At 70.6% G+C, this 55,684-nt stretch carries 54 protein-coding genes (2 of these 54 running past the window's edge); 38 read left to right on the plus strand and 16 right to left on the minus strand.

Annotated features, from left to right (window positions below; all coding sequences use genetic code 11):
• The 19 genes from BM314_RS10260 to dprA all read left to right on the plus strand — a co-directional run.
• Positions 1-1,138 carry the 3' portion of an SLC13 family permease gene (locus BM314_RS10260; protein WP_091978061.1) on the plus strand. Its footprint begins 164 nt before the window's first position, so only the last 1,138 of its 1,302 coding nucleotides appear in the window; the start codon falls outside the window, past its left edge; it ends in the stop codon at positions 1,136-1,138.
• A gap of 129 nt (positions 1,139-1,267) precedes the next feature.
• Positions 1,268-1,669: a succinate dehydrogenase, cytochrome b556 subunit gene (gene sdhC / locus BM314_RS10265; RefSeq protein WP_026604731.1), complete on the plus strand. Its 402-nt coding sequence runs from the start codon at positions 1,268-1,270 to the stop codon at positions 1,667-1,669.
• Between the two features lie 10 nt (positions 1,670-1,679).
• The gene (gene sdhD, locus BM314_RS10270) at positions 1,680-2,099 is read left to right on the plus strand and encodes a succinate dehydrogenase, hydrophobic membrane anchor protein (RefSeq protein ID WP_042674306.1); all 420 of its coding nucleotides are present in this window, start codon (positions 1,680-1,682) and stop codon (positions 2,097-2,099) included.
• A gap of 31 nt (positions 2,100-2,130) precedes the next feature.
• Complete coding sequence (sdhA, locus tag BM314_RS10275; RefSeq protein ID WP_056521268.1) at positions 2,131-3,948, plus strand: succinate dehydrogenase flavoprotein subunit; 1,818 nt, start codon at positions 2,131-2,133, stop codon at positions 3,946-3,948.
• An 85-nt stretch (positions 3,949-4,033) separates the two neighbouring features.
• Entirely contained in the window at positions 4,034-4,858 is an 825-nt protein-coding gene (locus tag BM314_RS10280; protein ID WP_091978062.1) for a succinate dehydrogenase iron-sulfur subunit, read from the plus strand.
• 171 nt (positions 4,859-5,029) lie between these two features.
• The gene (locus tag BM314_RS10285; RefSeq protein ID WP_056521266.1) at positions 5,030-5,617 is read left to right on the plus strand and encodes a protease inhibitor Inh/omp19 family protein; all 588 of its coding nucleotides are present in this window, start codon (positions 5,030-5,032) and stop codon (positions 5,615-5,617) included.
• Positions 5,618-5,705: 88 nt separating this feature from the next.
• Positions 5,706-7,571 carry an ABC transporter ATP-binding protein gene (locus BM314_RS10290; RefSeq protein WP_091978063.1) on the plus strand — a complete coding sequence of 622 codons (1,866 nt, stop codon included), beginning with the start codon at positions 5,706-5,708 and terminating at the stop codon, positions 7,569-7,571.
• 182 nt (positions 7,572-7,753) lie between these two features.
• Positions 7,754-8,338 carry a ubiquinol-cytochrome c reductase iron-sulfur subunit gene (gene petA, locus BM314_RS10295; RefSeq protein ID WP_165923088.1) on the plus strand — a complete coding sequence of 195 codons (585 nt, stop codon included), beginning with the start codon at positions 7,754-7,756 and terminating at the stop codon, positions 8,336-8,338.
• A gap of 13 nt (positions 8,339-8,351) precedes the next feature.
• Positions 8,352-9,638, plus strand: coding sequence for a cytochrome b (locus BM314_RS10300; RefSeq protein WP_020091775.1), 1,287 nt, complete (start codon positions 8,352-8,354; stop codon positions 9,636-9,638).
• Positions 9,639-9,656: 18 nt separating this feature from the next.
• Entirely contained in the window at positions 9,657-10,568 is a 912-nt protein-coding gene (locus BM314_RS10305; protein ID WP_091978064.1) for a cytochrome c1, read from the plus strand.
• 300 nt (positions 10,569-10,868) lie between these two features.
• Positions 10,869-11,744: an S-methyl-5'-thioadenosine phosphorylase gene (locus tag BM314_RS10310; protein WP_091978065.1), complete on the plus strand. Its 876-nt coding sequence runs from the start codon at positions 10,869-10,871 to the stop codon at positions 11,742-11,744.
• Between the two features lie 84 nt (positions 11,745-11,828).
• On the plus strand, positions 11,829-12,416 hold the full coding sequence (gene hisB / locus BM314_RS10315) for an imidazoleglycerol-phosphate dehydratase HisB (protein ID WP_020091778.1): 588 nt from the start codon (positions 11,829-11,831) through the stop codon (positions 12,414-12,416).
• A gap of 67 nt (positions 12,417-12,483) precedes the next feature.
• Positions 12,484-12,969 (plus strand): DUF2628 domain-containing protein, encoded by a 486-nt coding sequence (locus BM314_RS10320; protein ID WP_091678407.1) that lies wholly within the window; start codon positions 12,484-12,486, stop codon positions 12,967-12,969.
• 19 nt (positions 12,970-12,988) lie between these two features.
• Complete coding sequence (gene hisH / locus BM314_RS10325) at positions 12,989-13,648, plus strand: imidazole glycerol phosphate synthase subunit HisH (RefSeq protein ID WP_056521252.1); 660 nt, start codon at positions 12,989-12,991, stop codon at positions 13,646-13,648.
• 37 nt (positions 13,649-13,685) lie between these two features.
• Positions 13,686-14,429, plus strand: a complete 744-nt coding sequence (gene hisA, locus BM314_RS10330; RefSeq protein ID WP_020091781.1) for a 1-(5-phosphoribosyl)-5-[(5-phosphoribosylamino)methylideneamino]imidazole-4-carboxamide isomerase — start codon at positions 13,686-13,688, stop codon at positions 14,427-14,429.
• Between the two features lie 32 nt (positions 14,430-14,461).
• Positions 14,462-15,265: an imidazole glycerol phosphate synthase subunit HisF gene (gene hisF / locus BM314_RS10335; protein ID WP_091678406.1), complete on the plus strand. Its 804-nt coding sequence runs from the start codon at positions 14,462-14,464 to the stop codon at positions 15,263-15,265.
• A complete protein-coding gene (locus tag BM314_RS10340; protein ID WP_091978066.1) occupies positions 15,262-16,566 on the plus strand; it encodes a dihydroorotase in 1,305 nt (434 codons plus the stop codon). Before hisF ends, BM314_RS10340 begins: the two co-directional genes overlap by 4 nt.
• A complete protein-coding gene (gene plsY, locus BM314_RS10345) occupies positions 16,566-17,168 on the plus strand; it encodes a glycerol-3-phosphate 1-O-acyltransferase PlsY (protein ID WP_244534981.1) in 603 nt (200 codons plus the stop codon). The genes BM314_RS10340 and plsY overlap by 1 nt, the downstream gene beginning before the upstream one ends.
• A 46-nt stretch (positions 17,169-17,214) precedes the next feature.
• Positions 17,215-18,414 carry a DNA-processing protein DprA gene (dprA, locus tag BM314_RS10350; protein WP_091978068.1) on the plus strand — a complete coding sequence of 400 codons (1,200 nt, stop codon included), beginning with the start codon at positions 17,215-17,217 and terminating at the stop codon, positions 18,412-18,414.
• On the opposite strand, the gene ruvX is transcribed toward dprA, so the two are convergent.
• Both ruvX and BM314_RS10360 read right to left on the minus strand, forming a co-directional pair.
• Positions 18,404-18,916 (minus strand): Holliday junction resolvase RuvX, encoded by a 513-nt coding sequence (gene ruvX / locus BM314_RS10355; protein ID WP_020091786.1) that lies wholly within the window; start codon positions 18,914-18,916, stop codon positions 18,404-18,406. The genes dprA and ruvX overlap by 11 nt on opposite strands.
• Positions 18,913-19,482, minus strand: coding sequence for an SMI1/KNR4 family protein (locus BM314_RS10360; protein ID WP_091978069.1), 570 nt, complete (start codon positions 19,480-19,482; stop codon positions 18,913-18,915). The genes ruvX and BM314_RS10360 overlap by 4 nt, the downstream gene beginning before the upstream one ends.
• Positions 19,483-19,600: 118 nt before the next feature.
• Here BM314_RS10360 and BM314_RS29955 point away from each other — a divergent pair, with 118 nt between their 5' ends.
• The 5 genes from BM314_RS29955 (at position 19,601) to gatB (ending at position 23,762) form a co-directional block, all read left to right on the plus strand.
• Positions 19,601-19,795, plus strand: a complete 195-nt coding sequence (locus tag BM314_RS29955) for a hypothetical protein (RefSeq protein ID WP_107353634.1) — start codon at positions 19,601-19,603, stop codon at positions 19,793-19,795.
• A 169-nt stretch (positions 19,796-19,964) separates the two neighbouring features.
• Positions 19,965-20,252 (plus strand): Asp-tRNA(Asn)/Glu-tRNA(Gln) amidotransferase subunit GatC, encoded by a 288-nt coding sequence (gene gatC, locus BM314_RS10365; protein ID WP_020091789.1) that lies wholly within the window; start codon positions 19,965-19,967, stop codon positions 20,250-20,252.
• A gap of 78 nt (positions 20,253-20,330) precedes the next feature.
• Positions 20,331-21,809, plus strand: a complete 1,479-nt coding sequence (gene gatA, locus BM314_RS10370; RefSeq protein ID WP_020091790.1) for an Asp-tRNA(Asn)/Glu-tRNA(Gln) amidotransferase subunit GatA — start codon at positions 20,331-20,333, stop codon at positions 21,807-21,809.
• Positions 21,806-22,105: a hypothetical protein gene (locus BM314_RS10375; RefSeq protein ID WP_020091791.1), complete on the plus strand. Its 300-nt coding sequence runs from the start codon at positions 21,806-21,808 to the stop codon at positions 22,103-22,105. The genes gatA and BM314_RS10375 overlap by 4 nt, the downstream gene beginning before the upstream one ends.
• A gap of 184 nt (positions 22,106-22,289) precedes the next feature.
• Positions 22,290-23,762: an Asp-tRNA(Asn)/Glu-tRNA(Gln) amidotransferase subunit GatB gene (gatB, locus tag BM314_RS10380; RefSeq protein ID WP_091978070.1), complete on the plus strand. Its 1,473-nt coding sequence runs from the start codon at positions 22,290-22,292 to the stop codon at positions 23,760-23,762.
• Between the two features lie 592 nt (positions 23,763-24,354).
• Here the strand turns inward: gatB and BM314_RS10385 are convergent.
• From BM314_RS10385 to BM314_RS10405, 5 genes are all read right to left on the minus strand, one after another.
• Positions 24,355-24,837, minus strand: a complete 483-nt coding sequence (locus BM314_RS10385) for a DUF3280 domain-containing protein (protein WP_091978071.1) — start codon at positions 24,835-24,837, stop codon at positions 24,355-24,357.
• Positions 24,838-24,908: 71 nt separating this feature from the next.
• Positions 24,909-25,964 (minus strand): efflux RND transporter periplasmic adaptor subunit, encoded by a 1,056-nt coding sequence (locus tag BM314_RS10390; protein ID WP_091978072.1) that lies wholly within the window; start codon positions 25,962-25,964, stop codon positions 24,909-24,911.
• Positions 25,964-26,158, minus strand: coding sequence for a DUF1656 domain-containing protein (locus BM314_RS10395; RefSeq protein ID WP_020091795.1), 195 nt, complete (start codon positions 26,156-26,158; stop codon positions 25,964-25,966). The genes BM314_RS10390 and BM314_RS10395 overlap by 1 nt, the downstream gene beginning before the upstream one ends.
• 23 nt (positions 26,159-26,181) lie before the next feature.
• Entirely contained in the window at positions 26,182-28,221 is a 2,040-nt protein-coding gene (locus BM314_RS10400) for an FUSC family protein (protein WP_091978073.1), read from the minus strand.
• Between the two features lie 126 nt (positions 28,222-28,347).
• Positions 28,348-28,656, minus strand: coding sequence for a hypothetical protein (locus BM314_RS10405; RefSeq protein ID WP_091978074.1), 309 nt, complete (start codon positions 28,654-28,656; stop codon positions 28,348-28,350).
• 240 nt (positions 28,657-28,896) lie between these two features.
• Here BM314_RS10405 and BM314_RS10410 point away from each other — a divergent pair, with 240 nt between their 5' ends.
• Complete coding sequence (locus BM314_RS10410) at positions 28,897-29,532, plus strand: glutathione S-transferase N-terminal domain-containing protein (protein ID WP_056521224.1); 636 nt, start codon at positions 28,897-28,899, stop codon at positions 29,530-29,532.
• Between the two features lie 6 nt (positions 29,533-29,538).
• Here BM314_RS10410 and BM314_RS10415 read toward each other — a convergent pair whose 3' ends face one another.
• A complete protein-coding gene (locus BM314_RS10415) occupies positions 29,539-30,003 on the minus strand; it encodes a DUF2147 domain-containing protein (RefSeq protein WP_020091800.1) in 465 nt (154 codons plus the stop codon).
• 268 nt (positions 30,004-30,271) lie between these two features.
• Between BM314_RS10415 and ndk the strand changes: the two genes are divergently transcribed.
• Positions 30,272-30,694, plus strand: coding sequence for a nucleoside-diphosphate kinase (gene ndk, locus BM314_RS10420; protein WP_012317495.1), 423 nt, complete (start codon positions 30,272-30,274; stop codon positions 30,692-30,694).
• Between the two features lie 173 nt (positions 30,695-30,867).
• Positions 30,868-31,233: a hypothetical protein gene (locus BM314_RS10425; RefSeq protein WP_020091801.1), complete on the plus strand. Its 366-nt coding sequence runs from the start codon at positions 30,868-30,870 to the stop codon at positions 31,231-31,233.
• Between the two features lie 140 nt (positions 31,234-31,373).
• Here the strand turns inward: BM314_RS10425 and purN are convergent, their stop codons facing one another.
• Entirely contained in the window at positions 31,374-32,024 is a 651-nt protein-coding gene (purN, locus tag BM314_RS10430) for a phosphoribosylglycinamide formyltransferase (RefSeq protein ID WP_056521218.1), read from the minus strand.
• The gene (purM, locus tag BM314_RS10435) at positions 32,024-33,103 is read right to left on the minus strand and encodes a phosphoribosylformylglycinamidine cyclo-ligase (RefSeq protein WP_091678383.1); all 1,080 of its coding nucleotides are present in this window, start codon (positions 33,101-33,103) and stop codon (positions 32,024-32,026) included. The genes purN and purM overlap by 1 nt, the downstream gene beginning before the upstream one ends.
• Before the next feature lie 143 nt (positions 33,104-33,246).
• On the opposite strand from purM, the gene BM314_RS10440 reads away from it, so the two are divergent.
• The 5 genes from BM314_RS10440 to BM314_RS10460 all read left to right on the plus strand — a co-directional run bounded on the left by BM314_RS10440 (position 33,247) and on the right by BM314_RS10460 (position 42,134).
• The gene (locus tag BM314_RS10440; protein ID WP_026604737.1) at positions 33,247-34,371 is read left to right on the plus strand and encodes an AI-2E family transporter; all 1,125 of its coding nucleotides are present in this window, start codon (positions 33,247-33,249) and stop codon (positions 34,369-34,371) included.
• 13 nt (positions 34,372-34,384) lie between these two features.
• Complete coding sequence (locus BM314_RS10445) at positions 34,385-35,095, plus strand: P-loop NTPase family protein (protein ID WP_020091805.1); 711 nt, start codon at positions 34,385-34,387, stop codon at positions 35,093-35,095.
• A gap of 98 nt (positions 35,096-35,193) precedes the next feature.
• Positions 35,194-37,581, plus strand: coding sequence for an RNA degradosome polyphosphate kinase (locus BM314_RS10450; RefSeq protein WP_091978075.1), 2,388 nt, complete (start codon positions 35,194-35,196; stop codon positions 37,579-37,581).
• A gap of 81 nt (positions 37,582-37,662) precedes the next feature.
• Positions 37,663-39,216, plus strand: coding sequence for an exopolyphosphatase (ppx, locus tag BM314_RS10455; protein WP_091978076.1), 1,554 nt, complete (start codon positions 37,663-37,665; stop codon positions 39,214-39,216).
• Between the two features lie 401 nt (positions 39,217-39,617).
• On the plus strand, positions 39,618-42,134 hold the full coding sequence (locus BM314_RS10460; protein WP_091978077.1) for a methyl-accepting chemotaxis protein: 2,517 nt from the start codon (positions 39,618-39,620) through the stop codon (positions 42,132-42,134).
• A gap of 26 nt (positions 42,135-42,160) precedes the next feature.
• On the opposite strand, the gene BM314_RS10465 is transcribed toward BM314_RS10460, so the two are convergent.
• The gene (locus tag BM314_RS10465) at positions 42,161-43,606 is read right to left on the minus strand and encodes an acetamidase/formamidase family protein (RefSeq protein WP_020091809.1); all 1,446 of its coding nucleotides are present in this window, start codon (positions 43,604-43,606) and stop codon (positions 42,161-42,163) included.
• 82 nt (positions 43,607-43,688) lie between these two features.
• The gene (locus tag BM314_RS10470; RefSeq protein WP_020091810.1) at positions 43,689-46,016 is read right to left on the minus strand and encodes an NADP-dependent malic enzyme; all 2,328 of its coding nucleotides are present in this window, start codon (positions 46,014-46,016) and stop codon (positions 43,689-43,691) included.
• Positions 46,017-46,082: 66 nt separating this feature from the next.
• Between BM314_RS10470 and BM314_RS10475 the strand changes: the two genes are divergently transcribed.
• The gene (locus BM314_RS10475) at positions 46,083-46,745 is read left to right on the plus strand and encodes a CatB-related O-acetyltransferase (RefSeq protein ID WP_170868081.1); all 663 of its coding nucleotides are present in this window, start codon (positions 46,083-46,085) and stop codon (positions 46,743-46,745) included.
• Positions 46,742-46,993 carry a DUF3297 family protein gene (locus BM314_RS10480; protein WP_091978078.1) on the plus strand — a complete coding sequence of 84 codons (252 nt, stop codon included), beginning with the start codon at positions 46,742-46,744 and terminating at the stop codon, positions 46,991-46,993. The genes BM314_RS10475 and BM314_RS10480 overlap by 4 nt, the downstream gene beginning before the upstream one ends.
• On the opposite strand, the gene BM314_RS10485 is transcribed toward BM314_RS10480, so the two are convergent.
• The 4 genes from BM314_RS10485 to aspS are packed head-to-tail and all read right to left on the minus strand — an operon-like array spanning position 46,963 to position 51,102.
• Entirely contained in the window at positions 46,963-47,295 is a 333-nt protein-coding gene (locus BM314_RS10485; protein WP_020091813.1) for a hypothetical protein, read from the minus strand. The genes BM314_RS10480 and BM314_RS10485 overlap by 31 nt on opposite strands.
• The gene (locus BM314_RS10490) at positions 47,292-48,368 is read right to left on the minus strand and encodes an acyltransferase family protein (protein WP_091978079.1); all 1,077 of its coding nucleotides are present in this window, start codon (positions 48,366-48,368) and stop codon (positions 47,292-47,294) included. The genes BM314_RS10485 and BM314_RS10490 overlap by 4 nt, the downstream gene beginning before the upstream one ends.
• Positions 48,365-49,237, minus strand: a complete 873-nt coding sequence (locus tag BM314_RS10495) for a glycosyltransferase family 2 protein (protein WP_091978080.1) — start codon at positions 49,235-49,237, stop codon at positions 48,365-48,367. Before BM314_RS10495 ends, BM314_RS10490 begins: the two co-directional genes overlap by 4 nt.
• A gap of 20 nt (positions 49,238-49,257) precedes the next feature.
• A complete protein-coding gene (gene aspS, locus BM314_RS10500; protein ID WP_091978105.1) occupies positions 49,258-51,102 on the minus strand; it encodes an aspartate--tRNA ligase in 1,845 nt (614 codons plus the stop codon).
• Positions 51,103-51,246: 144 nt separating this feature from the next.
• Between aspS and BM314_RS10505 the strand changes: the two genes are divergently transcribed.
• From BM314_RS10505 to xoxF1, 4 genes are all read left to right on the plus strand, one after another.
• Positions 51,247-51,645, plus strand: coding sequence for a hypothetical protein (locus BM314_RS10505; protein WP_020091817.1), 399 nt, complete (start codon positions 51,247-51,249; stop codon positions 51,643-51,645).
• Between the two features lie 93 nt (positions 51,646-51,738).
• The gene (gene rnd, locus BM314_RS10510; protein ID WP_056522182.1) at positions 51,739-52,926 is read left to right on the plus strand and encodes a ribonuclease D; all 1,188 of its coding nucleotides are present in this window, start codon (positions 51,739-51,741) and stop codon (positions 52,924-52,926) included.
• A gap of 110 nt (positions 52,927-53,036) precedes the next feature.
• The gene (locus BM314_RS10515; protein ID WP_020091819.1) at positions 53,037-53,324 is read left to right on the plus strand and encodes a hypothetical protein; all 288 of its coding nucleotides are present in this window, start codon (positions 53,037-53,039) and stop codon (positions 53,322-53,324) included.
• Positions 53,325-54,027: 703 nt separating this feature from the next.
• Positions 54,028-55,684, plus strand: partial view of a lanthanide-dependent methanol dehydrogenase XoxF1 gene (xoxF1, locus tag BM314_RS10520; RefSeq protein WP_026604740.1) — the 5' portion only. 149 nt of this gene lie beyond the right edge of the window; only the first 1,657 of its 1,806 coding nucleotides appear in the window; the start codon lies at positions 54,028-54,030; its stop codon lies beyond the right edge, outside the window.

The raw sequence follows: 55,684 nt of genomic DNA on the forward strand, positions 1-55,684 counted from the left end.
GTCCTCCGCGTTCTGGCTGGTCCTGTCCGGCATGGTAGTGGGGCAGGGCATGACCCGGACCGGACTGGGCGCCCGGATGGCGCGCACCCTCGCCCTGCGGCTCTCCGGCTCCTACGGCCGCTTCATCGCTGGGCTGGTGACGCTGAGCTTCCTCATCGCCTTCGTCATGCCGTCGAATCTGGGCCGCATCGCCCTGATGATCCCCGTCACCCTCGCACTCTGCGACGCCTTCGGCCTCGCGGCCGGGCGCCCGGGGCGGACGGGTGCGGTCCTGGCCGTCGGCCTCGCCACCCCGATCCTCTCTGCGGCGATCCTGCCCGCCAACGTCCCGAACCTCGTGATGGCCGGCTCGGCCGAGCACCTGCTCGGCCTGCACCTGTCGTACCTCTCTTACTTCCTTCTGCATGCCCCGGTCCTGGCGCTGGTGAAGGGCGTGCTGCTCGTCGGCCTCATCGTCCGGCTGTTCCCGGACAACCTCGGCTCCGCCGCTCCGGCCCTGCCGGACCTTCCCCCGCTGTCCGCGCCCGAGCGGCGCCTCGCGGTGATCCTCGCCTGCACGCTGATCCTCTGGATGACCGACAGCCTCCACGGCCTTGCCCCCGCCTGGGTCGGCCTCGCCGCCGCGGTCGTCTGCCTGCTGCCGCGGATCGGGGTCCTGCCGCCGGAGGCGTTCCAACAGGTGAACCTGCGGACCTGCTTCTACATCGCGGCGCTGCTCGGCCTCGTCGCCCTCGTCAACGAGACCGGGCTCGGCGAGCGCCTCGGCCATCTGCTGCTGACCGTCGCCCCCCTGGCGCACGACGCGCCGACGCAGAACTTCGCGGTGCTCACCGGCATCGCCACGGTGCTGACCCTCCTCGTCACCGCCAACGGCGCCCCGGCCCTGTACACGGCGCTCGCGGGCGAGATGTCGGAGGCGAGCGGCCTGTCACCCTTCGCGGTCGTCTCGCTGCAGGTGATCGGCTACTCGACCCTGTTCTTCCCCTATCAGGCGCCCCCGATCGTGTTCGCCAGCGAGCTCGGGCGGGTCCGTCTCCGGGACGCGACCCGGCTCACCCTGAGCTTCGGTTTCCTGTCGCTCCTCGTGGCGGCGCCGCTCGACTACGCGTGGTGGCGCCTCCTGGGACAGCTGAAGTGACAGAATCGGCAAAGTGTCGCCCCAGAGGGCACATTGCGCCGCACCATGATGGATTGCGGGTTGCCCGCTCAGGCTCTAGCGCTACCAGATTAGAGACGGTCCAGTTCGCAGCTGCGAGGCTTCAACACGATGGCACCCACCGCCCGCCCGACAGTGGCTCAGCCCATGTCGCCGCATCTCCAGATCTATCGCTGGACCTGGACGATGGCGATGTCGGTGTTCCACCGCATCACCGGCACCGCGCTCTACGGCGGGACTGCTCTCGTCGCGATCTGGCTCGTGGCTCTGGCCTCGGGACCGGCCGGCTACTCTTACGTGGCCGGGTTCTTCGGCTCGATCTTCGGGCGCCTGATCCTGTTCGTCTACACGTGGATCCTGATGCACCACATGCTCGGCGGCATCCGGCACCTGATCTGGGACACCGGCGTCGGCTTCGACCGGGAGAAGCGCCTCTCGATGGCCCGGCTGACGCTGATCGGCTCGGTGGCCCTCACCCTCGTCATCTGGGCGGTCGCCCTTTTGGTCCGCTGAGGAGGACGACATGGCTAAGGAAGAGGTCCGGCAGGACACGCGCGTCTCGATCCGCACGCCGCGCGCCCGCGTACGCGGCCTCGGCGTCTCCCATCACGGCGCCGGGCACTGGTGGCTGCAGCGGCTGACCGCCGTCGCCAACGTCGTGCTGATGCTGAGCTTCGTGGTGATCATCGCCAAGATGGCGGGCCGCGGCTACCCGGAGGCGCGGCTCCTCGTCGCGACCCCTCTGGTGTCGATCCTCCTGATCCTGGCGCTACTGTCGGTCACGGTCCACATGCGCCTCGGCATGCAGGTGATCATCGAGGACTACGTGCACGCGCCGGCGACGAAGATCGCGGCGGTGTTCGCCAACAATGCCTACGCGGTCGTCGTGGCCGTCGCCTGCCTCTACGCGGTCCTGCGCATCGGCTTCGGACAGCCGGCCTGACCCCGCCAACATCGATCTCGAGGAGCCGAACATGGCCGCCAACGGCACAAACGGCAGCGGGCCTGCCTACACCATCCACGATCACGCCTTCGACGTCGTGATCGTCGGCGCGGGCGGCGCGGGACTGCGCGCCACGGTGGGCTGCTCGGAAGCGGGCCTGCGCACCGCCTGCATCACCAAGGTGTTCCCGACGCGCTCGCACACGGTGGCGGCGCAGGGCGGCATCTCGGCCTCGCTGGGCAACATGGGCCCGGACGACTGGCGCTGGCACATGTACGACACCGTGAAGGGATCGGACTGGCTCGGCGACCAGGACGCCATCGAGTACCTCGTGCGCAACGCGCCCGCCGCCGTCTACGAGCTGGAGCACTGGGGCGTACCGTTCTCCCGCACGGAGGAGGGCAAGATCTACCAGCGCCCGTTCGGCGGCATGACGACCGATTACGGCAAGGGCACCGCCCAGCGCACCTGCGCGGCGGCCGACCGGACCGGCCACGCGATGCTGCACACCCTCTACGGGCAGGCGGTGAAGAACCAGACCGATTTCTTCATCGAGTACTTCGCCCTCGACCTGATCATGGACGATGAGGGCCGCTGCCGCGGCGTCATCGCCCTCGATCAGGCCACCGGCGAGATCCACCGCTTCCGCGCCCAGATGACCATCCTGGCGACCGGCGGCTACGGCCGCGCCTACTTCTCGGCGACCTCCGCCCATACCTGCACGGGCGACGGCAACGCCATGGTGTTGCGCGCCGGCCTGCCGCTGCAGGACATGGAGTTCGTGCAGTTTCACCCGACCGGCATCTACGGCGCGGGCTGCCTGATCACCGAAGGCTCCCGCGGCGAGGGCGGCTACCTCACCAATTCCGAGGGCGAGCGCTTCATGGAGCGCTACGCGCCGTCGGCGAAGGACCTCGCCTCGCGCGACGTGGTCTCGCGCTCCATGACCATGGAGATCCGCGACGGCCGCGGCGTCGGCAAGAACAAGGACCACATCTACCTGCACCTCGACCACCTGGACCCGAAGATCCTGCACGAGCGCCTGCCGGGCATCTCGGAATCTGCGCGGATCTTCGCGGGCGTCGACGTGACCAAGGAGCCGATCCCGGTCATCCCGACCGTCCACTACAACATGGGCGGCATCCCCACGAACTATCACGGCGAGGTGCTGACGCTGCGCGACGGCAACCCCGACACGGTGGTCCCGGGGCTGATGGCGATCGGCGAGGCGGCCTGCGTCTCCGTCCACGGCGCCAATCGCCTCGGCTCGAACTCGCTGATCGACCTCGTGGTCTTCGGCCGCGCCGCCGGCAAGCGCTGCGCCGAGATCGTCGAGCCGAACGGCCGGGCCATGGAGCTGCCCAAGGGCGCGACCGACAAGGCCCTCGAGCGCCTCGACCGGTTCCGCTACGCCAACGGCTCGACGCCGACCGCCGAACTCCGTGCCGAGATGCAGAAGACGATGCAGAACAACTGCGCCGTGTTCCGCACCGGCGAGGTGCTGGAGGAGGGCAAGGGCCTGATCCACAAGGTCTGGAACGCCGCCGCCGACGTGAAGATCACCGACCGGTCGCTGGTCTGGAACACGGACCTGCTGGAGACCCTGGAGTTCGACAACCTGATCGGCCAGGCGGTGGTGACGATGGAATCGGCCGCCAACCGCACGGAGTCCCGCGGCGCCCACGCGCGCGAGGACTTCCCGGACCGCGACGACAAGGACTGGATGAAGCACACGCTGTCCTGGCTCGACGAGGGCCAACACCAAGTGGTCATCGATTACCGCCCGGTCCACACCTACACGATGTCCAACGAGATCCAGTACATCGAGCCCAAGGCGCGCGTGTACTGATCTGCAACTCTGCACAACGACTGCGGCGGCGGGGCCTCACCCCTCCGGCCGCCGCGTCCTGCTCCAGCGGAAGCCGTCGAGAACCATGGCTCAGTTCAACCTTCCGAAGAATTCCCAGATCACCCAGGGCAAGTCCTGGCCGGCCCCGCCCGGCGCCAGGAACCTGCAGACCTTCAAGATCTACCGCTGGAACCCGGATGACGGGGCCAATCCGCGGATCGACACCTATCAGGTCGACCGCGAGGATTGCGGCCCGATGGTCCTCGACGCGCTGCTGTGGATCAAGAACAAGATCGACTCGACGCTGGTCTTCCGCCGCTCCTGCCGCGAGGGCATCTGCGGCTCCTGCGCGATGAACATCGAGGGGCAGAACGCGCTCGCCTGCACGATGGGCATCGACGAGTGCAAGAGCCCCGACAACGCCCTGCCGGTGATGACCCGCAAGGACAAGGACGGTGCGATCCGGATCTACCCGCTGCCGCACATGCCGGTCCTCAAGGATCTCGTGCCGGACCTGACGAATTTCTACGCCCAGCACGCCGCCATCGAGCCCTGGCTCCAGACCGAGACGCCCGCGCCCGAGAAGGAGTGGCGCCAGACGCCGGAGGACCGCTCCCGCCTCGACGGCCTCTACGAGTGCATCCTGTGCGCGTGCTGCACCACGTCGTGCCCGAGCTACTGGTGGAACGGCGACAAGTTCCTCGGCCCGGCGGCCCTGCTGCAGGCCTATCGCTGGCTGATCGACTCGCGCGACGAGAACACGGGCCACCGCCTCGACGGGCTGCACGACCCGTTCCGGCTGTACCGCTGCCACACGATCATGAACTGCGCCAACACGTGCCCGAAGAGCCTGAACCCGGCGAAGGCCATCGCCGAGATCAAGAAGATGATGGTCGAGCGCACGCTCTGATCGCGCAGTCGAGTCGGGTGTTGAGGCCTGAGGGCCACACCCGGCCGAAAAGGCCGGCTCTCCGCAGCAGAGTTGGTCCGGGCTGAGAGGGCTGCCTTGCGGACAGCGCAATTGCCACGGAGTCAGGATCGAAGCGCCTCCGCGCCGTGAATCCTGACCCGAAGTGGACCGATGCTGCGCCCGAGCCTGTCGACGTTCGCCGTTCTCTGTCTGGCCGCCAGCCTCGGCGCCTGCGCCTCCAGCCGCCTCGACGGGCCGCGCACCCGGGGGCCGTCGCCCCAGGCGTCCCTGGACACGGTGCCGGCCATGCCGTCGGGCACGGTGACGGCGGCCCCGCTGGCGCCGCCGCCCGGCGTCGCGGCGAGCCCCGACGCGCCGCCCCCGCCCGGTGCCCAGGCGGCCGCGCCGCCCGCCGGCGGCCCCACCGTGATCGCCGAGCCGGTCGCCCCGCCGGCGCCGCCGCCGCCGGTCGCCACGGGCGGCCGCTCGTCGGTGGTCGGAAGCTGGGATGCGCGGGACGCGACCGGTGCGAACTGCAAGGTCACGCTCTCGAGCACCCCGGCCCTCGACCTCTACCGGGCGACGGCCTCGGGCTGCGCCAACAAGGATCTCGCGCGGGTCTCGGCCTGGGACTTCCGCGACGGCGAGGTCTACCTCTACCAGCCGGGCGGCTCGGTGGCGGCGCGGCTGCGCCAGGGCGGCGGCGGCCTGGAAGGCGCCCTCACCAAGTCCGGCGCGGCCCTCGCCCTGAACCGCTGAGGCCGGGCGGCGCGACCACGCCGCGCGGTTGGCGCGCGGCGGGAGGCGCTTACATGAGGGGCTCCCGCCGCGTCACGCCCCCGTCAACATGTTCCTCGATTGGCTTGAACGCCGCGTCGACCCCTTCGCGCCCTTCGACGAGGCGCGGATGCCGCCGCGGTCGGTGCTCGGCTTCGCCTGGTTCTACCTGCGCCCGATCCGCGCCGCCCTGGCGGCGCTGTTCGTCATCGCGGTGATCGCCGGCACGGTCGAGGCCTCCCTCTACCTCGTGATGCGCTGGTTCATCGACCTGCTCGGCTCGGCCGACCGGGCGACGGTGCTGTCGGACCACGCGGTCGAGCTCGGGCTGGTGGTCCTGCTGATCGCCGTGGTGCGACCGCTGTCGATCTGGGCCCACGAGGTGCTGTCCAACCAGCTCGTCGTGCCGCAATCGACCAGCCAGATCCGCTGGCGGGCGCATCTCTACACCCTCGGGCACGCGCTCTCGTATTTCCAGGGCGACTTCTCGGGACGGCTCGCCAACCGCGTCGTCCAGGTGGGCCCGGCGGTGCGGGAACTCGCCGTCGTCTTCATCGACACGCTCCTGTACGTGGCGATCTACGCGATCACCGCGGTCGGGCTGTTCAGCGCGATCTCGCCGTGGCTCGCCGTCCCGGTGCTGCTCTGGATCGCCGCCTACGCGGCCCTGACCGCGTGGTTCGTGCCCCGAGCCCGCGCGCGCTCGCACAAGACCGCCGACACCCGCTCGACGCTGATCGGCCGCATCGTCGACAGCTACACCAACATTCTGACGGTGAAGCTCTTCGCCCGCGACCGCGAGGAGCGGGCCGCGGTGCAGGACGCCGTGGAAGTCCACACCGCCGCCTATCTCCACCAGTTCCGGCTGGTCACCCTGACGACGAGCCTCCTCGGCCTGCTCAACAGCGGGCTCCTGATCGCTACCGGCGCGGCCTGCCTCGTGCTGTGGCGCGACGGCGGCATGACGACCGGCGAGGCATCGGCGGGGCTCGCCCTAGTCCTCAGGCTCATCGCCATGTCGGGCTGGGTCATGCAGACCGTGCGCGGCGTCTTCGAGAATGTCGGCGTGGTCCAGGAGAGCATGCAGACGATGGCCCGGCCGCACGCCCTCGTCGACGCGCCGGACGCGCGGACGCTCGCCGTCACCGGCGGCGAGATCCGGTTCGAGGAGGTCGGCTTCCACTACGGGCGCGGCGACGCCACCGTCATCGAGGATTTCTCCCTGACGATCCGTCCGGGCGAGAAGGTCGGGCTGGTCGGCGTCAGCGGCGCCGGCAAGTCGACCCTGGCGGGCCTGCTCCTGCGGCTCTACGACGTGGAGAGCGGGCGGATCCTGGTGGACGACCAGGACATCGCGACGGTGACCCAGCAATCCCTGCGTGAGGCCATCGCGATGGTCAGCCAGGACACCTCCCTGCTGCACCGCTCCATCCGCGACAACATCGCCTACGGCCGCCCCGGCGCCACCCAGGTGGAGATCGAGCGGGCCGCGCGGCTCGCTCACGCGGACACGTTCATCGCCGACCTCGTCGACCACAAGGGCCGGCGCGGCTACGATGCCCAGGTCGGCGAGCGCGGCGTCAAGCTGTCCGGCGGCCAGCGCCAGCGCATCGCCATCGCCCGCGTCATGCTGAAGGACGCGCCGATCCTGATTCTCGACGAGGCGACCTCGGCGCTCGACAGCCAGGTCGAGGCGGCGATCCAGGAATCCCTCGACACGCTGATGGCCGGCAAGACTGTGCTGGCCATCGCGCACCGCTTGTCGACGATCGCGGCCCTCGACCGGCTGGTCGTGATCGACCGCGGCCGGATCATCGAGGAGGGGACTCACGCCGAACTGGTCGCCGCCGGCGGCGTCTATGCCGGGCTGTGGTCGCGGCAGTCGGGCGGTTTTCTCGACGACGGGACGGCCCGGTACGACAGCGCCGTCGCCTGAGCGTCGGAGGAGCGAGATTGCCGGCAACATACCGCTACGATCGAGGGGCGACCTTATCGCCGCGCCGCACACTGCGGCTTGACTCGGGGGCGGCAGACGGTCTCATTGCTCAGATTAGAACCATAATGCTTTGTTCCCGGGACGAGCCGGGACGAGGGCACCTGCGGCCCTGACGCCGACGCATGGAGTTCCGAACCTTGGCGAACACATCAGCCGCCGCTGCCGCGGTCTCTGGTCATGAGGGCAGCCGCCGTGACTTTCTGTTCCTGGCGACGGGCGCCGGGTTGGCGGTCGGGGCGGGAGCCGTCGTCTGGCCGCTGATCTCCTCCATGGCGCCCGACGCCGACACGATCGCCGCCGGCGCACCGATCGAGGTCGACCTGACACCGATCCAGGACGGTCAGATCATCAACGTCTTCTGGCGCGGCAAGCTGATCTTCGTGCGCAAGCTGACCGCCAAAGAAGTGACCGACATGAAGGCGGTCCCGCTCTCGGCCATGATCGATCCGGCCGCCTTCCCGACGCGGGTCAAGAGCGGCCACGACCAGTGGCTGGTGGTCTACGGCAACTGTACGCATCTCGGCTGCGTGCCGATCGGCCACCAGGGCAATTTCGAGGGCTGGGCCTGCCCGTGCCACGGCTCGCAATTCGACGCGGTGGGTCGCGTGCGCCACGGACCGGCGCCCATCAACCTGCCGATCCCGCCCTACGCCTTCCAGACCGATACCAAGATCCGGATCGGCGAAGGCGGCAAGGAAGCGGCCTGAGGAGGACGGAAGCATGAGCGGAACAGCCAGCACCTACGTCCCGAAGAGCCGCGTGGCCAAATGGTTCGAGGCGCGCCTGCCCATTGCCGGGCTGGTGCACTCGTCCTTCATCGCCTACCCGGTTCCGCGGAACCTCAACTACTTCTGGACCTTCGGGGCGATCCTCGCCGCCTTCCTGGGAATCCAGATCGTCACCGGCATCTGGCTGGCGATGCACTACGAGCCCTCGGCGACAGGTGCCTTTACCTCCGTCGAGAAGATCATGCGCGACGTGAACTACGGCTGGCTGCTGCGCTACGCGCACGCCAACGGTGCCTCGATGTTCTTCGTGGCCGTCTACGTGCACATGTTCCGCGCCCTCTATTACGGGTCGTACAAGGCGCCGCGCGAGGTGCTCTACATCCTCGGCGTCGTCATCTACCTCTTGATGATGGCGACCGCCTTCCTCGGCTACACGCTGCCGTGGGGCCAGATGAGCTTCTGGGGCGCGACCGTCATCACCAACATCCTGGCGGCGATCCCAGTGGTCGGCGACACGATTCAGACCCTGCTGTGGGGCGGCTACTCGGTGGGCAACCCGACCGTGAACCGCTTCTTCTCGCTGCACTACCTGCTGCCGTGGATGATTGCCGGCGTGGTCGTGCTGCACGTCTGGGCCTTGCACGTCACCGGGCAGAACAACCCGGCCGGCATCCCGATCAAGTCGGGCAAGGACGCGGTGCCGTTCACGCCCTACGCGACGGTCAAGGACGTGTTCGCGACCTGCGTGTTCATGATCCTGTTCGCGTGGTTCCTGTTCTACCAGCCGAACTATCTCGGCCACGCCGACAACTACATCCAGGCGAACCCGGCGGTGACGCCCGCGCACATCGTGCCGGAATGGTACTTCCTGCCGTTCTACGCGATCCTGCGCGCGGTCCCGAGCAAGCTCGGCGGCGTCATCCTGATGTTCTCGGCGGTGATCATCCTGGCGTTCGCGCCGTGGCTCGACACGTCGCGGATCCGGTCGTGCAACTACCGGCCGATCTACCGCCAGTTCTTCTGGGTGTTCATCGGCGCGACCCTCCTCCTCGGCTGGCTCGGCTCGCAGCCCCCGGAGGGCGGCTACGTGCTCGCCGCCCAGGTCTGCACCGCCTACTACTTCGCGCACTTCCTGATCGTCATGCCGCTCTGCGGCCTGTTCGAGACGCCGAAGAAGTTGCCGGGCTCGATCCTCGAGAGCGTGACCGGACCGGGCAAGCAGGTGACCGGATCCGGCATGCCGGCGGGCGCCGCCGCCGCTCCGACCACCAAAGGCTGACGGGCTGACGACAGGACCATGATGATGACCCGCGTCCTCTCGACGACCGCCGCGGCCGCCCTGGCGGCCCTGCTGATCGGCGCCATGCCGGTCTCCGCCCAGGAAGGGCATGGCGGGCCGATCCCGGCCCGCGTGAACTGGAGCTTCGCCGGCGTGTTCGGCCGCTTCGACACCGCGCAGCTGCAGCGCGGATTCCAGGTCTACAAGGAGGTCTGCTCCGCCTGCCACTCGATGAAGCTGGTCTCCTTCCGCAACCTCGCCCAGGAGGGCGGGCCGCACTTCTCCGCCGGGCAGGTCAAGGCGCTGGCCGCGACCTACCAGGTGAAGGACGGGCCGAACGACGCCGGCGACATGTTCGAACGGCCGGGCCGGCCGGCCGACACCTTCCCGCCGCCCTTCCCGAACGACCAGGCGGCGGCCGCGGCCAACGGCGGCAAGGCGCCGCCGGACTTCTCGGTGATCGCCAAGGCGCGGACCTTCTCCCGCGGCTCGCTCTACTTCCTGACCGACTGGCTGCCGCTCGTCGGCTACTCGGAGCAGGGACCGGACTACATCCACGCCCTGATCAACGGTTACGAGGATCCGCCGAAGGACTTCGCGCTGCCGGAGGGCGGCCACTACAACAAGTACTACCCCGGCCACATCATCGCGATGCCGCCGCCGATCACCGACGGGCAGGTTTCCTACCCCAAGAACGATCAGGGCCAGCCGGTCGTGCCCGAGACGCTGGACCAGTACGGCAAGGATGTCTCGGCCTTCCTGATGTGGGCGGCCGAGCCGCACATGATGGACCGCAAGGCCCTGGGCTTCCGGGTGATCCTGTTCCTGATCGTGCTGTCGGGTCTACTCTACTACGTGAAGAAGAAGATCTGGGCGGATGTCGGTGGCGAGGTGCACGGCCTCCAGCCGGAGCTGCACAAGACCTACTGAGGCGGGCCGGATCGGTTCGCAGTTCGGATGGGCCTCCCTCGCGGAGGCCCATCTTTTTTTCGGCCGGCGCTCCATGCTACCGCTCGCCCGCCGCGACGGTCCGCCTCCCGAGACTGCCCGCCCCCTGCACCACCTCATCCTGAGGTGACCGCGTCAGCGGGCCTCGCAGGAGGGCTTCAGGGATCAGAGCGGCGTCCGGAGGTCTCCGTCGAGGCCTACGCATGGCTCCGGCACCCGAGGACGAGGTGCCGGGTGGGATAAGCCGCGCTGCCGAGGCGTCGCGCGTTGAGGGAGTCCGGCATGAGCGCAGCGGTACTGGGTGTCATGGGTGGGTCCGGCGTCTACGACCTGCCGGGTCTTGAGGACGTGCGCGAGGAGCGCGTGGCGTCGCCCTGGGGCGAGCCGTCGGATGCCCTGCGGATCGGGCGCATCGGCGACACCAAGGTCGTGTTCCTGGCGCGCCACGGGCGGGGGCACCGGCTCTCGCCGTCGGGCATCAACTACCGCGCCAATATCGACGCCCTGAAACGGGCCGGGGTCACCGACCTCGTCGCCCTCTCGGCCTGCGGCTCCTTCCGCGAGGACCTGCCGCCGGGCCTCTTCGTGCTCGTCGACCAGTTCGTCGACCGCACCCACGGCCGGGCCTCGTCGTTCTTCGGCGACGGCTGCGTCGCCCACGTCTCCCTCTCGCACCCGGTGGGCCCCGGCCTGCAGGCGCGGATCGCCCAGGCCGCGAAGGCCGAGGACATCGCGGTCCATCGCGGCGGCACCTACGTCTGCATGGAGGGGCCGCAATTCTCGTCGCTGGCCGAATCCCGCGCCTACAAGGCCCAGGGCTTCGACGTGATCGGCATGACCAACATGCCCGAGGCCAAGCTCGCCCGCGAGGCGGAGATCACCTACGCGACCATCGCGATGGTGACCGACTACGATTGCTGGCACCCGGGCCACGACGCCGTCGACGTCGCCGCGGTGATCGCCGTCGCCCGGGCCAACGCCGACAAGGCGGCGCGGCTCGTCGCCCGTCTCGCCCGCGATTTCCCGGGCGAGCGGGAGCCGTGCCCGGCGGGTTCGCACCGGGCCCTGGACGGCGCGATCATGACGGCGCCCGCCGTCCGGGATCCGGCGCTCCTCGCCAAGCTCGACGCCGTGGCGGGGCGGGTTCTCAACGGCTAGCCGGCCGGCCTTTCCATTCGGCGACGAGTCCCTCTAGAAGGCGCAGGCGGCCCAGGCCGCCCCCGACGCGAAGTCCAGACCGAAATGCGCAGCGCCTCCATCAGCCGGAAGACCGCGGAGACCGATATCGCGGTCACCGTCAATCTCGACGGGACCGGGCGGTCGAAGATCGCCACCGGCATCGGCTTCCTCGACCACATGCTGGATCTGCTGGCGCGGCACGCCCTGTTCGACCTGGACGTGAAGGTCGACGGCGACCTGCACATCGACCAGCACCACTCGGCCGAGGATTGCGGCATCGCCCTGGGGCAGGCCTTCGCCAAGGCGCTCGGCGACAAGCGCGGGGTCACGCGCTACGCCGACATCCACCTGCCGATGGACGAGGCGCTGACCCGGGTCTGCGTCGACATCTCCGGCCGGCCCTTCCTGGTGTTCCGCACGACGTTCCGCGTGGAGAAGATCGGACAGTTCGACACCGAGCTGGTGCGCGAGTGGTTCCAGGCCTTCGCGATGAATGCCGGCCTGACGCTCCACGTGGAGACCCTCTACGGCGACAACGCCCACCACATCGCGGAGAGCTGCTACAAGGGGCTGGCCCGCGCCTTGCGGAAGGCCGTGGCGATCGATCCGCGGGAGGAGGGGCGCGTTCCCTCAACCAAGGGCTCTCTGTAGACCCGTTGTCGTCGGGCGCCCGGATCGGCCACACGGCCGTCGCGGCGCGCGCTGTCGGAGTTTCGCGATGCGGATGCGCAGCTACACGCTCCACCTGCCGGCCGATGCGCGGCCCGGCGAGACGGTCGGGCTCGACCGGGCTCTCCTGGTACGCGACGGCTTCTCCTGGCCGGCCTTCGCCTTCACGGTGCTGTGGTTCCTGTTCCACCGCCTCTGGCTCGCCGCCCTGCTCGTCCTCGTCGGTCTCGTGGCGCTGGCCGCTGCCGGCATCGCCCTCGGGCTCCCGGCCGGTGCCGGCCTGATCGTCACCCTGCTGGCCGCTTGGCTGATCGGCCTCGAGGCCTCCAGCCTGCGCCGCTGGACCCTGGCGCGGCGCGGCTGGCCGGCGCGCGACGCGGTGGTCGCCGCGACGCCCGAGGAGGCCGAGGCCCGGGCGCTGAACCGCTGGATCGAGGCGGTCCCGGGCACCCCCCGGGCCCCGTTCCCGAGCGGCCCCAGCCGGCGGGCCGAGCCGGTGATCGGGCTGTTCCCCGTCCAGGAAGGCGCCCGGTGAGTTCCCGGGCGAGACGCGCATGACCACCGAGACCGTCGCGATCATCGATTACGGGTCGGGCAACCTCCACTCCGCCGCCAAGGCCTTCGAGCGCGCCGCCCGCGAGAGCGGGCGCGACGCGCGGATCTGCCTGACCTCGGACCCGGAGGTGGTGGCCGCGGCCGACCGCGTCGTGCTGCCCGGCGTCGGCGCCTTCGCGGATTGCCGCCGCGGGCTCGATGCCGTCCCCGGCATGGTCGAGGCGATGACGCGGGTCGCCCACGGGGCGGGCCGCCCGTTCCTCGGCATCTGCGTGGGGATGCAGCTCCTGGCGAGCCGCGGGCTCGAGTACACGACCACGCCGGGGCTCGGCTGGATTCCCGGCGACGTCGGTCCGATCCGGCCGTCGGATCCGGCCCTCAAGGTTCCCCACATGGGCTGGAACACCCTGCGGACCGAGCGCGACCACCCGCTGCTCGGCGGCATTCCCACCGGCGAGGACGGGCTGCACGCCTACTTCGTGCACAGCTACGCGCTGCAGGCGGAGCGTCCGGACGACGTCGTCGCGCGCGCCGAGTACGGCGGCCCGGTCACCGCCCTCGTCGCCCGCGGCAACGTCGCCGGCACGCAGTTCCACCCCGAGAAGAGCCAGCGGCTGGGCCTCGCGCTCATCGCCAACTTCCTGAACTGGCGCCCGTGAGCGCCGTTCGGCCCAGGCAAGAAGGACGGAAGCGCCCGTGATCCTGTACCCGGCGATCGACCTGAAAGAGGGGCGTTGCGTTCGCCTCATCCAGGGGGACATGGCGCAGGCCAAGGTCTTCGGCGACGATCCGGCCGCGCAGGCCGCGATCTTCGAGGCGCAGGGCTTCTCCTGGCTCCACGTCGTCGATCTCGACGGCGCCTTCGCGGGCGCCCCGCGGAACGCCGAGGCCGTCGACGCGATCCTCGCGCGGGTCACGATCCCGGTCCAGCTCGGCGGCGGGATCCGCGAGATGAAGACGCTGGAGGGATGGCTGAGCAAGGGCGTCGCCCGCGCGATCATCGGCACCGCGGCGGTGCGCGATCCCGGCTTCGTCCGGGAAGCGGCCCGCAAGTATCCCGGGAAGATCGCGGTCGGAATCGACGCCAAGGACGGCCGCGTCGCCGTCGAGGGCTGGGCCCAGACCTCCAGCATGACCGCGGAGGAGCTAGGGCGCCGATTCGAGGACGCGGGCGTCGCGGCGATCATCTACACCGACATCGCCCGCGACGGGATCCTGAAGGGCCTCAACGTCGAGATGACCCTGGCGCTCGCCCAGGCCGTGCGCATCCCGGTCATCGCCTCGGGCGGCCTCGCGTCGATCGACGACGTCCACCGGCTGCTGCAGCCCGACTGCGCCCTGATCGCGGGCGCGATCACCGGCCGGGCGCTCTACGACGGCCGCATCGATCCGGAGGCGGCCCTGGCGGCGATCGCTGCGGCGCGCGGCCCGACGGCGTGATATCCAGAGGCTCGCGACATGAGACGCCGCCCGTGCTGAAGACCCGCATCATCCCCTGCCTCGACGTGAAGGACGGGCGCGTCGTGAAGGGCGTGCGCTTCGAGGGCCTGCGCGACGCCGGCGACCCCGTCGAGGCCGCCAAGGTCTACGACGCGGCCGGCGCAGACGAGCTGTGCTTCCTCGACATCACCGCGAGCCGCGAGGCCCGAGGCACCCTGCTCGACATCGTCAGCCGGACCGCCGAGGCCTGCTTCATGCCGCTGACCGTCGGCGGCGGCGTGCGCACCGTCGAGGACGTGCGCGCGCTGCTGCTCGCCGGCGCCGACAAGGTCGCGATCAACACCGCCGCGGTGAAGGATCCCGACCTCGTGGCCCGGGCCGCCGAGAAGTTCGGCGCGCAGTGCATCGTGGTGGCGATCGACGCCAAGCGCGTCTCGCCCCCCGGCACGCCGGCCGCCTGGGAGATCTTCACCCATGGCGGCCGCGACCCGACCGGGATCGACGCCGTGGCCTTCGCGCGGCTGGTGGCCGAAAAGGGCGCCGGCGAGCTGCTCGTCACCTCCATGGACAAGGACGGGACGCGCTCCGGCTACGATCTCGCTTTGACGCGAGCGATCAGCGATGCCGTCACCGTGCCGGTGATCGCCTCGGGCGGCGTCGGCGGCCTCGACGACCTCGTGGCCGGCGTGGCCGAGGGCGGCGCCAGCGCCGTCCTGGCGGCCTCCATCTTCCATTTCGGGCAGGCGAGCGTCGCCGAGGCGAAGGCGCACATGGCGGCGGCCGGCCTCGCCATGCGCCTCGACGACCCGGCCTCTTCCGCGAGGGCGCCCCAGTGAGCAGCTACCTTCTGGCGAACGCCGACCTCCTCGATCCCGTGACCGGTCGCCAGACCGCCGGCGCGGTGCTGGTGAGGGACGGCCGCATCGCCGATATCGCCGCCGGCGCGGCGCCGGGCGCCCCGGCCGACGCGAAGCGCGTCGACTGCGCCGGCCGCGTGCTGACCCCCGGGCTGATCGACATGCGCGCCTTCGTGGGCGAGCCGGGGGCGGAGCATCGCGAGACCCTGGCCTCGGCGAGCGCCGCGGCGGCCGCGGGCGGCGTCACGACGCTCGTCTGCATGCCCGACACCAATCCGGTGATCGACGAGCCGGCCATCGTCGACTTCGTGCTCCGCCGCGCCCGCGACACGGCGAGCGTCAACGTCCTGCCGGCGGCCGCCATCACCAAGGGCTTGGCCGGCCGGGAGATGACCGAGTTCGGCCTGCTCAAGGAGGCCGGCGCGGTCGCGTTCACCGACGGGCTCAGGGCCGTGGCGAATGCCCAGGTTCTGCGCCGCGCCCTGACCTACGCTCGGGATTTCGACGCGCTGATCGTGCAGCACGTGGAGGAATCCGCCCTCGTCGCCGAGGGCGTCATGAACGAGGGCGAGCTCGCCTCGCGCCTCGGGCTCATGGGCATCCCCCGCGAGGCCGAGACCGTAATGCTGGAGCGCGACATCCGCCTCGTGCGGCTGACCGGCGCCCGCTACCACGCGGCGATGATCTCCTGCGCCGATTCGGTGGAGATCGTCCGCCGCGCCAAGCAGGACGGCCTGCCGGTGACCTGCGGCGTCTCGGTGAACAACCTCGTGCTCAACGAGAACGACATCGGCCATTACCGCACCTTCTGCCGGCTCTCGCCGCCCCTGCGCCACGAGACCGACCGTCAGGCGGTGGTGCGCGCCCTCGACGAGGGCGTGATCGACGTCGTCGTGTCCGACCACAACCCGCAGGACGTGGAGACCAAGCGCCTGCCCTTCGCCGAGGCGGCGGACGGGGCGCTGGGCATCGAGACGCTGCTCGGCGCCGCCATGCGCCTCGTCCACACCGGCGACCTCGCGCTGCCCAAGCTCGTCGCCGCGCTCACCGTGAATCCGGCGCGCATCCTCGGCCGCGAGGCCGGCCGGCTGGCGGTCGGCGCCCCCGCCGACCTCGTGCTGATCGATCCCGATCTCCCCTACGTCCTCGACAAGCGCCGGCTAAAGTCGCGCTCCAAGAACTCCCCCTTCGACGAGGCGCGCCTCCAGGGCGCGGCGGTGCTGACGCTGGTCGGTGGCCGGATCGTCCACGCGGTCGACGACCTCGCGGCCGCCGCATGATGCCCCCCGATCTCGCGACCCCAGCCGCCCTCGGCGGCCTCGCCCTCGGCTACGCCCTGGGCTCGATCCCGTTCGGGCTGATCCTCACGAAGTTCGCCGGCCTCGGCGACGTGCGGGCGATCGGCTCCGGCAATATCGGCGCCACCAACGTGCTCCGCACCGGCCGCAAGGGCCTCGCCGCGGCGACGCTCCTGGGCGACGCCCTCAAGGGCACGGCGGCCGTCCTCATCGCCCGGCAGTTGGGCGAGGGCCCGGCGCTCGCGGCCGGGCTCGGCGCCTTCCTCGGCCACCTCTTCCCGGTCTGGCTGGGCTTCAAGGGCGGCAAGGGCGTCGCGACCTTCATCGGGGTGCTCCTCGCCTTCAGCCCGCCCGCCCTCGCGGCGTTCGCGGCGATCTGGCTCGGTCTCGCCTTCGCGCTCAAGTACTCGTCGCTGGCGGCGCTCGCCGCCTCGGCGGCCACACCCCTCGTCCTCTGGGCGCTGGGTGCCCCGACGCAGGCGTTGCTATTCCTGCTCCTCGGCCTGCTGCTATGGTGGAAGCACGCGCCCAACATCCGCCGACTCGCGTCCGGCACCGAGGGGCGCATCGGCCAGAAGGGCTGAGTGCCGGCGCGCCGCGCCGACCTTCGGGCAGGTGTGGGGGTGGTGGATGCAGCTCACCGAGGCCCAGCGGCTCGACTGGCTGCGGCTGATCCGGACCGAGGGCGTCGGCCCCCGCACCTTCCGGAGGCTCGTGAACCGTTTCGGCGGCGCGGCCGCCGCCCTCGACGCCCTGCCGGAGCTCACCGGCCGCCAGGGGCGGCGGATCGTGCCACCAACCCGCGCTGAGGCCGAGGCCGAGCTGGCGGCCCTGACCCGCCTCGGCGGCCGGCTGATCGCCACCGGCGAGGCGGAATACCCGCGGCTCCTCACACAGGTCGACGCGGCGCCACCGCTTCTGGCCCTGCGCGGCGCACCGATCCTCAATCGGCCCGCCGCCGCCCTCGTCGGCTCGCGGAACGCATCGTCGGCGGGGCTCGCCTTCACGGAGCGGCTCGCCCGCGGGCTCGGCGAGGCAGGCCTCACGGTGGTCTCGGGCCTCGCCCGCGGCATCGACGCGCGCGCCCACAGGGCGAGCCTCCGGACCGGCACGATCGCCGTCATGGCCGGCGGCCAGGACCGGATCTACCCGGCGAGCCACGCGACCCTGGTCGAGGCCATCCTGGCGGAGGGCGGCGCGGTCCTCGCGGAGATGCCGATGGGCTGGGAGCCCCGGGGGCGGGACTTCCCGAGGCGCAACCGGATCATCTCCGGGCTGTCCTACGGGACGGTGGTGGTGGAGGCCGCGCGCCGCTCCGGCTCGCTGATCACGGCGCGCTACGCCCTGGAGCAGAACCGGGAGGTCTTTGCGGTTCCCGGCTCGCCGCTCGACCCGCGCGCCGAGGGCACCAACGACCTGATCCGCCAGGGCGCCACCCTGGTCTCCGAGGTGGACCACGTGCTGGAGGTGCTGGGACCGATCATCGAGCGCGGCCCGGACGCCGAGGCGGCCCCGGCGCGCGGGCGGCCGGACCTGGCCGAGCAGCCGGATTTCTGGGACGAGGTCGCGCTCGACGCGGCTCTCGACCCGGGACCGGAGCGAGCTGACGGCGCGTCCGCCGACAATCCCGCGCGCGACGAGCCGCCCGAGGCCGAGGACGACCGGGCGCGGATCGTGGCCCTGCTCGGCCCGAGCCCGGTCGGCACCGATGAGCTGGCGCGGAGCGCCGGGGTCGGTGCCCGGACCGTGCAGAGCGTGCTGCTGGAACTGGAGCTCGACGGACGGATCGAGCGCCACGGCAGCGGCACCGTCTCGCTGGTCAGCCGCTGAGGGAGTCCTCTTCGGGATCGTCGTCCGCATCGGCGTCCGCGAGGTTGCGCATGACGTCGAGGCAGCCCTGGAGGATGTAGGCGGCGGCGAGCTTGTCCACGAGTTCGCCGCGCCGCGCCCGCGAGGCGTCGGCCTCGATCAGCGCGCGGGTGACCACGGCGGTCGAGAGGCGTTCGTCGAAGAAGACGTGGGGCAGGGGGAGGATCGGCGCGAGGTTGCGCATGAAGGCGCGGGTCGACTGCACCCGCGGCCCCTCGCTCCCGTCCATGTTGAGCGGCAGCCCGACGACGAGGCCGCCGACCGCGTGCTGCCGGCACAGGGCGGCGAGCCGCTGCGCGTCGGGGGTGAACTTCACCCGGCGGATCGTCTCCAGCGGCGTCGCGATCTGGCGGCCGAGATCCGACAGGGCGAGGCCGATCGTCTTGGTGCCGAGATCGATGCCGATCAGGCGGGCGCCGCCGCGAGACTCGGCCGCGAAGGCGCGGATCGCGTCGAAATTCATGGTTCCACCCGCTTGGCGCGCGCCAGAATGGCCTCGGTGACGCCCTCGAACCGGGCGGGGAGGGGCTCCGAGCCCGGTCCCAGGACCAGGGCCGCGGACGGCGCCGTGACCCGGGTGAAGAAGTCGTCGAGGCTCTCGCCGCCGAACCGCACCGTCTCCAGGTCAGGCGCCAGCAGCCAGACGTCGTACTCGCCGTCGGTCCCGGTGACGTCCCAGAACAGGAAGCTGCCGTCCTCGCCCGCGCCGAAGAAGCAGGCGCGCTCGACGACGCCGGCGTCGCCGCCCTCGACGTCGAAGCGGTGCGGCTCCGCCCCGTCCTCCAGCATGGCGACCGCGGCGCCGACGCTGTGGGCGATGAGGGCCGCCTGGCTCACCAGATCGCAGGCCTCGAACGGTGCCGGCACGGCGACGCGGAACTGCCCGCCCGCGAGGCCGACGCCGCAGGTCCGGCAAAAGTCGCGGTAGGAGGCCGGCAGGGCGAAGCCCAGCGCCTCCGCCGCACGGTCGAGGGCCGCCTCGTCCGGCACGAAGCCCGGCGCAAGCTCCTCAAGGACCGTCTCCCACATCGCTCCCGCTCCACCGTCCACAGACTTCGGTTCCTCCGCAGATCGCCCCCGGTGCGCGCAGAGCCGTTCGCGTCTAGGTAGGTTAATGTTCCGTTAAACCACGCTGTAGGGGTCCGCCTTGTCGACGAACGGTAAGCTCTCCTCTTCCGCTCCGTCCGGCCGCTGGCGGGCGATGCCGCGCAAGCACCGCTGGATGCTGCTCCTCGCCTTCGAGGTGCTGGTCGCGGGCTTCACCCAAGCCATGATCCAGCCGGTCCGGCAACCGGGAATCACGATCGAGATGTCGGTGACGCCCCACCACGTCGTGACCTGATCCGCCCGTCGCCCGCCCGCGCCGAGCGCGCGGTCAGCCGGGTCCAGCGCGGCCGGCCGCCCTGCGGGCGGCGCGGCATAGCCCACCCGCGTTGCGGTGCGTCGAGCGCCGATGCTATAGCGCGACCGACTTCGGGAGAGCGCTCCCGGGCAGGGACGAACGAGACGGCATGTCGGTCGACGAGAAGACGGTTCGGCGCATCGCGCATCTGGCGCGGATCGCGGTCACCGACGACGAAGTCGGGCCCCTGCAGGGCGAGCTGAACGCCATCCTGTCCTTCGTCGAGCAGCTCGGCACGGTCGACGTCGCGGGCGTCGAGCCGATGACCTCGGTGACGCCGATGGCGATGAAGAAGCGCGAGGACGTCGTCACGGAGGGCGGCCGCGCCGCCGACGTCGTCGCCAACGCACCCGAGACCGAGGACAATTACTTCCTGGTCCCGAAGGTGGTCGAGTAGGCCGAGGACGGCCCGGACCTTGCGGACCGGATTTCTGGCGGGCAGGCGCGCGGCGGCGCGCGCGGGGACGTGAACAGCGTGGATCCGAACGAACTTACCCTGGCCGAAGCGCGCGACGCCCTGAAGGCGAAGCGGATCTCGGCCCGCGAGCTGACCCAGGCCCATCTGGACGCCATGGCCAAGGCCCGCGTCCTGAACGCGTATATCCGGGAGACCCCGGACCGCGCCTTGGCGATGGCCGAGGCCTCGGACCAGAAGATCGCGTCCGGCGAGGCGCGGCCGCTCGAGGGCATCCCCCTCGGCATCAAGGACCTGTTCTGCACGCACGGCGTGACGACCACGGCGGGGTCCAAGATCCTCGAGACCTTCGAGCCCCATTACGAATCGGCCGTGTCGGCCAATCTGTGGCGCGACGGCGCCGTGATGCTCGGCAAGCTGAACCTCGACGAGTTCGCCATGGGCTCGTCGAACGAGACCAGCGCCTACGGCAACGTGGTCTCGCCCTGGCGGCGCGCCGGATCGGACGCGCCGATCGTGCCCGGCGGCTCGTCGGGCGGCTCCGCCGCGGCGGTCGCCGCGCGCCTCTGCCTCGGCGCCACCGCGACCGATACCGGCGGCTCCATCCGGCAGCCCGCCGCCTTCACCGGCACGGTGGGGATCAAGCCGACCTACGGGCGCTGCTCGCGCTGGGGCACGGTGGCCTTCGCCTCCTCCCTCGACCAAGCCGGCCCGATCGCCCGGACGGTGCGCGATTGCGCCATCCTGCTCGGCTCCATGGCGGGCGCCGACGCCCGGGACACGACCTGCGCCGACCTCGCGGTGCCCGATTTCGAGGCCGCCGTGTCGCGCGGCGTGAAGGGCCTGACCATCGGCATCCCGAAGGAGTACCGGGTCGACGGGATGCCCGCGGAGATCCAGAAGCTCTGGGACGAGGGCGCGGCGTGGCTCAAGGCCGCCGGCGCGACGATCCGGGAGATCTCGCTGCCGCACACCGCCTACGCGCTGCCGGCCTACTACATCGTGGCCCCGGCCGAGGCCTCCTCGAACCTCGCCCGCTACGACGGCGTCCGCTACGGCCTGCGCGTGCCCGGCAAGGACATCGCCGGGATGTACGAGAACACCCGCGCCGCCGGCTTCGGCCGCGAGGTGAAGCGCCGGATCATGATCGGCACCTACGTGCTCTCGGCCGGATACTACGACGCCTACTACGTCCGAGCGCAGAAGATCCGCACGCTGATCAAGCGCGACTTCGAGGCCGCCTACGCGGCCGGGGTCGACGCGATCCTGACGCCGGCGACGCCGTCGGCCGCCTTCGGCATCGGCGAGAAGGCCTCGGCCGACCCGGTGGAGATGTACCTCAACGACGTGTTCACCGTGACGGTGAACATGGCCGGGCTGCCGGGCATCGCGGTGCCGGCGGGTCTCGACGGGCAGGGCCTCCCGCTTGGCCTCCAGCTCATCGGCCGGCCCTTCGACGAGGAGACGCTGTTCGCGGTCGCCCAGGTGATTGAGGACGCGGCCGGTCGCACCGTCCTGCCCGAGCCGTGGTGGTCATGACCGTCCCGTACTATCCCTGGACGGTCTGGATCTGGGCCGCGTTCGATCCGGCGCTGATCGTGGTGGCGGTCTATCTCGGCTGGACCGCCAGCCAGTTCGGCAAGGTCTTCATCGCGGCGATCGCGGCGCTCGGCTTCTCGGTGCTGTTCTCCTACGCGGTCAGCGCGGCCGGCATCCCGTGGCCGGCGCCGATCACCCGCGACGGCCCGACCTTCTTCCCGGTCCGCGCCGTCGCGGCCCTGCTCTGGGCCGTCGTGGGCTACGGTGCCCGGCAGGCGGTCGGACGCCGCGCTTGACCCTGCGGGCAGGGGCCTCCTAGAAAATCTCTCGCTCGACGCATGCGGCGCCTCCGCCGTCTCTGCGAGCGCAGCGAAGCGATCCGGCGGTGCAACGCCTGGAAGCCTCGCGCTTCCCTGGATCGCTTCGCTGCGCTCGCAGAGACGGCGACGCCTCGAACGCCAGCCGCCTTTCGGACCGACCATGAACGCACCCGTCGACCCCAAGAAGCTGATCAAGGGCGGCCTCCACGATTGGGAGGTGATCGTCGGCATGGAGATCCACGCCCAGGTGTCCAGCCGGGCGAAGCTGTTTTCCGGCGCCTCGACGGAGTTCGGGGCCGAGCCGAACGACCACGTGTCGCTGGTCGACGCCGCGATGCCCGGGATGCTGCCGGTGATCAACGCCGAGTGCGTGGCCCAGGCGGTGCGCACCGGCCTCGGCCTGAAGGCCAAGATCAACCTGCGCTCCGTGTTCGACCGAAAGAACTACTTCTATCCGGACCTGCCGCAGGGCTACCAGATCTCGCAGTATAAGGACCCGATCGTCGGCGAGGGCGAGGTCCTGGTGGACTTGGCCGACGGCGCGTCCATCACCGTGGGCATCGAGCGCCTGCACCTCGAGCAGGATGCCGGCAAGTCGCTGCACGACCAGGATCCGACCCGGAGCTTCGTCGACCTCAACCGGTCGGGCGTGGCGCTGATGGAGATCGTCTCCCGGCCCGACCTGCGCTCGTCCGAGGAGGCGAAGGCCTACGTGACCAAGCTGCGCACGATCCTGCGCTACCTCGGCACCTGCGACGGCGACATGGAGAAGGGCTCGCTCCGCGCCGACGTGAACGTCTCGGTGCGCCGCCCCGGCGAGCCGCTGGGCACGCGCTGCGAGATCAAGAACGTCAACTCGATCCGCTTCATCGGGCAGGCGATCGAGACGGAGGCGCGGCGCCAGATCGCCATCCTCGAGGACGGCGGCAAGATCGACCAGGAGACGCGCCTGTTCGACCCGACCAAGGGCGAGACGCGCTCGATGCGCTCGAAGGAAGAGGCGCACGACTACCGCTACTTCCCCGATCCGGACCTGCTGCCGCTGGAATTCGACCAGGCCTACGTCGACGCCCTGGCCGAGGGGCTGCCCGAGCTGCCGGACGCCAAGAAGGCGCGGTTCGTCTCGGCGTTCGGCCTCTCGCCCTACGATGCCGGCGTGCTGGTCGCCGAGCGCGCCTCCGCGGACTATTACGAGGCGGTGGCGAAGGGCCGGGACGGCAAGGCCGCGGCCAACTGGGTGATCAACGAGCTGTTCGGGCGCCTCAACAAGGAGGGGCTGTCCATCGACGCGACCCCGGTCTCGGCGGACCAGCTCGGCGCGATCATCGACCTGATCGGCGAGGGCGTCATCTCCGGCAAGATCGCCAAGGACCTGTTCGAGATCGTCTGGACCGAGGGCGGCGACCCGCGCGCCGTCGTCGAGAGCCGCGGCATGAAGCAGGTGACCGACACGGGCGCCATCGAGGCGGCGGTGGACCAGATCATCGCGGCGAATCCCGACAAGGTCGCCCAGGCCAAAGAGAAGCCGACCCTGCTCGGCTGGTTCGTCGGCCAGACCATGAAGGCCACCGGCGGCAAGGCGAACCCCGCGGCGGTGAACGCGCTGCTCAAGGCGAAGCTCGGGATCGAGTGAGCCTTCCGCGGCGAGCGGCCAGTCCGCGCCCGGCCTCAGGATGAGTGCCGGGATCGGATGGCCGTCGCTTCGACGTCGCCGGCCAGTCCCATGCTCGCCAAAGCCACGACGAGATCCCGCCGCGGCGATGCCGGGCAGGTGGGCCACGAACAGATCCTCGAAGAGAAACCGCGGCGGAACGGCTCGAAGTGGGGCCTTTCGCGCATTCGAAGGCGTGCCATGCGTGGCCGCTTCTGCGCCCCTGGAGCCGCGTCCGTCCGGCTGTTCGTGTTGTGCCGCTAGGTCTCGGGCCGAACCTGTCCCTGAACCGTCTAGGCGGCATTCCGCTGCGGTGGAGTCATCCCTGTCTCCTCCAGCTTCCGACGACCGACACCGCTGCGAAACCTGATCGCGTCAAGATTTCGTGCCGGTCCGTGCTCGCTCTCGCTAAGCACAGATGGAGACTGCGCCCGTCCTCCAAGTCGGTCAATAGCTATTTTCTCGGCAAAAGGCTTTTTCGATCCACTTGCGCCCGCCGCCGCACCGCAGCGCGTGCGAGCTCAATCACTTGGATCGATCCCGTGGCGCTGCGAAATATTGATTGGCCCGCAAGCTACTTGCCGGCGCCCATATTGTTCTCGACCAGAAAGCGGATGCCGCGGTCGAAGGCCTCATCCGTGTCGCCGCGCAGGTCCACGCTGTAGGCCTTCTCGGGCGCGTCGCCGGTGAGGGACTTCACGTAGACGTTGAGGTTGAGGATCAGGTTAGAGACCTTCTGCACCTCGCCGGTGATCGCGACATCCGCGCCGAGCTTGCGGGCGAAGTCATCCGCGCAGCCATTGCAGCGGCGCAGGTCGGCACTTCTGGTGACCTCGTCCCGCACCGGCTCGGTCGAGACCACGACGAACAGGCCCTTCTTCTGGAGGAGGTCGCGCAGTTCGGCGCTGACCCGCTTCAGCCGCGCGGTGTCGGCGGCGTCACCCGGCACCGGCGATAGGTTCGAGAACTGGAAGTCGAATACCGCGGCCCGCGGGGGCGCGGCCGCGGCCGGTCCCGCGGTCAGCAGGACGGTGGCGAGTGCGAGCAGTCGGTTCATCGTGATCTCCGGCGCGGATGCGTGTCCGGGAAACCGCGCCCCCGCCAACCGGATCGCGTCCGCGCGGCGATTCAGCGCCGGTCGGCCTCCCGGGTGGGGCTGGCCGCCGGCCTTGCCAGGCCGGAGACGCGGTCGCGCAGGTCCATGAACCAGCTCGGTGCCGGGCCGCGGCCGCCGTTGACGAACACCGTCGCGGTCATGCCGGCGATGAGCGGGACGCCCGCCGGGACGTGGTCGATGCGGATGCGGACCGGCACCCGCTGGGCGAGGCGCACCCAGGTGTAGACGGGGTTGACGTCCGGGAGCCCCTGCGTGCTGGCGGCGGCGTTCGCCGTGGAGATGCCGAGCGTGATGCTGTGGACCGTGCCGGTCAGGTGCGGATCGAAGCCCATCAGCTTCACGTCGGTGGGGTCGCCGACGCGGATGTTGGACATCTTGGTCTCCTCGAAATAGCCGTCGATCCAGAAGGAGTCTGTGTCGACCACGTTGATGTTCGAGGTGCCGGTCCGGGCGTAGTCGCCGACCCGCATCAGCAGGTTGGTCACCCGTCCGTTGACGGTCGACCTCACCTGGGTGCGCTCCAGATTCACCTTGGCCTGCCGCAGCTGCGCCTGCGCGCTCTCCAGCGACGCCTCGGCGATCTTCGCGGCGCCTGCGAATCGCTGCTTCTCCTCGATCGAGGTCGACACGGTCGAGAGCGCTTGGCGCCGGGCCGACTCGGCGTTCTTCACCTGCAGATCGGCTTCGCGATTCTTGACCTCGGCATCCGCCGAGGTGACGGCGACCTCGAAATCGACCGGGTCGATGACGTAGAGGACGTCGCCCTTGCGGACGTTCTGGTTGTCCTGGACCCGGACCTCGACGATCTGACCCGCGACCTGCGGGGCGATGTTGGCGACCTGGACCCGGACCGTGCCGTCGCGCGTCCAGGGCGCCGCCACGTAGAACTCCCACACGAACGCTCCCGCCAGGATCGCCGCGAGCAGGATCACGCCGGTGGCCGCGAGGCGGAACACCTTGGCGGCCCGGCCCCGGCGCGGCACTGCGGGCAGCGGGTCGCTCCGCCCGGGCGCGCCGTCGCGGGCGGCGGACTTCGGATCGTCCTCGTCGGCGGTCGTGTCGGGCATCAGATGAACGCGATCAGGAGGGCGAGGACACAGACGTAGAGGCCGGCTTCGGCGAGCGGGGCGTTGGCGACGTAGCGGCTGAAGCGGATGCGGGCGAAGACGAGGCGAAGGACGACCAGGATTACGAACGCGGCGAGCGCGTAAGCGACGAAGGCCGTGACCAGCACCCCGCCGACATGGATGTCCTCGTGCATGGTTACCCCGGAAGAAGCGGCAATCAGAATAGCGCGATGTCGAGGCGTTGGAGGAATCGCCTGTGGCGGGCGATGGTTCGCGACGCGGTGACGAGGTCGCTGGCGGCACGGGCCGTCGTGAGCCGCACCGCCCGGTCCTGGCTGGAGGCGGCGTGGATCAGGTCGCGCGCCGCCATCTCGAGCCCGCGATCGTCGCCTGTCGCGAGGGCGTCCCGCGCCCCCGGGATCGCGCCGCGCAGGGCTCCGACCGACCAGAGGCGGCGCAGTTCCGCGTGGGCCCGGGCGGCGGCGGCCTCCAGGCGGGCGAGGGCGAAGGCGTGGTGCAGGTTCGCTTGCCGCACCGCCGCGCTCCCCGAGCTGTAGGCGGCGAACTGGAACAGCCGGTCGGCATTCAGGCTCGTGCGGGTGGTGGCGTCGCCGCCCTGGCCGACGAGGGCGTCGGCGAGCGCCCGCCGCGCCGAACCGAGGGCGAAGACCCGCTGCTGGGCCGGCGAGACCGGCAGGATGAGGCGGACGATGATCGACAGGATCACGGCCGCCACGACGACGAGGAACGCGTTCAGCAGGAAGCTCAGGGCGTCGTAGGTCTGCGGGTTCGAGGGCCCCAGCAGGACGGGGAAGAACACGATCAGGATGAAGCCGACCCCGAAGGTCTTCGGGTTCAGCGAGAGGAAGCAGCCCAGGAAGATCACCGGCGCCATCACGAGCGCCAGCATCGGGAAGCCCTGGACACCGTTGAGGAGCGCGAACCGGGCGATGCCCGCCAGGGCGGCGGCCAGCGTCATGCCGACGACGACGCCGTTCGCGAACTTCTTCGGGTCCGGCGTCATCGACGACAGGGCCGCGGTGGCGGCCACCTGGACCAGTGCGAACGAGGCCTGGGGCAGGCCGAGCGCCGCGAAGGTGGCGGCGGTGACCGCGAAACTCAGGGCCACCCGCAGGGCGCCGCGGAGGGCGACGGGGAAGTCGCGATGGGTCGGCAGTTCGGCGTCGCGCAGGGGACTGTGGCCGTCGGCCACGGCGCGGATGCCGTCCTGCGCGAAGGTCGCGGCGCAGACGAAGTCGAGGGCGCGCTGGAGCACAACGACCTCGTCGAGGGGACGGGTCCCGTCGCGGATGGCCGCGTCGACCAGGTCGCGCAGGCGCTCGTCGTCGCGGTCCAGGGCGTCGGGATCCGGCGCGTCGGCCACCCGCCGGCAGATCGCCATCGCCTCCGCGACGGCCGGGCTCGGATCGCGCAGGGACGCGGCCGCGGCCCCGAGGCCGCGGATCGACGCCGCCATCACGTAGAGCGCGGCGATGCAGCTGCGCGCGCCGGCCGCGCGGTACCGGCCGTCGTCCAGCTCGCCCGCGATGGCGCTGGCGTCGGCCCGCATCGGCGCGATGGTGCGGATCAGCGCGGCGGTGCGCGGGGCGCCGAGATCCCCCGACGCCAGAGTGTCGCGGGCGTAGCCGCGCGTCTGGTCCCAGGCCGCGCGCAGCTGCGGCAGCAGCGCCCGCCACGTGCTCGGCGAGGCGAGGGCGTCGTTGATGAAGGTGATCACGACGATGCCGAGCACGATCGCGGCGACGCGGGACACGGCGGCGTCGAAGGTCCCCTGCGGATCGTCGATCTGGCCGAGCGCGATGATCGCCACAGTGTAGCCGGACAGCATCGCGCCGTAGGCCCGCGTGTCCTGCAGAAACTGGGCGACGAAGACGCAGAGGCCGAGCCAGACGGTGAAGCTGAGGAGCAGCAGCACCCGGTCCTGGCCGAAGAGCGCCATGAAGACGAGCGCCACCGCCGCGCCGACGAGCGTGCCGAGCAGGCGGTAGACCGCCTTCGAGATCGCCTGCCCCCGCTTGGGCTGGGCGAGGATCGCCACGCAGGTGGCGGCGGACGAGGCGCTGTCGAGCTGGAGCCAGAATGCGGCGGCCAGCGCCAGCATCATGGCGATCCAGATCCGCAGCGCGAAGGCCCAAGCGGCCGGCTTCGGCACCCAGGCATCGAGGAACGCCAGGACGCGGTCGCCGAGCGGTTCGGGGCGGCGATCCGCGACGGAGCCGGCGGGGGCCTCAGCCATGCCGGACCCCGCGCGGCGCGCTGTCCACCGCCCGACCGGACGGAGAAGGGTCCGTCATCGCCTCGTGCCTCCTGCCAACCCGCCGCGGATGTTCGAACGAACGGAACGCCCCGCGGTTCTAGCCGATCAGGCCTTGTCGCCACCTTTCAGGCGCTTGTTGCACTTGCTCCAGTACTGCGGCCATTTCGGTCCCTGCGCCGCCTTCTGCGCGTCGGTCAGGGCGCGCCACTCGGTGCCGCAGGTCTTCTGGCGATCGCGGGCGGCGGACTGGCCCGCGCTCGGCGTCCTGGCGGCCGGCGCCTCGGCGACGGGCGGCGCCTTCGTGGGTGCCTCCTTGGCGGGTGATTCCTTGGCGGATGGCTCCTTGGCGAGAGCCGGGCAGGCGGCGAGCAGCGGCGCGGACAGGACCGCGATCCTGACGAGACGATCGATCATCGGATGTTCCCCCTCGGGCGCCGTTCCGGCGCCCAAGCCGCAATCTCGCCGCTCTCTCGCGGCGCCGGCAAGCCCGGCCGCGCCGCCGCCGCCAGCCCCGGCGCAGCTTCGCCGTGCGACCGCGTCTACGGGCGCGGTGCCCTTGAGCGCGGCCGGGAAATCGTCTTCACTGCCGGGGCAATTCGGAAACGGCGGAGGACCACCGCGCCGCCGACGATCGGGTCCAGGAGCAGGCAGAGCATGGCAGCGGTGTCCGGGCGGCCGATCGACGTCCACACATGGAGTACGCCGAACGGCTGGAAGATCCCGATCATGCTGGAGGAGTGCGGGCTCCCCTATCGGATCGTTCCGGTGGACATCGCGAAGAACGAGCAGTTCGCGCCCGACTTCCTTGCGATTTCGCCCAACAACAAGATCCCGGCCATCGTCGATCCGGACGGTCCGGGCGGACAGCCGATCTCGGTCTTCGAATCAGGCGCGATCCTGCAGTATCTCGGCCGGAAGACCGGGCAGTTCTACCCGACCGACGAGCGCGCCCGCGTGGCGGTCGACGAGTGGCTGTTCTGGCAGGTGGCGGGCTTCGGGCCGATGCTCGGGCAGACACACCACTTCAAGATCTACGCGCCCGAGAAGCTGCCTTACGCGATCGACCGGTTCACCGCCGAGGCTAAGCGCCTCTACGGCGTGCTGGAGCGGCGCCTCGAGGGGCGCGCCTTCCTGGCCGAGGACTACTCCGTCGCCGACATCGCGACGTTCACCTGGGCGAAGCTCAACTTCAAGCAGGGTGTCGACATCGACACCCTCCCGAACGTCGCCCGGTGGCTCGAGAGCATCCTGGCGAGGCCGGCGGTGCAGCGCGGCCTCGCGGCGATCTGACGAAGCTCAGTTCTTGTTGGCGGCCTGCTGGTTCACGTCCGGCACGCGGGTCCAGGTCTGCGACCCGCACAGGATCTTGAGCATGCAGCCCGACACGTTGAGCTCGGCCTCGCTCTCCCGCTCGAGGCTGACCGTGTAGATCTTGCCTTCCTCGATATTGTAGAGCTCGCCGGTGAACTTCGCGTCGTCCGGCTTCAGACCTTCGATCAGCTGGAGACCGATTACCGGACGGGCGCGCTTCTTCGGGTCGGGATTCTTGAGGTCGGTGCGCGGGGCGCCGTTGTCGAAGGTCGGCGTCTTGAGCCAGACGACCTTGCCGCAGACCAGCTTCTGGCCGGGGCCGCAGCGGTCGATCCGGATCTTGGCGCGGCCGTCGCCGGTGAGCCAGGTGCCGGACGGGTCCTTGCCCGTGTCGGCGGAGGCGGCGGTGAGGCCGGCGAGAAGCAGGCTGGCGCTGAGAGCGAGTCGCATGGTTCGTCTCCGGGATTGGGGCGCCGCGGGCGCCCGAGGGGTGGACGAAGTCGGTTGGTGCGCGACTGAGCCGCCGCAATCGGGCGATTTTTCGGCGGTGTTGCGGCAGAGCCACGGCCGCGCTTGCCCCGCCAAGGCGCGCCGGGCCGCTTGAGGCACCGGGGGGCGCCCGCTATAAGCCCGGCGCCGAAGCGAAATTCTCGCTGCCGCGGCGTGTCCGGATCGCCGGCGCGCCGCAGATCTTTTCCACAGACAGACCGGACGCACCATGGCCACCGAGCGCACCTTCTCGATCCTGAAGCCCGACGCGACGCGGCGGAACCTGACCGGCGCGGTCAACGCCGTCATCGAGGAGGCCGGCCTGCGCATCGTCGGCCAGCGCCGCATCCGCATGACCAAGGAGCAGGCCGAGAAGTTCTACGAGGTGCACAAGGAGCGCCCGTTCTTCGGCGAGCTCGTGACCTTCATGACCTCCGGCCCGGTGGTGGTTCAGGTCCTCGAGGGCGAGAACGCCGTCGCCAAGTACCGTGAGGTGATGGGTGCCACGAACCCGGCCCAGGCCGCCGAGGGCACGATCCGCAAGAAGTTCGCCGAGTCCGTCGGCGAGAACACCGTCCACGGCTCCGACAGCGCCGAGAACGCCAAGCTCGAGATCGCGCAGTTCTTCAAGGATTCCGACATCGCCGCCTGAGGCGAGGCGGCGCGCGGTGGCGGGTTGGGCACACCGACCCGCCATTCGCGCGCCCCGTACCCGGCGGCGCCGGGAATGCCGCCCTGTGTGACCGGGTCGTCCTTGACGGGACGGAGCCCGGGAGCGTCCAACGGCCGAGCTTAGCCAATCTCAGCCCCCGGACGACCCCGACCATGACGATGCGCCGCCTGCCCCTGCTGATCGCGACCGGCCTGTTCGCCCTCGGCGCGACCGCCGCCCTCGCGGGCGGATCCTCGGCCCCGTTCCAGCAGTACGAGCCGGACCCCGCTCTCAAGACCGCCAGCAAGACCAACCTCGAGGGCCGCGTGCGCCACGCCTGCACGGTGGTCCAGGCCCGCATGACCAGCGCCAGCGAGGCCTCCCTGGAGCGCCCCTGCGGCTGCTACGCGCGGCAGACGCTGCGCAGCCTCGACGCCTCCGAGATCGAGGCCTACCGGACCACCGGCTACTTCAACGACACCGCCCGCGCTAAGGCGCTCTCGGCCCTGGACAGCTGCAAGCTCCAGCGCCCGGTCTGAGCGCCCAGAGCTTCGAAGGCCTCCGGGTCCGCGCACCGTCTTCGTCGGCGGAGCAGCCCCGGGGCGGAACATGGCGAGCGTGGCGCGGCCGGATCGCGGCGCCCCGCTCGCGCGGACGGAAACGCCCGTGCTACCGCCGCCTAGAGGCTGAACAGAGCGCCGTCTGGCGCCCTCTCGTCGATCACGACGCGATCGCCGTCCAGACGGGCGCGGCCGCCCGCCACCAGGGCGAGCACCGCGGGGTAGAGCCGCCGCTCCTGCACGATCACGCGGTCGGCGAGGCTGTCGGGATCGTCGTCCTGGCGGACCGGGACCGCAACCTGGGCGACGATCGGTCCGGCGTCGAGTTCCGGCACCACGAAGTGGACCGTGCAGCCGTGAAGGCGCACGCCCGCGTCCAGCGCCTGCCGGTGCGTGTGGGTGCCCTTGAACAGGGGCAGGAGCGACGGGTGGATGTTGAGCATCCGGCCGGCCCAGGACGCAACGAAGTCGGTCGTCAGGATCCGCATGAAGCCCGCGAGGCAGACGAGGTCGACCTCGGCCGCCCGCAGCGCCGCGTCGAGGGCGGCGTCGAAACCGGCCCGGTCGGCGAAGGCCCGGTGATCGATGGCCTGCGTCGGGATGCCGGCCTCGGCCGCTCGGGCGAGGCCGGCGGCCTCCGGGCGGTTCGACAGGACCAGCACGATCTCGGCCGGGAAGGCGGGATCCTTCGCGGCTTCCAGCAGCGCCAGCATGTTCGAGCCGCGCCCCGAGATGAGGATCGCGACGCGGGTCTTGCGGGCGGACGCCATCACAGCGCGAGGCGGCCGCTGAAGGTCACCGGCTCGGGGCCGCGCGCCGTGATCCGTCCGAGGCGGACCGGGGTCTCGCCGGCCCGGGTCAGGGCCTCGTCGACGTCGTCGACCGCGTCGGCGGCGGCGATCACCACCATGCCGATCCCGCAGTTGAAGGTCCGCAGCATCTCGGCCTCGGCGACGCCGCCCTCGCGGGCGAGCCAGCCGAAGACCGGCGGCGGGGTCACGGCATCGAGGTCGACGGCGATGCCGACTTCGTCCGGCAGGACCCGGGGGAGGTTGTCGGGGAAGCCGCCGCCCGTGATGTGGGCGAGCGCCCGGATCCCGTCGGTGGCGCCCAGCGCCGCGAGCAGCGGCTTCACGTAGATCCGGGTCGGCTCCAGCAGCGCCTCGCCGAGGCTGCGGCCCGGGGCGAACGGGGCCGGCGCGTCCCAGCCGAGACCCGTCTTCGCGACGATCCGGCGGACCAGCGAGAAGCCGTTGGAATGGACGCCGGAGGAGGGCAGGCCGAGCACGACGTCTCCGGGCCGGATGCCGGGCCGCGGCAGAAGCGCGCCGCGCTCGGCGGCGCCGACCGAGAAGCCCGCGAGGTCGTAGTCGGACCCGTCGTAGAGGCCCGGCATCTCGGCGGTCTCGCCGCCGATCAGCGCGCAGCCGGCCTGCCGGCAGCCCTCGGCGATGCCGCGCACGATGTCGGCGCCGACGCCGGGGACCAGCTTGCCGGTCGCGTAGTAGTCGAGGAAGAACAGCGGCTCGGCGCCCTGGACGATGATGTCGTTCACGCACATCGCCACGAGGTCGATGCCGATCGTGTCGTGGCGGCCGGTCTCGATGGCGATCTTGACCTTGGTGCCGACGCCGTCGTTGGCGGCGACCAAGATCGGGTCGCGGAAGCCCGCGGCCTTCAGGTCGAACAGGCCGCCGAACCCGCCGATCTCGGCGTCGGCGCCCGGGCGCCGGGTCGAGCGCACCAGCGGCTTGATCGTCTCGACCATGGCGTTGCCGGCATCGATATCGACGCCCGCCGCCGCGTAGGTCAGCCCCGTCTTCGGCTCGTTGCCGTCCTTGGCCGTCATGCCCGCGCCACCTCGCTGAATACTGGCCCCGCTCTAGCGGCTTCCCGCGCGCCGCGCGAGTCGTGCCGGCGGCGCCTTGATCGGCGCGCTCCGCATACCCACTCTGCCCGCTGGCGTGGTGTGCTGCTGGGGGGAGCGTCATCGTGCGCGCACGGGCTGTGATCGGGCTGGCCGCTGTCGTGGCCCTGGGATTGATCGTCTACCTCCTGCGGGAGGTGATGCTGCCGTTCGTGGCCGGCATCACGCTGGCCTACCTCCTCGACCCCCTGGCAGACCGGCTGGAGCGGCTCGGCCTCGGGCGTCTGGCGGCCAGCCTGCTGATCCTGGCGCTGTTCGTCGTCGTCCTCGTCGTGACGCTGCTGATCCTGATCCCGCTCACGGCCAACCAGGTCGTGGCGCTCGTCAACGCGCTGCCCGGAATGGTGTCGCGGCTCCAGGCGATCATCGCCGAGCGGTCCGGGACCCTGCTCGAGCGCGTCGGCGGCGCGAACGTCCTTAACGAGCTGCAATCCTCCGTGGGGACGCTCGCCACCCAGGCCGGCACGTGGCTCCTGGCCTTCCTGAAATCGCTCTGGTCGGGCAGCCAAGCGCTGATCTCGATCGCCTCCCTGCTGGTCGTGACGCCGGTCGTCGCCTTCTACATCCTCGTCGACTGGGACCGGATGGTCGCCGCCATCGACGGCTGGGTGCCGCCCCGGCATCGGGCGACGGTGCGCGAGCTGGCGCGTCAGATCGACGGGGCGGTCACCGGCTACGTCCGCGGCCAGACCCTGGTCTGCCTCATTCTGGGCAGCTTCTACGCCGTCGGCCTGTGGCTGGTCGGCCTCAACTTCGGCGTGCTGATCGGCCTGATCGCCGGGTTCCTGACCTTCATCCCCTACGTCGGCACGCTCACCGGCTTCATGCTCTCCGTGGGCGTCGCGCTCGTCCAGTTCTGGCCCTCCGGAGACTGGCTGCATCTCGGCCTGACCGTCGCCGTCTTCCTCGTCGGCCAGTTCCTGGAGGGCAACGTCATCTCGCCGAAGCTCGTCGGCGATTCCACAGGGCTGCACCCGGTCTGGCTAATGTTCGCCCTGCTCGCCTTCGGGACGCTGTTCGGCTTCGTCGGGCTGCTGCTCGCCGTCCCGATCGCGGCCTCGATCGGCGTGCTGGTCCGCTTCGCCCTGGCCCGCTACCTGGAGAGCCGCCTCTACCACGCCGGGCAGCCGATCCTGATCGAGCACGAGGGCAAGGACGCTTCGGCCTTGACCTCCGCGGGCGCGGGATGATCCTGAGCGGCCTATGCGCGAGAACGCCCCACCCCGGCAGCTGGCCTTCGACCTGCCGCTCGACCCCCGCTACGGGCGCGAGGATTTCCTCGTCGGACCGGCCAACGAGGCCGCCTACGCGCTGATCGAGGCGTGGCCGGACTGGCCCGACAGCGTCTTGGTCCTCACCGGCCCCTCCGGCAGCGGCAAGAGCCACCTCGCGGCGATCTGGGCCGAGCGGGCCCACGCCTGGACCCTCCCGGCCGCCGAGCTGGGTGCCGACGCGGTCCAGCACCTCGTCTCCAACGGGGCGCTGGTCGTGGAGGACATCGACCGGGCGGAGCGGCGCGACGAGGCGGCGCTGTTCCACCTACTCAACCGCGCCCGCGAGCGAGGCTGCCCGGTTCTGCTGACCAGCGCCACGGGTATCGACGCCCTCGGCCTCACGACGCCGGATCTGCGCTCGCGGCTTCGCCTCGCGCCGCGCATCGCCATCGAGGCGCCGGACGACGCGCTCCTGCGTGCCGTCCTGGTCAAGCTGTTCGTGGACCGGCAGCTGGTGGTCGATCTCGGCGTCATCGAGGCGCTGGCCCTGCGGATCGACCGGTCGCTGGGCCGCGCCCGCGACGTCGTCGCCGAGCTCGACCGCGACGCCCTCGGGCGCGGCCGCCGCATCAGCCGGCCGCTCGCGCTGGCCGTCCTGCGCCGCATGGGGCTGGAGGACGAGCCGGACCCGAACGCCTGAAGGAGGAATGCAGTGGCCGTCACGAAACTGTCGTGAAGGCCGCCGGTCTAGGGTGATACACGCTCCGCCGCCGCGAGGAGCAGAGACAGGGATCCGGGATGGAATCGACGCAGAAGCCCGTGGACCGCGACGCCGCCGATGAGGCGCCCGAGCCCCGTCGGCGCGCGACGGCCAGTCCGGCGACGCGGCGGGCGGTCGCGCCCAAGCGCCTGCAGGCCGATCCGGTCGCGGGGGCGGCGGCTCCGGCGGAAGCCATTCCGGACGCCAACGACGAGTGGCCGGCCGCGGCGGCCGCGACTCCCGCGGAGCCGCCGGTCGGCGCGGCCCGCGAGCCGGTTGTGGAAGCCGGGCGAACCCTGCGCCACTCACCGGAGCGGTACGTGAACCGCGAGCTGTCCTGGCTGCAGTTCAACCGGCGGGTGCTGGAAGAGGCGTCGAACCCCAACCACCCGCTCCTGGAGCGCCTCCGCTTCCTGTCGATCTCGGCCAACAATCTGGACGAGTTCTTCATGGTCCGCGTGGCCGGCCTCATCGATCAGGTGCGGGCGGGGATCACGGTCCCGTCGCAGGACGGCCTGTCGCCGTCCGAGCAACTCGTCCGGATCGGCGCCGAGGTGTCGCGCCTCGCCGCCGACCAGCAGGCCCGCTGGCGGGAACTGCGCACGGAGCTGCACACGAGCGACATCGACATCGTCGAGCCCGCGGCCCTCACGGCCGAGCAGGCGGCGTGGCTGGAGGAGTACTTCCTCAACCACGTCTTCCCGGTCCTGACGCCGCTGGCGATCGATCCGGCCCACCCGTTCCCGTTCATCCCGAATCTCGGCACCACCATCGCGCTGATGCTGGTGCGGCCGAAGGACGGCCGGCTGCTGCGCGCCCTGATCCGGCTGCCGGGCGTCATCGACCGCTTCGTGCGCCTGCCGGTGAGCGACAGCGAGACTTCCGCCCGTCTGATCACCATCGAGCAGGTGATCGGGATGTTCACCGGGCGGCTCTTCCCGGGCTACCTCGTCAAGGGCAGCGGCGCGTTCCGCGTGGTCCGCGATTCCGACCTGGAGATCGAGGAGGAGGCGGAGGACCTCGTCCTGCATTTCGAGACGGCGCTGAAGCAGCGGCGGCGCGGCGTCGTGATTCGTCTCGAGGTCGAGGCGGGCATGTCGGAGGATCTGCGCAGCTTCGTCGCCGACGAACTGGAGATCGCCGCGGACGCGATCTTCCTCGTGGAGGGCATGCTGGCCCTGAATGAGCTGTCCCAGGTCGTCGGCATCGACAGGCCCGACCTGAAGTTCAAGCCCTACAATCCCCGCTTCCCGGAGCGCATCCGGGAGAGCGGCGGCGACGTGTTCGCGGCGATCCGGCAGAAGGACTTCATCGTCCACCACCCCTACGAATCCTTCGATTCGGTGGTGCAGTTCCTCGCGCAGGCCGCCCGTGACCCGAACGTGGTCGCGATCAAGCAGACTCTCTACCGGACCTCGTCCAACTCGCCGATCGTGGCGGCCCTCGCCGAGGCCGCGGAACTCGGCAAGTCCGTCACCGCCCTCGTGGAGCTGAAGGCGCGCTTCGACGAGGAGGCCAACATCCGCTGGGCGCGCAACCTCGAGAAGGCCGGCGCGCAGGTGGTGTTCGGCTTCGTCGAGCTGAAGACGCACGCCAAGCTGTCGCTGGTGGTCCGGCGCGAGGGCGACAAGCTCGTCACCTACTGCCACGTCGGCACCGGCAACTACCACCCGATCACCGCGCGCATCTACACGGACCTGTCGTTCTTCACGGCCGATCCCGCGATCGCGCGCGACGTGTCGCGGATCTTCAATTTCATCACCGGCTACGCCGAGCCGGCCGAGCTGGAGCGCATGGCGGTCTCGCCGCTGACCGCCAAGAACAAGCTCCTCGAGCACATCGAGGCCGAGGTCGCGCACGCGAAGGCCGGGCGCCCGGCCGCCATCTGGATCAAGTGCAACTCCCTGGTCGACAGCCAGATCATCGACGCGCTCTACGACGCCTCGGCGGCCGGGGTTCAGATCGACTGCGTGGTCCGCGGCATCTGCTGCCTGCGCCCGGGCATCCCCGGGCTGTCGGAGACGATCCGGGTGAAGTCGATCGTCGGGCGCTTCCTGGAGCACGGGCGAATCTACGCCTTCGGCAACGGCGTCGGGCTGCCGCACCCCAAGGCAACGGTCTACATCTCCTCCGCCGACCTGATGAGCCGGAATCTCGATCGCCGAGTCGAGGCGCTGCTGCCGATCACCAACCCGACGGTGCATCAGCAGGTGCTCGACCAGATCATGCTGGCCAACCTGCTCGACAACCGCCAGAGCTGGCGGCTCCTCGCCTCGGGCGGCTGCGAGCGGATCCAGCCCGCCGAGGGCGAGGAGCCGTTCAACGCCCACAAGTATTTCATGACCAATCCCAGCCTCTCTGGGCGCGGCAAGGCCTCGAAGAAGTCGAGCCCGCGGGCGCTGAGCCGCCGCGCCCAACGCAGCTGAGTTTCGCTGCGCGGCGTCGCTGGGCTAAACCTCCCGCACGGCGCGCCGGCGGCGCGCCGGGCTGATGAAGGACTCGGACGTTTGGGCAGCCCTCTTGCCAACTTCACCCTCGCGCACGACGCGGAGGCGATCGACAGCACCGCGCGCCATCCTGTGGCGATCATCGACATCGGCTCCAACTCGGTCCGCCTCGTCGCGTACGACGGACTGACCCGAGCGCCGACGCCGCTCTACAATGAGAAGGTGCTCTGCGGCCTCGGCCGCAACGTCCTGACGACCGGCCGCCTGAACGAGGAGGCGGTGGGGCGCGCACTCGCCGCCCTGGCGCGGTTCCGGGTGCTGTGCCAGACGATGCGCGTCAGGCAGGTCTACGTTCTCGCCACGGCGGCGGCGCGGGACGCCGAGAACGGTCCCGACTTTCTCCGCGCCGCCGAGGCGGCCTGTGGCCAGGAGATCCAGCTCCTCTCCGGACGGCGCGAGGCCGAGCTGTCGGCCCTCGGCGTGGTCTCGGGATTCCACGCGCCGAACGGCGTCGTGGGCGACATGGGCGGCGGCTCGCTCGAGCTCGTGGACGTCCGCGGGGCGGTCGTCGGACAGGGGGTGACCATGCCCCTCGGCGGCCTCGCCCTGCAGGACCTGTCCGGCGGCTCGGTCAAGAAGGCCGCCAAGATCGTCCGCGAGTACATGCGCAAGGCCGCCCCGCAGCTCGAGACCCTGCGCGGGCGGACCTTCTACGCGGTCGGCGGCACGTGGCGGGCCATCGCGCGGCTCCATCAGGCGGCCCGCGGCTACCCCGTCCACGTGATGCACGGCTACACGGTGGAGCCCACCGACGAACTCAGCTTCCTGCAGGTCGTCGAGCAGACCGACGTGGCGCTGCTGCAGGACGTCGACGCGATCTCCGAGGCGCGGCGCCCGCTCCTCGCCTACGGCGCCGTCGTCCTCGAGGAGATCATCCGAGTCGGGCGCCCCCGCGAGGTGGCGATCTCGGCATCGGGCGTGCGCGAGGGCCTGCTGTTCGAGCAGCTCGACCGCGACACCCGTCTGATCGATCCGCTGCTGGCCTCGGCGTCGGAATTCAACGTTCTGCGCGCGCGCTCGCCCCGCCACGGCGAGGAGTTGATCACCTGGACGGACCGGTTCGTCGCGACCCTGGACGGCCACGAGACCACCGACGAGCGCCGTCTGCGGCACGCCGGCTGCCTGCTGTCCGACGTCGGCTGGCGGGCGCATCCGGATTACCGCGGTGAGCAGAGCATCGCGGTGATCCAGAATGCCGCGTTCGTCGGCGTGGATCATCCGGGCCGGGCCTATCTCGCCCTGGCGGTGTCCCTGAGGCACACAGGCCTGGCCCCCGAGAAGGCGAACCCGATGCTCCGGAGCGTGGCCGGCCCGCGCCTGTTCGAGCGCGCCCGCCTCCTGGGCGCCCTGCTCCGGATCGCCTTCCCGATCTCGGCCGGCATGGACGGCGCCCTCGGACGGGCGCCGCTCACCGTCGAGGAGGGACGGGTGGTGCTGCGCCTGCCGCGGGACTGGGAGGCCCTGAACGGGGACCGCCTACTGAACCGCGTCCGCGGCCTCGGGCGCATCATCGGCCTGGACGGGCGGGTCGAGCTCGCGGACGACGCGCCCTGATCCGCGCGGCGCGGGCGCCGAACCCGGTCAGGGCCTCGCTCGTCGCCGCGGTCCGGTCTCGCACGATGGCCCGGGCCCGTCGCGCGGGAGAGTTCACGCGGGCCGAGGCCGACGGCGGCCTCGTGACCGTCGCACCGGCGCTCACCGCACGCCGCCGGAGCGGTGAGCGTGCGCCTGCCGACCGAGATCGCCGCGGTAACGTCGGCTTAATTCACGAAACCAACTTTTTTATTGGTTGATGTCGATTCTCCTCTGAATCCGGAATAGAGCGCGCCGTCCGCAAAATATGTCGGCGCGATAGACTGTCGAACACTGCCGAGCGGCAGCGTGAACGCGCGCGCCGTTCGCCCTATGATGCGAGCAACACGCAGATCCCACTCGCACATCGGAATGTTCACGCGATGAGATGGCTTGGCTACGTCTCGATTCGAGCCGTCATGTGCACGACGATACTCGCCATGGCGATGATGTTACTGGCCTACGCGGGGAATGCTCTGCTCGACGCGCGTCTTCAGGCGCGACAGGCCCGGGACGCGGTCACGCTGACCCGCGCGAGTCGCCAGCTGCTCGGGACGATCCTGCCGACACGCCTCGAGCGGGGGGCAGCGCTCGCCCTGGGCGGGGATGCCTCCGCCGACCCGGAGAGCCTGAAGGCCTACGCGACGAACCGGGACGCGATGGTCGCGGGCTTCGCGAGCGTTCAGGACCTGCTGCGGGACCGGGATCTGCCCTCCGTGACGGCGACGATGGCGAGGCTCAACGCGGCTCAGGACGCCGTGAACCTGCTCCGCCCCCGGATCGATGAAGCCCTGCGCGTACCGAAGCCGAAGCGGGACCCGGCGCTGCTGCCCGCCGTGCTGACGGCCTTTCAGGAACTTCTCGACGCGCTGACGGCGACCACGGACGCCGTGGATTCGGCTATTCCGCGCTCCGACGCCGTCCTGCAGCACTACCTCGTCCTCAAGCGGTCTGCCTGGGCGACCCGTGTCGCGATCGGGAACGTCGCCCTGCGCGTGCAGACCTCGCTGGCGGCGGGAACGTCGTGGTCGCTGCCCGAGACCGTGGCGGCGGCCGAGGAGCGGGCGCGGGTCCAGTCGGCGTGGTCGAGCACCAGCGAGGCCGCCGCCCAGAGCTCGGACGCCGTGCGGTCCGCGTTCGAGAAGGCCAAGCGCAGCAATTTCGAGGGCGAGGCGGCGGAGGCGGCGCGCGCGATCTTCGACGCCCTGAGCCAGCATCGCGCGTCCCCCATCGCGTTCCAAGACCTCCGTAAGCGAAACAGCGTCGAGCAGATGACGATCGTTGATCTCGCTAATGCCGCCCTCGCCGAGATGGTGGCGCGGGCCGAGAGCCTCGCCGCGGAGGCGGACGGCGTTCTCCTGCACAGTGCCGCGGCGCTGCTGGCCGTCCTGCTGCTCGTCGGGCTGGGCCTCATGGCTCTGTTCGGGGGCGTGCTGCGCCCCCTCCGGATCATCGCCACCGCGATGCGCGCGCTGACGGGGGGCGACACCGCCGTCGCCGTCCCGGTGCGAGCGTACCGGAACGAGTTCGCGCCGATCATGGTGGCCGTGCAGGCCTTCCGGGACAATCTGATCCGCACGCGCGACCTCGAGGCCGGGGCCGAGCGGGCGCGGCTGGACGCCGACGACCAGCGCCGGGACAGCCTGCGCCAGATGGCGCAACGGTTCGAGGAGGCCGTCGGAGGCATGATCGGCTCGGTCGCGTCCTCGGCCAACGCCCTGCAGGTCACGGCGCAGACGATGACCGCGACGGCCACCCGGACGGCCGGGCAGTCGACGGCGGTCGCGGCCGCCGCCGAGCGGGCCTCGAGCAACGTCAACACCGTGGCGGCGGCCGCGGAGGAGCTCGGCACCTCCGTCCAGGAGATCGGGCGGCAGGCCGACGGATCGGCGGATCTCGCGCAGAGGGCCGCGGCCGAGGCCGACCGGACCGCCGCGCGCGTCCAGGACCTGAGCAGCGCCGTGGACCAGATCGGTGCCGTCGTGGGGCTGATCTCGTCGATCGCCGAGCAGACCAACCTGCTGGCGCTCAACGCCACCATCGAGGCGGCCCGCGCGGGCGCAGCCGGCCGCGGCTTCGCGGTGGTGGCTTCCGAGGTGAAGGCCCTCGCCGCGCAGACCGCCAAGGCCACCGACGAGATCTCCGGTCAGATCGCGCAGGTGCAGGCGTCCACCGGGCAGGCGGTGGAGGCCATCGCGGCGATCACCGCGCGGATCCGCGAGATCAACGGGGCGGCGACCACGATCGCGGCGGCTGTCGAGGAACAGGGTGCGGCGACCCAGGAGATCGTCCGCAACGTCGGGCAGGCGGCCACCGGCACAGGCGAGGTCACCACGACCATGACCGGCGTCGCGCAGGCGGCCGAGGGCACCGGCCTGGCCGCGAGCCAGGTTCTCGCGGCGGCCTCCGCCCTGTCGGACCAGTCGGACCGTCTGACCGCCGAGGTCGAACGGTTCCTGGCGAGCGTTCGCGTGTCCTACGCGGTCTCCGCCGCCCAGGTCGCGATCGTGCAGCGCAGCTTCGCGACGGTGCAGGCGCTCGGCGACACCGCGGCAGAGCTGTTCTACGGACGCCTGTTCGACATCGCGCCGCAGGTCCGGTCGCTCTTCCCGGACGACATGACCGCGCAGAAGCGCAAACTCGTCGCCATGCTGGCACTGGCGGTGGCCAACCTCGACAAGCCGGAGGCGCTCGTCGCCGCCGTGCGCGATCTCGGGGACCGGCACGTCGGCTACGGCGCGATGCAGGCGCATTTCGAGGCGGTCGGCGCGGCACTGCTCTGGACCCTGGAGCAGGGGCTCGGCCCGGACTTCACGCCGGAGGTCCGGGAAGCCTGGACCGAGACCTACCGGGTCATCGCCGGCCTCATGACGATGACCGGAGCCGCGAAGGCCGCGTGACCGGGTCAGGCGTCAGGCGTCAGGCGTCAGGCGACGCGATCGGAGAAGATCGCCTTCTTGACCACGGCGTGGACGCCCCAGTTGCCGTCCACGACCTGCGTGATCCCGAAATCGACCGCCACCGACATCAGCGAGATCGCCTCGTCCTCGGTGAGGCCCTTCGCGTGCATCAGGAACTGGCGCATCTTCCGGAAGGCGTCGCGCATGGCGAGGTCGATCGAGGATTTCTGAAAGATCGCGCTCTGCGCGTCCGGACCGAGATCCCGCAGGTAGTTCGGGTAGCTGAAGCCGGACAGAACCCAGTCGTCCCGGGTCTCGATCATCGGGAAGTCGAGCGCCTCCAGCGGCGTGCCGGGCAGGTCCGCCTTCTTGTGCAGGATGAACTGGAAGGTGCCGGTGAGCGAGCACTCGATCGCGGTGCCGCACAGTTCGGAATCGCCCTGGCTGGCGTGGGGATCGCCCACGGAGAACAGGGCGCCCGGCACCGCCACCGGGTAGTAGAGGGTCGCGCCCTTGCCGATCCGCCAGTTGTCGATGTTGCCGCCGGTGTAGCTCGGCGGGATCGTGTTCACCCGGTCGGCCTCGGCGGGCGCGACGCCCATCGTGCCGAAATGCGGCCGGATCGGCACGCGGATGCCCTTCAGGACCTCGAAGGTCTTCTGGGTCTTCGTGTGGTCCACCGGCAGGCCGGGATAGTCGATGGTCGGGTGGGAGACGCCGAACGGGTCGGTCACGCCGGGCCAGCGGAAGCTGTAGACCGCCCGGGCCCAGTCGCGCTCGCCGGTGGCGTCGACCTCGTAGATGGTCACGACCTCCCGGGGTTTATCGCCGGTGATCAGGTCGTTGTAGTGGTAGCCCCACCACGCCGCCGCGTTGCTGCCGAAGGCCAGTCCCTTGTACCTGGGATTGGCGCAGGGGCGGGGGGCGACGTCGAGGATGCGCACCTCCAGGACGTCGCCGGGCTCGGCGCCGCGGATTGCCACCGGGCCGGTGCAGATGTGCACGCCGAGGCCACCGCCGGGGCCGACCTTGGCATCCATGGCGCCGGCTCCGCGGGGCGAGACGCCCATCTTGTCCTTGGTCCAGAGATAGACGCTCTCGGCGCCCGGATCGCCCTGGATCATGCGCTCGGCATCGTCGCTCGCCTGGTGGGTGAGCGTCTCGATCGTGACGAAGTCGCCCGAGCCGATCTCGACCTTGGGCTTGAGGCTGCGGCTGAAGAAGCCCCAGTGGACCGTCTCGGCATTCGCCGGCAGGTGGTAATGCGCCGTGGCGGCGATCTTGGCGCCGCTCGCCTGGGCCAGGGCCGGGCTCACGAGCGACGGACCGCCCGCCGCGAGGGCCGCGGCCGCGGCGCCGGTCGCCGCGAAGCCGCTCTTCAGGAAGGCGCGCCGCTCAGGCTCGAGATCCCGCCGGAACCGGCGGCGGTGCTCCTCGAAGGCGTGGCAGGTTGGATCGTCGCCCGCGCACATCGCGTCGTCTCCCGGTGGTTTCGTGGTCCCGGGACGGGCAAGCAAATCGACGGCCACGCTGGCGGCCGCCGACGGGCGTCCCTCACTCCGAGAGCATGCCGACGCCGCCCTCCTCGGCGCGCGCGACGGCCTCGTCCGCCTGGGCCTCGACCACGGCGGCGGCCGTGACGTTGACGATGCCGCGCGCCGTCACCGACGGCGTCAGGATGTGGGCGGGCTTGGCCGGGCCGATCAGGAGCGGGCCGACCGGCAGCGCGTCCGCCAGCACCTTCGCGAACTGGAAGGCGATGTTGGCCGCGTCGAGATTCGGGAAGATCAGGACGTTGGCCGCGCCCTTGAGGCGCGAGCCCGGCAGGACGCGCTCGCGCACCATCTCGTTGAGGGCGGAATCGGCCTGCATCTCGCCGTCGACCTGCAGCTCGGGATTCCGCGTGTGCAGGAGCGCGAGGGCGTCGCGCATCTTCATCGCGGAGGGCGAATCCGACTGGCCGAAATCGGAGTGGCTGAGGAGCGCGATCTTCGGCGTCATCCCGAACCGGCTGACGTGGCTGGCGCAGGCCTGCGCCACGTCGGCGATCTCCTCGGCCGTGGGGTTCTGGCGGACATGGGTGTCGGCCAGGAAGTACGCGCCGTTATGCGTCACCACGAGGCTCATCGCGGCGCACTGCTCCACGCCCGGCGCGAGCCCGATCACGTCGCGGATGATGCGCAGGCGCGTCTCGAACCGGCCCTCAAGGCCGCAGATCAGCGCGTCGGCCTCGCCGCGGCGGACCGCGATGGCGCCGATCACCGTGTTGTTGGTGCGGACCAGGGTCCGGGCCGCGTCCGGCGTGATGCCGCGGCGACCGGCGACTTCCAGATAGGTCTGGACGTAGGCGCGGTAGCGGGGATCGTCCTCGGGATCGATCAGCTCGAAGTCGCGGCCGTGCACCATCGACAGGCCGAAGCGCTTCAGGCGGGTCTCGACCACCCGCGGCCGGCCGACCAGGATCGGCAGGGCGACCTTGTCCTCGACGATCGCCTGGACGGCGCGGAGCACGCGCTCGTCCTCGCCCTCGGCGTAGATCACGCGCTTGGGCTCGGCCTTCGCCTTCGAGAACAGCGGCTTCATGATCAGGCCGGACCGGTGCACGAACCGGTCGAGGCTCTCGACATAGGCGTCGAGGTCCGGGAGCGGCCGGCCGGCGACGCCGGAATCCATCGCGGCCTTGGCCACCGCCGGGGCGATGCGCAGGATCAGGCGCGGGTCGAACGGGCTCGGGATCAGGGATTTCGGTCCGAACGGCCGGGCCTCGCCGCCGTAGGCGCGGGCGACCACGTCCGAGGTGGTCTCGTGGGCCAGGCCCGCGATCGCCTTGACGGCGGCCTTCTTCATCTCCTCGTTGATCTTGTGGGCGCCGACATCGAGCGCCCCGCGGAAGATGTAGGGGAAGCACAGGACGTTGTTGACCTGGTTCGGGAAGTCCGACCGGCCGGTGCAGATCATGGCGTCCGGCCGCTCCTTCTCGGCCAGATCCGGCATGATCTCCGGGTAGGGGTTGGCGAGCGCCATGATCAGCGGCTTCTCGGCCATCTCCTTCAGGTACTCGGGCTTGAGCACGCCGCCGGCCGACAGGCCGATGAACACGTCCGCCCCCGGGATCACCTCGGCGAGCGTCCGCTTGTCGGTCTCCTGGGCGTAGACGTCCTTCCACCGGTCCATCAGCTCGGCGCGTCCCTTGTAGACGACGCCCTTGATGTCGGTGACCGTGATGTTCTCGCGGGTCGCCCCGAGCGACACGAGGAGGTTGAGGCAGGCGAGCGCCGCCGCGCCGGCGCCGGACGTGACGATCCGGACGTCGGACAGGTTCTTGCCGGCGAGTTCCAGGCCGTTGAGGACGGCGGCGGCCACGATGATCGCGGTGCCGTGCTGGTCGTCGTGGAAGACCGGGATGTTCATCCGGGCCCGGCACTGCTCCTCGACCTCGAAGCACTCGGGCGCCTTGATGTCCTCGAGGTTGATGCCGCCGAAGGTCGGCTCGAGGGCGCAGACGACGTCGACGAGCTTCGACACGTCCTTCTGGTCGACCTCGATGTCGAAGACGTCGATGCCGGCGAACTTCTTGAACAGGACGGCCTTGCCCTCCATCACGGGCTTCGAGGCCAGCGGGCCGATATCGCCGAGGCCGAGCACGGCCGTGCCGTTGGACAGCACCGCCACGAGGTTCTGGCGCACCGTGAGTTCGGCGGCCTGCTGCGGGTCGTCGTGGATCGCCATGCAGGCCGCGGCGACGCCGGGCGAGTAGGCCAGGGCGAGGTCGCGCTGGTTGCCGAGCGGCTTGGTCGCCTGGATCTCCAGCTTCCCGGGCTTGGGCAGGCGGTGGTAGACGAGCGCCCCGGCCTTGAGGTCCTCGGACATGTTATCGGCCATCGCCCACGCTCCCGCTCACCTTTTTCACCGAGGACGACGCGGTCGCGCATCGCGCGGGCTCGCGTCATGACCGGTCTGTTGCACCGGCTGCGCAGGGGGCGCAACCCGCACAACGAGACCCGGATCCACCTCGCCGAGCTGGCGAGGACCCACGGGTTCTCCATAGGCGCTTATTCGTACGGGCGTCCAAAAGTCCGCTTCCCGGAGAGCGGGCGGCGGCTGACGATCGGCCGCTATTGTTCCATCGCTGACAAGGTCGAGATCCTGCTCGGCGGCGATCACCGCCTCGACTGGGCGTCGACTTATCCGTTCGCGGCGATGCGCGGGCTGTTCCCGGACGCCGCGGCGCCGGAGGATTTCCACGCCTCCCGGGGCGACGTGGTGATCGGGCACGATGTCTGGCTCGGATCGGGCTGCATGATCCTCTCGGGGGTGACCGTCGGGCACGGGGCCGTGGTGGCGGCCCGCGCCGTGGTGACCCGCGACGTGCCGGCCTACGCCGTGGTGGCGGGCAACCCGGCCAAGGTCGTGCGCCACCGCTTCGACGCGGCGACCGTGGAGGCGCTCGTGGCGGCGGCGTGGTGGGACCTCCCGCACGACGCGGTGACCCGGCTGGTGCCGCTGCTCCAGAGCGGGCGGATCGCCGACTTGCTCGCGGCGTTGCGCGCGGGCGCGGATTCCCGTACCGGCGGGGCCCGATACGAAGACCATCCGAGATCCGGACGATGACCGACACGCCCCCCGACCGCCTCGCTTCCAACCCGAACAGCCCGTTCTACGACGAGAAGGTGCTGGAGCGCGGGGTCGGTGTCCGGTTCAAGGGCGTCGAGAAGACGAACGTCGAGGAGTACTGCGTGAGCGAGGGCTGGGTCCGCCTCTCGGCCGGCAAGACCCTCGACCGGGCCGGCAACCCGATGACGGTGAAGCTGAAGGGCACCGTGGAGCCCTACTTCCGCGACCCCGCCGCGGACGCCTGATCCGCCACCCGCGCCAGGGCGGCCTCGAAGTTCCGGACGGCCTCGCGGACGAGGTTCCCGATCTGATCCGAGGAGCGCGGCCCGTCGATGACGAGGCTCGCGAGGATATCGGAGCGCCGGGCGCGCTGCTTGGCGGTGCGCCGGTGGTTCGAGACGCGCAGGTGCCAGGCGCAGTCCGGTCGCCGCAGGTAGAGGCTGTCGCCGCGCTCGTTCCGGGCGACGATCGCGAAGCCGTCCGCCTCCAGCATCCGCGCCGCGCGAGCGAGCGTCTTCAGCGGCGGGAGAGGCCCGTCGGCGGTCACGGCCCGGCCGGCTCGATCGTGCCGAGGCGCCGCCGCCCGAGCGCGCGCGCCTTCAGCGACAGGGCCGGCCGCTCGACCCCGTACCAGGACAGCGCCGCGACCGGCAGCGTGAGGGCGAGGGCCGGCACCAGCAGCGCGGGCCCGGAGGCGGCCGGCCACAGGGCGTGCAGGGTCTGCTGGACCGGCCAGCCGTAGAGATAGATCCCGTAGGAGAGGTCGGCCGCAGGGTCGAACAGGCCGCGCGCGAGGGGGCCGAGGGCGAGCCAGACCACGCCGTAGGCCTCGGCGAGGAACAGCAGGGCCGGGTAGGCCGGCGTCCGCGCGAGGACGCAGGCGCCGAAGACCAGGCAGGCGAGGGCCGCCGCCGAGACACGCAGGCGGTCGCGCCACAGGTAGAGACACGCCCCGGCCGCGAAGATCAGCGGCAGGCGCAGCGCCGTCTCGGTGCCCTTGGGCAGGTCCGGACCGCGGAGACCGCAGGCGATCGTCAGGGCGAGCGCCAGACCGGCCACGATCAGGGGCGCCGACCACCGGCGCCGGAGCAGGCCGCACAGGGCGGCGACGAGGACGCCGAGGTAGCACAGCACCTCGTACTTGAGCGTCCAGACCGTGCCGAGGGGCGCCCGGTAGGGATTCGCTTCGAAGACGCCGGGGAGGGCGGCGTTGCTCTTGAAGGTCGTCAGCGTCCCGCGGATGAACGACCACAGGGCGGGATCGCGCCAGTACTCGGTGACGGGCAGGCGAGTCAGGGCCGCGCCGAGCCCGAGCGCGACGACGAGCGTCGCCGCCACGAGTCCCGGGAGGATCCGCAGGGTCCGGGCGAGGGCGTAGTCCCGGAGGCCGCGGCGGTCGCAGCTCATGGTGACCAGGAAGCCCGACACCGCGAAGAATCCGTTCACCGCGTGTTCGCCCAGCGTGTAGCCGGTGAGCCGGGCGAGGGGCTCGTCGCCGGCCGCGCCGGTCGCGACGCTGAACGCGTGGGACACCACGACGGCCAGAGCCAGCATCAGCCGCAGGCCGGTGAAGCCGTTGCGCCCGCGCGCCAGAGCGGTCGCGATCGTCGGCGCACTCATCCGGTCAGACCCTCGCGGGCCAGCGCGGTCCGGCCGCGCAGGAAGGCGAGGGCGCCCGCGGCCGAGCCGCCGTAACGCTCGAGCCCGGCCCGCCGGAGGACCAGACCCGACAGCAGCGCCTTCGGCAGGTTGGCGCCCAGGACGGCGAGGCTCGGGTCCGAAAGGCCGTACTTCCGGCTGACATAGGCGCGCGACCACGCCTGATGCCAGCGCGCGCGGAACACCCGTCCCGGCTCCGGCGCCGACGATCGGCCGCGACCGTGCAGCGCCACGGCGCGGTGGACGTGGATCAGGGCGCGGCCGCTGTCGGCCACGCGCCGGCACAGGTCATCGTCCTCGTAGAACAGGAAGATGTTCTCGTCGAAGCCGCCGAGATCGAGGAACAGGGCGCGCGGCATCATCAGGCAGGCCCCGGAGAGGAACGGCGCGCAGGCATCGCCCTGCGGCAGCGCGAGCCGGCCCGCGGGATTGGTCAGGTAGGGCGCGAGCAGGGACCGCGCCTGGAAGAAGAAGCGCCCGTCGGGTTCGACGAGGCGCGGGGCGATAAGCCCGGCATCCGGCCAGGTGCGGGCCGCGTCCAGCAGGGCGTCCACGGTGCCCGGCCGCAGCACGACGTCCGGGTTGACGACGAGGACGTGCTCCGCCGTCTCGGCCGCGCGGACGCCCCGGTTGTTGGCGCGGCCGTAGCCCTCGTTGCGGGCGTTGCGGATCACCTGCGCGCCGGCCGCCTCCGCGACCGACGCGGAGGCGTCCCGGCTGGCATTGTCCACGACGATCGCCGGCACATGCTCGCCGGCGAGCGCCGCGAGACAGGCCGGCAGCACGTCGGCGCTGTCGTGGGCGACGACGATCGCGACGAGGCTCGCCACCGCGGGGGACTATGGGCGCCTCAGGCCTTCTTCTCGGGCAGGTTGAGGCGGATGTGCAGCTCGCGCAGCTGCTTGGGGGTCGCCTCGGAGGGCGCGCCCATCATCAGGTCCTCGGCGCGCTGGTTCATCGGGAACAGCACGACCTCGCGGATGTTCGGCTCGTTGCACAGGAGCATGACGATGCGGTCCACGCCCGGCGCGATGCCGCCGTGCGGCGGGGCGCCCATGCGCAGGGCGTTGAGCATGCCGCCGAACTTCTGCTCCAGCACCTCGTGGCCATAGCCCGCGATGGCGAAGGCCTTCTCCATCACGTCCGGACGGTGGTTGCGGATCGCGCCCGAGGACAGCTCCACGCCGTTGCAGACGATGTCGTACTGGAACGCCTTGATCCCGAGGATCCGCTTGGTGTTCGCGCCGTTCTCGTCCTCGCTCGCGAGGGCGTCCAGATCGAGCGCGAGGAACTCCTCGCGGTCGATGTTCGGCATCGAGAACGGGTTGTGGGAGAAGTCGATCCGCTTCTCCTCCTCGCTCCACTCGTACATCGGGAAGTCGGTGATCCAGCAGAACGCGTACTGGTCCTTGTCGCAGAGGCCCAGCTCGTCGCCGATCCGGACGCGCGCCTTGCCGGCGAGCCCGGCCGCCTTGGCCTCCGGACCGGCGGAGAAGAACACGGCGTCGCCCGCCTTCGCGCCGGAGCGCTCGGCGATCAGGGCCTGAACCTCCGCCGGGATGAACTTGGCGATCGGTCCCTTGCCGGTGAGCGCGCCGTTCTCCTCCTCGAACACGACGTAGCCGAGGCCGGGCGCGCCCTCGGAGCGGGCCCAGTCGTTGAGCTTGTCGAAGAACGAGCGCGGCTGGCTCGCCGCCCCGGTCGCCGGGATCGCCCGGACGACGCCGCCGGAGGCGACCACGCCCTTGAACGCCTTGAACGCCACGTCCTCGCGGGCGAACAGGTCGGAGACGTCGGCGATGATCAGCGGGTTGCGCAGGTCCGGCTTGTCGACGCCGTATTTCAGCATCGAGTCCGCGTAGGTGATCCGCGGGAATTCCTTGGTGACGCGCTTGCCCTCGGCGAACTCCTCGAACACGCCGCGCAGCACCGGCTCCACCGCCTGGAACACGTCCTCCTGGGTGACGAAGCTCATCTCGATGTCGAGCTGGTAGAACTCGCCCGGCGAGCGGTCGGCGCGGGCGTCCTCGTCGCGGAAGCACGGCGCGATCTGGAAGTAGCGGTCGAAGCCCGCGATCATCGTCAGCTGCTTGAACTGCTGCGGCGCCTGCGGGAGCGCGTAGAACTTGCCGGGATGGACCCGCGACGGCACGAGGTAGTCGCGGGCGCCCTCGGGCGAGGAGGCTGTCAGGATCGGGGTCTGGAACTCGAAGAAGCCGCCGTCCCGCATCCGGCGGCGGAGCGAGTCGATGATCGCGCCGCGCTTCATGATGTTGGCGTGGAGCTTCTCCCGGCGCAGGTCGAGGAAGCGGTACCGGAGCCGCGTCTCCTCCGGATACTCGAGGTCGCCGAAGACCGGCAGCGGCAGCTCGCCCGCCGGCCCCAGCACCTCGAGGTCGTCGATGTAGACCTCGACCGCGCCGGTCGGCAGCTCGGCATTCTCGGTGCCGGCCGGGCGCGTGCGCACGCGCCCGTCGATCCGCACGACCCATTCCGAGCGCACGGCCTCGGCGGCCTTGAAGGCCGGGGAGTCGGAATCGATCACGCACTGGGTCAGGCCGTAATGGTCCCGCAGATCGACGAACAGCACGCCCCCGTGGTCGCGGATGCGGTGGCACCAGCCGGAGAGGCGGACACTCTGCCCGACATCGGACGGGCGGAGCGCCCCGCAGGTGTGGGAACGGTAACGGTGCATGACGGGCTTCTTCTGTGGGAAGGCCGGCACCATTCACGCGAGGCCCCCCAAGTCAAGCGCGGGGCGCGCAGAACGGCGCCGAAAGCCGCGCGCGACTCGCCCGCCGGCCTACCGCAGAAGACCCCGAATCCCCATATCATCTCTATGAACGACAACCTCTTTTTCGATCTGGAGCGCCCCGCGAAGGCGGCGCCCGAACGCGCCGCGGCCGGGTGGCGGACGCTGCCCCTCGAGGGCCGTTTCGACCTCGTCTACGAGGACGCGGCCGGGGCCTGGAGCAACCGCTCCCTCGACGCCCGCGAGCTCAGGCTCGGGCCGGGGCGGACGCTGCTCGGCGGCATCGATGCCCGGCGCGGCGGCTATCGCGGGTTCCGGGTCGACCGGATCCGCCGCCTCGTCGACGGGGCCACCGGCGAGCGGATTGAGACCGGCATCCTCGACCGCCTGCTCGCGCGCGCCGAGGCGCAGCGTCGGGCCGACGCGCTGCGGATTCGCCGGCAGGCGCGGGCGCGCCGGAAGGCGGCGGTCGCGGCCGTGGCGTGATCGCGGTCGCCGGGCCGCGCGTGAACGCGTGAAAGATGGGGACCTGCGAAGCCGCGTCTCCCCATGTCCGCCGCGGTTGCGTATAGCCGGTGCATGGACCTGATCACCACCACTGACGCGCTGCGCCAGATCTGCACACGTCTCGCCGAGCAGCCCTTCGTGACCGTCGACACGGAGTTCATGCGCGAGACGACGTATTATCCGAAACTGTGCCTGATCCAGATGGCGGCACCGGACGGGACCGGCGTCCTGGTGGATCCGCTGGCGCCGGGGATCGACCTCGGGCCGTTCATCGCCCTCATGGCCGACGAGGGCACCGTCAAGGTGTTCCACTCCGCCCGCCAGGACCTGGAGATCATCTGGCTGATCGGCGGGATCCTGCCGCACCCGTTCTTCGACACGCAGGTCGCCGCCATGGTCTGCGGCTACGGCGATTCCGTCTCGTACGAGCAGCTCGTCAATGACGTCGCGAAGGCCAAGATCGACAAGTCCTCCCGCTTCACCGACTGGTCGCGGCGCCCGCTCTCGGAGGCGCAGCTGACCTACGCGCTGTCCGACGTCACCCACTTGGTGAAGATCTACGAAGTCCTCGTCGCCGAGCTGCTGCGGACCGACCGCGGCGCGTGGCTCGACGAGGAGATGGCGGTGCTGACGTCTCCCGAGACCTACCGCGCCGATCCCGCGCAGGCGTGGCGCCGCCTCTCCGGCCGCATGCGCAAGCCGCGGGAGATCGCCGTGCTGATGGAGGTCGCGGCCTGGCGCGAGAGCGAGGCGCAGACGCGCAACGTGCCGCGCGGGCGCGTCCTGAAGGACGAGGCGGTCATCGATATCGCCTCGGCGGCGCCGCGGAGCGCGGAGGCGCTCGGGCGGCTTCGGACGATCCCGGCGGGCTTCGAGCGCTCCCGGACGGGGGCCGACATCGTCGCGGCCGTGGAGCGCGGTCTCGCCCGCGACACGAGCGCCGTCCGGATGCCCGAGCGCGTGCGACGGAGCGGCGGCAACGGCGCGATCGTCGAGCTGCTGAAGGTCCTGCTGAAGGCGGTCTGCGAGGCCGAGGGCGTGGCGCCGAAGATCATCGCCACGGTCGACGATCTGGAAGCGGTCGCCGACGACGACGACGCCGAGGTCCCGGCGCTGCAGGGCTGGCGCCGGACGCTGTTCGGCGAGAAGGCGCTGGCGCTGAAGCAGGGACGGCTGGCCCTCTCGGTCGAGTCCGGTCGCATCGTGGTCCGTCCCCTGGAAGCCGAACCTGTCGGCGGCGGCGCCGACCCGGACCGATGAAGCCGCGGCGGCACTGACCGCACAATCCGCACTGGCGGGCGTGACTCGCCGCGGGTCCGGGATTAAATGGCAATTCGGTTGCCGCTTAATCCCGCCCCTGCGTCCCGCGTATGTTCGAGCCGAACGAGATCCTCAAGACGCTGACCGGGCGCGGTCTCGTGTCGGCCGAAGGGTGTGAGGCCGTCCGCGTCCGCTACCGGGTCGTGGTCGAGCGGCGCGAAGGCGGTGTCGTCGCCTACGGCAATCTGTACGGCAGCTATGCGGGCCTGCGACCGGTCTGGCTCGAGCCCGACGCCCAGCTCCGCCTGTCCAACGGCCGTCGCCTCAACATCTCCGTGACCGACCTGATCGGCGACACGGCCGAGTTCGAGAGCACCGGGCCGGTCGGCGCGGTCTGACGCCGGCCAGAGCCGTCCCGCAGATTCCGCGACCGACCCAGTGGTCCGCGTGCGCGACCCAAACCGATTCTTAAAAACGGGATGATTCGGCAATTTGTCGCGCGCGAACCCCACCGATCAGGCGGGGATCCGCGCAAAAACGGGATGCGGCGACTGGGCGCACAGGGGGCTTTCGGGAAAATTCGGCAACTCATAGCCGCCGAAGCGTCTTGCACTGCAGTCCGGCGGCCCACATCGGCCGCGCGCCCGGGCGCGCCTAAATCCCGCCCACCGCGCGGGGGACGCATGCTTAAGCGCAGCAAAGCTCGCCTGTTTGCAAGGTCTGCATGGGACACGGACACATCCCCGTGAGACCGAGGCCAGAGCAGGCAGCATCTCTTGTGCGTCGCAACATTTCTTTTCGCAAACGCATGACATCCGTCGCGTCTGTGTCACCCGAAAAGAAGCTTTCACCGTGTGCCCACAGGCGTCGAACAGCGAGTTGACGGCGCTCAAAAATCTCTTAAGGTCCGGGCAAGCCTCGGTTTCGAGGGAGACGCCTCAGGGATGGCGGCTCCTGGCTAGGGGATCAGTAGATCTCCTCGAAGTCCACTATGCCCGCTACCGAGGCGTCCATCCCTGTCGCAAACAGTCAGGTCGGAGTCCGAGCGACGCCACTCTCTTCGCGCGCCGTGAGAACTCTCAAGACTTGTCGGAGGAACCCATGAGAGCGGTACATCTCCTTGCGCTCGGCGCAGGTGTCGCGGCCGTCGCCGCGCCGGCGCTGGCCAATGAAAGCGTCATGAAGGGCATCGCCAACCCGGCGGAACAGGTTCTTCAGACGGTAGACTACGCGAATACGCGCTACTCGAAGCTCGACCAGATCAACGCCAAGAACGTCAAGGACCTGCAGGTCGCCTGGACGTTCTCGACCGGCGTGCTGCGCGGCCACGAGGGCTCGCCGCTCGTCGTCGGCAACATGATGTACGTGCACACGCCGTTCCCGAACATCGTGTACGCCCTCGACCTCGACCACGACGCGAAGATCGTCTGGAAGTACGAGCCGAAGCAGGATCCGTCCGTGATCCCGGTCATGTGCTGTGACACGGTCAACCGTGGTCTGGCCTACGCCGACGGCGCCATCCTCCTGCACCAGGCCGACACCACCCTCGTGTCGCTCGACGCCAAGACCGGCAAGGTCAACTGGTCGGTCGTGAACGGCGACCCGAAGAAGGGCGAGACCAACACCGCGACGGTTCTGCCGGTCAAGGACAAGGTCATCGTCGGCATCTCGGGCGGCGAGTTCGGCGTGCAGTGCCACGTCACCGCCTACGACCTGAAGACCGGCAAGAAGGTGTGGCGCGGCTACTCCGAGGGCCCGGACGATCAGCTGATCGTCGACCCGGAGAAGACCACCTCGCTCGGCAAGCCGATCGGCAAGGATTCCTCGCTGAAGACCTGGGAAGGCGATCAGTGGAAGACCGGCGGCGGCTGCACCTGGGGCTGGTTCTCGTACGACCCCAAGCTCGACCTGATGTACTACGGCTCGGGCAACCCCTCGACCTGGAACCCCAAGCAGCGTCCGGGCGACAACAAGTGGTCCATGACCATCTGGGCGCGTAACCCGGACACCGGCATGGCCAAGTGGGTCTACCAGATGACCCCCCACGACGAGTGGGACTACGACGGCATCAACGAGATGATCCTCACGGATCAGAAGATCGACGGCAAGGAGCAGCCGCTCCTGACCCACTTCGACCGTAACGGCTTCGGCTACACGCTGAACCGCGCGGACGGCACCCTCCTCGTCGCCGAGAAGTTCGACCCGGCCGTCAACTGGGCGACCAAGGTCGACATGGACAAGGGCTCGAAGAACTACGGCCGGCCGCTGGTCGTGTCGAAGTACTCGACCGAGCAGAACGGTGAGGACACCAACTCCAAGGGCATCTGCCCGGCGGCGCTGGGCACCAAGGATCAGCAGCCTGCGGCCTTCTCGCCGAAGACCAACCTGTTCTACGTGCCCACCAACCACGTCTGCATGGACTACGAGCCGTTCCGGGTGACCTACACCCCGGGCCAGCCCTACGTCGGTGCGACCCTCTCGATGTACCCGGCCCCGAACTCGCACGGCGGCATGGGCAACTTCATCGCGTGGGACGGCGTCAACGGCAAGATCAAGTGGACGAACCCCGAGCAGTTCTCGGTGTGGTCCGGTGCTCTGGCCACCGCTGGCGACGTCGTGTTCTACGGCACGCTTGAGGGCTACCTGAAGGCGGTCGACGACAAGACCGGCAAGGAGCTGTTCAAGTTCAAGACCCCGTCGGGCATCATCGGCAACGTGATGACCTACCAGCACAAGGGCAAGCAGTACGTGGGCGTCC

The sequence above is a fragment of the Methylobacterium sp. 13MFTsu3.1M2 genome (genome assembly GCF_900112625.1).
In the GTDB taxonomy this organism is placed as follows: Bacteria; Pseudomonadota; Alphaproteobacteria; order Rhizobiales; family Beijerinckiaceae; genus Methylobacterium.

What these genes read in the sequence shown, in the direction of transcription:
- sdhC (WP_026604731.1), top strand. Translation starts at nt 1,268, where the DNA reads ATGGCACCCACCGCCCGCCCGACAGTGGCTCAGCCCATGTCGCCGCAT.
- sdhD (WP_042674306.1), top strand. Translation starts at nt 1,680, where the DNA reads ATGGCTAAGGAAGAGGTCCGGCAGGACACGCGCGTCTCGATCCGCACG.
- sdhA (WP_056521268.1), top strand. Translation starts at nt 2,131, where the DNA reads ATGGCCGCCAACGGCACAAACGGCAGCGGGCCTGCCTACACCATCCAC.
- BM314_RS10280 (WP_091978062.1), top strand. Translation starts at nt 4,034, where the DNA reads ATGGCTCAGTTCAACCTTCCGAAGAATTCCCAGATCACCCAGGGCAAG.
- BM314_RS10285 (WP_056521266.1), top strand. Translation starts at nt 5,030, where the DNA reads ATGCTGCGCCCGAGCCTGTCGACGTTCGCCGTTCTCTGTCTGGCCGCC.
- BM314_RS10290 (WP_091978063.1), top strand. Translation starts at nt 5,706, where the DNA reads ATGTTCCTCGATTGGCTTGAACGCCGCGTCGACCCCTTCGCGCCCTTC.
- petA (WP_165923088.1), top strand. Translation starts at nt 7,754, where the DNA reads ATGGAGTTCCGAACCTTGGCGAACACATCAGCCGCCGCTGCCGCGGTC.
- BM314_RS10300 (WP_020091775.1), top strand. Translation starts at nt 8,352, where the DNA reads ATGAGCGGAACAGCCAGCACCTACGTCCCGAAGAGCCGCGTGGCCAAA.
- BM314_RS10305 (WP_091978064.1), top strand. Translation starts at nt 9,657, where the DNA reads ATGATGATGACCCGCGTCCTCTCGACGACCGCCGCGGCCGCCCTGGCG.
- BM314_RS10310 (WP_091978065.1), top strand. Translation starts at nt 10,869, where the DNA reads ATGAGCGCAGCGGTACTGGGTGTCATGGGTGGGTCCGGCGTCTACGAC.
- hisB (WP_020091778.1), top strand. Translation starts at nt 11,829, where the DNA reads ATGCGCAGCGCCTCCATCAGCCGGAAGACCGCGGAGACCGATATCGCG.
- BM314_RS10320 (WP_091678407.1), top strand. Translation starts at nt 12,484, where the DNA reads ATGCGGATGCGCAGCTACACGCTCCACCTGCCGGCCGATGCGCGGCCC.
- hisH (WP_056521252.1), top strand. Translation starts at nt 12,989, where the DNA reads ATGACCACCGAGACCGTCGCGATCATCGATTACGGGTCGGGCAACCTC.
- plsY (WP_244534981.1), top strand. Translation starts at nt 16,566, where the DNA reads ATGCCCCCCGATCTCGCGACCCCAGCCGCCCTCGGCGGCCTCGCCCTC.
- dprA (WP_091978068.1), top strand. Translation starts at nt 17,215, where the DNA reads ATGCAGCTCACCGAGGCCCAGCGGCTCGACTGGCTGCGGCTGATCCGG.
- ruvX (WP_020091786.1), bottom strand. Translation starts at nt 18,916, where the DNA reads ATGAATTTCGACGCGATCCGCGCCTTCGCGGCCGAGTCTCGCGGCGGC.
- BM314_RS10360 (WP_091978069.1), bottom strand. Translation starts at nt 19,482, where the DNA reads ATGTGGGAGACGGTCCTTGAGGAGCTTGCGCCGGGCTTCGTGCCGGAC.
- gatC (WP_020091789.1), top strand. Translation starts at nt 19,965, where the DNA reads ATGTCGGTCGACGAGAAGACGGTTCGGCGCATCGCGCATCTGGCGCGG.
- BM314_RS10375 (WP_020091791.1), top strand. Translation starts at nt 21,806, where the DNA reads ATGACCGTCCCGTACTATCCCTGGACGGTCTGGATCTGGGCCGCGTTC.
- gatB (WP_091978070.1), top strand. Translation starts at nt 22,290, where the DNA reads ATGAACGCACCCGTCGACCCCAAGAAGCTGATCAAGGGCGGCCTCCAC.
- BM314_RS10385 (WP_091978071.1), bottom strand. Translation starts at nt 24,837, where the DNA reads ATGAACCGACTGCTCGCACTCGCCACCGTCCTGCTGACCGCGGGACCG.
- BM314_RS10390 (WP_091978072.1), bottom strand. Translation starts at nt 25,964, where the DNA reads ATGCCCGACACGACCGCCGACGAGGACGATCCGAAGTCCGCCGCCCGC.
- BM314_RS10395 (WP_020091795.1), bottom strand. Translation starts at nt 26,158, where the DNA reads ATGCACGAGGACATCCATGTCGGCGGGGTGCTGGTCACGGCCTTCGTC.
- BM314_RS10400 (WP_091978073.1), bottom strand. Translation starts at nt 28,221, where the DNA reads ATGGCTGAGGCCCCCGCCGGCTCCGTCGCGGATCGCCGCCCCGAACCG.
- BM314_RS10405 (WP_091978074.1), bottom strand. Translation starts at nt 28,656, where the DNA reads ATGATCGATCGTCTCGTCAGGATCGCGGTCCTGTCCGCGCCGCTGCTC.
- BM314_RS10410 (WP_056521224.1), top strand. Translation starts at nt 28,897, where the DNA reads ATGGCAGCGGTGTCCGGGCGGCCGATCGACGTCCACACATGGAGTACG.
- BM314_RS10415 (WP_020091800.1), bottom strand. Translation starts at nt 30,003, where the DNA reads ATGCGACTCGCTCTCAGCGCCAGCCTGCTTCTCGCCGGCCTCACCGCC.
- ndk (WP_012317495.1), top strand. Translation starts at nt 30,272, where the DNA reads ATGGCCACCGAGCGCACCTTCTCGATCCTGAAGCCCGACGCGACGCGG.
- BM314_RS10425 (WP_020091801.1), top strand. Translation starts at nt 30,868, where the DNA reads ATGACGATGCGCCGCCTGCCCCTGCTGATCGCGACCGGCCTGTTCGCC.
- purN (WP_056521218.1), bottom strand. Translation starts at nt 32,024, where the DNA reads ATGGCGTCCGCCCGCAAGACCCGCGTCGCGATCCTCATCTCGGGGCGC.
- purM (WP_091678383.1), bottom strand. Translation starts at nt 33,103, where the DNA reads ATGACGGCCAAGGACGGCAACGAGCCGAAGACGGGGCTGACCTACGCG.
- BM314_RS10445 (WP_020091805.1), top strand. Translation starts at nt 34,385, where the DNA reads ATGCGCGAGAACGCCCCACCCCGGCAGCTGGCCTTCGACCTGCCGCTC.
- BM314_RS10450 (WP_091978075.1), top strand. Translation starts at nt 35,194, where the DNA reads ATGGAATCGACGCAGAAGCCCGTGGACCGCGACGCCGCCGATGAGGCG.
- BM314_RS10460 (WP_091978077.1), top strand. Translation starts at nt 39,618, where the DNA reads ATGAGATGGCTTGGCTACGTCTCGATTCGAGCCGTCATGTGCACGACG.
- BM314_RS10465 (WP_020091809.1), bottom strand. Translation starts at nt 43,606, where the DNA reads ATGTGCGCGGGCGACGATCCAACCTGCCACGCCTTCGAGGAGCACCGC.
- BM314_RS10470 (WP_020091810.1), bottom strand. Translation starts at nt 46,016, where the DNA reads ATGGCCGATAACATGTCCGAGGACCTCAAGGCCGGGGCGCTCGTCTAC.
- BM314_RS10475 (WP_170868081.1), top strand. Translation starts at nt 46,083, where the DNA reads ATGACCGGTCTGTTGCACCGGCTGCGCAGGGGGCGCAACCCGCACAAC.
- BM314_RS10480 (WP_091978078.1), top strand. Translation starts at nt 46,742, where the DNA reads ATGACCGACACGCCCCCCGACCGCCTCGCTTCCAACCCGAACAGCCCG.
- BM314_RS10490 (WP_091978079.1), bottom strand. Translation starts at nt 48,368, where the DNA reads ATGAGTGCGCCGACGATCGCGACCGCTCTGGCGCGCGGGCGCAACGGC.
- aspS (WP_091978105.1), bottom strand. Translation starts at nt 51,102, where the DNA reads ATGCACCGTTACCGTTCCCACACCTGCGGGGCGCTCCGCCCGTCCGAT.
- BM314_RS10505 (WP_020091817.1), top strand. Translation starts at nt 51,247, where the DNA reads ATGAACGACAACCTCTTTTTCGATCTGGAGCGCCCCGCGAAGGCGGCG.
- rnd (WP_056522182.1), top strand. Translation starts at nt 51,739, where the DNA reads ATGGACCTGATCACCACCACTGACGCGCTGCGCCAGATCTGCACACGT.
- BM314_RS10515 (WP_020091819.1), top strand. Translation starts at nt 53,037, where the DNA reads ATGTTCGAGCCGAACGAGATCCTCAAGACGCTGACCGGGCGCGGTCTC.